The organism is Propioniciclava sp., assembly GCF_036744435.1.
Lineage (GTDB): Bacteria > Actinomycetota > Actinomycetes > Propionibacteriales > Propionibacteriaceae > Propioniciclava.
On record NZ_DAIOIA010000004.1, the window covers coordinates 1 to 55,714 of the forward strand.

The 55,714-nt window shown below is 69.7% G+C and carries 50 protein-coding genes; 14 read left to right on the forward strand and 36 right to left on the reverse strand.

The features are described from left to right. Nucleotides 1–735 (reverse strand): cysteine desulfurase family protein (locus V7E09_RS00990; protein ID WP_324522917.1); only part of this gene is annotated, 735 nt, incomplete at its 3' end. Nucleotides 736–844: 109 nt separating this feature from the next. On the opposite strand from V7E09_RS00990, the gene glgX reads away from it, so the two are divergent. From glgX to V7E09_RS01010, 4 genes are all read left to right on the forward strand, one after another. Then, nucleotides 845–2,974, forward strand: coding sequence for a glycogen debranching protein GlgX (glgX, locus tag V7E09_RS00995; protein WP_324510108.1), 2,130 nt, complete (start codon nucleotides 845–847; stop codon nucleotides 2,972–2,974). Between the two features lie 9 nt (nucleotides 2,975–2,983). After that, nucleotides 2,984–5,116, forward strand: coding sequence for an alpha-1,4-glucan--maltose-1-phosphate maltosyltransferase (locus V7E09_RS01000; RefSeq protein WP_442956813.1), 2,133 nt, complete (start codon nucleotides 2,984–2,986; stop codon nucleotides 5,114–5,116). A gap of 1,279 nt (nucleotides 5,117–6,395) precedes the next feature. Further along, nucleotides 6,396–8,339: a 1,4-alpha-glucan branching protein GlgB gene (gene glgB / locus V7E09_RS01005; RefSeq protein ID WP_324510138.1), complete on the forward strand. Its 1,944-nt coding sequence runs from the start codon at nucleotides 6,396–6,398 to the stop codon at nucleotides 8,337–8,339. A gap of 135 nt (nucleotides 8,340–8,474) precedes the next feature. Beyond that, the gene (locus V7E09_RS01010; protein WP_324510107.1) at nucleotides 8,475–9,002 is read left to right on the forward strand and encodes an NUDIX hydrolase; all 528 of its coding nucleotides are present in this window, start codon (nucleotides 8,475–8,477) and stop codon (nucleotides 9,000–9,002) included. Between the two features lie 102 nt (nucleotides 9,003–9,104). On the opposite strand, the gene V7E09_RS01015 is transcribed toward V7E09_RS01010, so the two are convergent. The 6 genes from V7E09_RS01015 to V7E09_RS01040 all read right to left on the reverse strand — a co-directional run bounded on the left by V7E09_RS01015 (nucleotide 9,105) and on the right by V7E09_RS01040 (nucleotide 16,326). Then, nucleotides 9,105–10,583, reverse strand: coding sequence for an FGGY-family carbohydrate kinase (locus V7E09_RS01015; protein ID WP_324510106.1), 1,479 nt, complete (start codon nucleotides 10,581–10,583; stop codon nucleotides 9,105–9,107). 29 nt (nucleotides 10,584–10,612) lie between these two features. Beyond that, a complete protein-coding gene (locus tag V7E09_RS01020; protein ID WP_324510105.1) occupies nucleotides 10,613–11,770 on the reverse strand; it encodes an ROK family transcriptional regulator in 1,158 nt (385 codons plus the stop codon). A 58-nt stretch (nucleotides 11,771–11,828) separates the two neighbouring features. Beyond that, nucleotides 11,829–12,794 carry an ABC transporter permease gene (locus V7E09_RS01025; RefSeq protein ID WP_324510104.1) on the reverse strand — a complete coding sequence of 322 codons (966 nt, stop codon included), beginning with the start codon at nucleotides 12,792–12,794 and terminating at the stop codon, nucleotides 11,829–11,831. Next, nucleotides 12,791–14,299 carry a sugar ABC transporter ATP-binding protein gene (locus V7E09_RS01030; protein WP_324510103.1) on the reverse strand — a complete coding sequence of 503 codons (1,509 nt, stop codon included), beginning with the start codon at nucleotides 14,297–14,299 and terminating at the stop codon, nucleotides 12,791–12,793. Before V7E09_RS01030 ends, V7E09_RS01025 begins: the two co-directional genes overlap by 4 nt. 66 nt (nucleotides 14,300–14,365) lie before the next feature. Continuing rightward, nucleotides 14,366–15,442 carry a sugar ABC transporter substrate-binding protein gene (locus V7E09_RS01035; protein WP_324510102.1) on the reverse strand — a complete coding sequence of 359 codons (1,077 nt, stop codon included), beginning with the start codon at nucleotides 15,440–15,442 and terminating at the stop codon, nucleotides 14,366–14,368. 119 nt (nucleotides 15,443–15,561) lie between these two features. Continuing rightward, nucleotides 15,562–16,326, reverse strand: a complete 765-nt coding sequence (locus V7E09_RS01040) for an SDR family oxidoreductase (protein WP_324510101.1) — start codon at nucleotides 16,324–16,326, stop codon at nucleotides 15,562–15,564. 245 nt (nucleotides 16,327–16,571) lie between these two features. On the opposite strand from V7E09_RS01040, the gene ppc reads away from it, so the two are divergent. Continuing rightward, nucleotides 16,572–19,346, forward strand: a complete 2,775-nt coding sequence (ppc, locus tag V7E09_RS01045; protein WP_324510100.1) for a phosphoenolpyruvate carboxylase — start codon at nucleotides 16,572–16,574, stop codon at nucleotides 19,344–19,346. A gap of 56 nt (nucleotides 19,347–19,402) precedes the next feature. Here ppc and V7E09_RS01050 read toward each other — a convergent pair whose 3' ends face one another. Next, nucleotides 19,403–20,749 (reverse strand): GntT/GntP/DsdX family permease, encoded by a 1,347-nt coding sequence (locus V7E09_RS01050; RefSeq protein ID WP_324510099.1) that lies wholly within the window; start codon nucleotides 20,747–20,749, stop codon nucleotides 19,403–19,405. A gap of 109 nt (nucleotides 20,750–20,858) precedes the next feature. Between V7E09_RS01050 and V7E09_RS01055 the strand changes: the two genes are divergently transcribed. After that, nucleotides 20,859–21,668: an alpha/beta fold hydrolase gene (locus V7E09_RS01055; RefSeq protein WP_324510098.1), complete on the forward strand. Its 810-nt coding sequence runs from the start codon at nucleotides 20,859–20,861 to the stop codon at nucleotides 21,666–21,668. 46 nt (nucleotides 21,669–21,714) lie between these two features. On the opposite strand, the gene V7E09_RS01060 is transcribed toward V7E09_RS01055, so the two are convergent. Both V7E09_RS01060 and V7E09_RS01065 read right to left on the reverse strand, forming a co-directional pair. Then, nucleotides 21,715–22,467, reverse strand: coding sequence for a FadR/GntR family transcriptional regulator (locus tag V7E09_RS01060; protein ID WP_324510097.1), 753 nt, complete (start codon nucleotides 22,465–22,467; stop codon nucleotides 21,715–21,717). A gap of 7 nt (nucleotides 22,468–22,474) precedes the next feature. Further along, nucleotides 22,475–23,359 (reverse strand): tetratricopeptide repeat protein, encoded by an 885-nt coding sequence (locus V7E09_RS01065; RefSeq protein ID WP_324510096.1) that lies wholly within the window; start codon nucleotides 23,357–23,359, stop codon nucleotides 22,475–22,477. Nucleotides 23,360–23,471: 112 nt separating this feature from the next. Here V7E09_RS01065 and pgm point away from each other — a divergent pair, with 112 nt between their 5' ends. Further along, nucleotides 23,472–25,100: a phosphoglucomutase (alpha-D-glucose-1,6-bisphosphate-dependent) gene (gene pgm, locus V7E09_RS01070; protein WP_324510095.1), complete on the forward strand. Its 1,629-nt coding sequence runs from the start codon at nucleotides 23,472–23,474 to the stop codon at nucleotides 25,098–25,100. Here pgm and V7E09_RS01075 read toward each other — a convergent pair. The 8 genes from V7E09_RS01075 to V7E09_RS01110 form a co-directional block, all read right to left on the reverse strand. After that, nucleotides 25,086–26,783, reverse strand: coding sequence for a potassium channel family protein (locus V7E09_RS01075; protein ID WP_324510094.1), 1,698 nt, complete (start codon nucleotides 26,781–26,783; stop codon nucleotides 25,086–25,088). The two genes, pgm and V7E09_RS01075, sit on opposite strands and share 15 nt — an antisense overlap. A gap of 70 nt (nucleotides 26,784–26,853) precedes the next feature. After that, the gene (locus V7E09_RS01080; RefSeq protein ID WP_324510093.1) at nucleotides 26,854–27,240 is read right to left on the reverse strand and encodes a DUF6394 family protein; all 387 of its coding nucleotides are present in this window, start codon (nucleotides 27,238–27,240) and stop codon (nucleotides 26,854–26,856) included. A gap of 75 nt (nucleotides 27,241–27,315) precedes the next feature. Continuing rightward, nucleotides 27,316–28,323 carry an FKBP-type peptidyl-prolyl cis-trans isomerase gene (locus V7E09_RS01085; RefSeq protein ID WP_324510092.1) on the reverse strand — a complete coding sequence of 336 codons (1,008 nt, stop codon included), beginning with the start codon at nucleotides 28,321–28,323 and terminating at the stop codon, nucleotides 27,316–27,318. Between the two features lie 45 nt (nucleotides 28,324–28,368). Then, nucleotides 28,369–29,106: a pseudouridine synthase gene (locus tag V7E09_RS01090; protein ID WP_324510091.1), complete on the reverse strand. Its 738-nt coding sequence runs from the start codon at nucleotides 29,104–29,106 to the stop codon at nucleotides 28,369–28,371. Further along, the gene (gene scpB, locus V7E09_RS01095; protein ID WP_324510090.1) at nucleotides 29,103–29,747 is read right to left on the reverse strand and encodes an SMC-Scp complex subunit ScpB; all 645 of its coding nucleotides are present in this window, start codon (nucleotides 29,745–29,747) and stop codon (nucleotides 29,103–29,105) included. Before scpB ends, V7E09_RS01090 begins: the two co-directional genes overlap by 4 nt. Beyond that, a complete protein-coding gene (locus V7E09_RS01100) occupies nucleotides 29,740–30,564 on the reverse strand; it encodes a segregation and condensation protein A (RefSeq protein ID WP_324510089.1) in 825 nt (274 codons plus the stop codon). Before V7E09_RS01100 ends, scpB begins: the two co-directional genes overlap by 8 nt. Continuing rightward, complete coding sequence (locus V7E09_RS01105) at nucleotides 30,561–30,995, reverse strand: cobyrinic acid a,c-diamide synthase (RefSeq protein WP_324510088.1); 435 nt, start codon at nucleotides 30,993–30,995, stop codon at nucleotides 30,561–30,563. Before V7E09_RS01105 ends, V7E09_RS01100 begins: the two co-directional genes overlap by 4 nt. Continuing rightward, entirely contained in the window at nucleotides 30,980–31,870 is an 891-nt protein-coding gene (locus V7E09_RS01110) for a ParA family protein (RefSeq protein WP_324510087.1), read from the reverse strand. The genes V7E09_RS01105 and V7E09_RS01110 overlap by 16 nt, the downstream gene beginning before the upstream one ends. 123 nt (nucleotides 31,871–31,993) lie before the next feature. Here V7E09_RS01110 and V7E09_RS01115 point away from each other — a divergent pair, with 123 nt between their 5' ends. Both V7E09_RS01115 and V7E09_RS01120 read left to right on the forward strand, forming a co-directional pair. After that, entirely contained in the window at nucleotides 31,994–32,470 is a 477-nt protein-coding gene (locus V7E09_RS01115) for a MarR family winged helix-turn-helix transcriptional regulator (protein ID WP_324510086.1), read from the forward strand. A 53-nt stretch (nucleotides 32,471–32,523) separates the two neighbouring features. Further along, nucleotides 32,524–32,958, forward strand: a complete 435-nt coding sequence (locus tag V7E09_RS01120) for a VOC family protein (RefSeq protein ID WP_324510085.1) — start codon at nucleotides 32,524–32,526, stop codon at nucleotides 32,956–32,958. A 27-nt stretch (nucleotides 32,959–32,985) separates the two neighbouring features. Here V7E09_RS01120 and V7E09_RS01125 read toward each other — a convergent pair whose 3' ends face one another. From V7E09_RS01125 to V7E09_RS01135, 3 genes are read right to left on the reverse strand one after another with little or no spacing between them, the layout of a single operon-like run. Then, nucleotides 32,986–33,918, reverse strand: a complete 933-nt coding sequence (locus V7E09_RS01125; protein WP_324510084.1) for a site-specific tyrosine recombinase XerD — start codon at nucleotides 33,916–33,918, stop codon at nucleotides 32,986–32,988. Between the two features lie 31 nt (nucleotides 33,919–33,949). Beyond that, on the reverse strand, nucleotides 33,950–34,645 hold the full coding sequence (locus V7E09_RS01130; protein WP_324510083.1) for an NUDIX hydrolase: 696 nt from the start codon (nucleotides 34,643–34,645) through the stop codon (nucleotides 33,950–33,952). Further along, nucleotides 34,638–36,308: a CTP synthase gene (locus V7E09_RS01135; protein ID WP_324510082.1), complete on the reverse strand. Its 1,671-nt coding sequence runs from the start codon at nucleotides 36,306–36,308 to the stop codon at nucleotides 34,638–34,640. The genes V7E09_RS01130 and V7E09_RS01135 overlap by 8 nt, the downstream gene beginning before the upstream one ends. 86 nt (nucleotides 36,309–36,394) lie before the next feature. Here V7E09_RS01135 and V7E09_RS01140 point away from each other — a divergent pair, with 86 nt between their 5' ends. Further along, nucleotides 36,395–38,254 carry a putative nucleotidyltransferase substrate binding domain-containing protein gene (locus V7E09_RS01140; RefSeq protein WP_324510081.1) on the forward strand — a complete coding sequence of 620 codons (1,860 nt, stop codon included), beginning with the start codon at nucleotides 36,395–36,397 and terminating at the stop codon, nucleotides 38,252–38,254. A gap of 2 nt (nucleotides 38,255–38,256) precedes the next feature. Next, entirely contained in the window at nucleotides 38,257–38,940 is a 684-nt protein-coding gene (locus V7E09_RS01145; protein WP_324510080.1) for an exonuclease domain-containing protein, read from the forward strand. Nucleotides 38,941–38,949: 9 nt separating this feature from the next. Here V7E09_RS01145 and V7E09_RS01150 read toward each other — a convergent pair whose 3' ends face one another. The 6 genes from V7E09_RS01150 to V7E09_RS01175 all read right to left on the reverse strand — a co-directional run bounded on the left by V7E09_RS01150 (nucleotide 38,950) and on the right by V7E09_RS01175 (nucleotide 44,638). Continuing rightward, the gene (locus V7E09_RS01150; protein ID WP_324510079.1) at nucleotides 38,950–39,645 is read right to left on the reverse strand and encodes a YggS family pyridoxal phosphate-dependent enzyme; all 696 of its coding nucleotides are present in this window, start codon (nucleotides 39,643–39,645) and stop codon (nucleotides 38,950–38,952) included. A gap of 44 nt (nucleotides 39,646–39,689) precedes the next feature. Further along, complete coding sequence (locus tag V7E09_RS01155) at nucleotides 39,690–40,409, reverse strand: DUF5134 domain-containing protein (protein WP_324522918.1); 720 nt, start codon at nucleotides 40,407–40,409, stop codon at nucleotides 39,690–39,692. 189 nt (nucleotides 40,410–40,598) lie between these two features. Continuing rightward, the gene (locus V7E09_RS01160; RefSeq protein ID WP_324510137.1) at nucleotides 40,599–41,567 is read right to left on the reverse strand and encodes a VWA domain-containing protein; all 969 of its coding nucleotides are present in this window, start codon (nucleotides 41,565–41,567) and stop codon (nucleotides 40,599–40,601) included. Then, nucleotides 41,564–42,523 carry a VWA domain-containing protein gene (locus tag V7E09_RS01165; RefSeq protein ID WP_324510077.1) on the reverse strand — a complete coding sequence of 320 codons (960 nt, stop codon included), beginning with the start codon at nucleotides 42,521–42,523 and terminating at the stop codon, nucleotides 41,564–41,566. Before V7E09_RS01165 ends, V7E09_RS01160 begins: the two co-directional genes overlap by 4 nt. Then, on the reverse strand, nucleotides 42,520–43,521 hold the full coding sequence (locus V7E09_RS01170; RefSeq protein ID WP_324510136.1) for a DUF58 domain-containing protein: 1,002 nt from the start codon (nucleotides 43,519–43,521) through the stop codon (nucleotides 42,520–42,522). Before V7E09_RS01170 ends, V7E09_RS01165 begins: the two co-directional genes overlap by 4 nt. 58 nt (nucleotides 43,522–43,579) lie before the next feature. Beyond that, nucleotides 43,580–44,638 carry an AAA family ATPase gene (locus tag V7E09_RS01175; protein WP_324522919.1) on the reverse strand — a complete coding sequence of 353 codons (1,059 nt, stop codon included), beginning with the start codon at nucleotides 44,636–44,638 and terminating at the stop codon, nucleotides 43,580–43,582. A 143-nt stretch (nucleotides 44,639–44,781) separates the two neighbouring features. Here V7E09_RS01175 and V7E09_RS01180 point away from each other — a divergent pair, with 143 nt between their 5' ends. Together V7E09_RS01180 and V7E09_RS01185 are read left to right on the forward strand one after the other, a co-directional pair. Then, entirely contained in the window at nucleotides 44,782–45,636 is an 855-nt protein-coding gene (locus V7E09_RS01180) for a hypothetical protein (protein WP_324510075.1), read from the forward strand. Continuing rightward, nucleotides 45,633–46,478 carry an HAD family hydrolase gene (locus V7E09_RS01185; RefSeq protein ID WP_324510074.1) on the forward strand — a complete coding sequence of 282 codons (846 nt, stop codon included), beginning with the start codon at nucleotides 45,633–45,635 and terminating at the stop codon, nucleotides 46,476–46,478. The genes V7E09_RS01180 and V7E09_RS01185 overlap by 4 nt, the downstream gene beginning before the upstream one ends. On the opposite strand, the gene V7E09_RS01190 is transcribed toward V7E09_RS01185, so the two are convergent. Beyond that, nucleotides 46,469–46,810 (reverse strand): metallopeptidase family protein, encoded by a 342-nt coding sequence (locus V7E09_RS01190; protein WP_324510135.1) that lies wholly within the window; start codon nucleotides 46,808–46,810, stop codon nucleotides 46,469–46,471. The two genes, V7E09_RS01185 and V7E09_RS01190, sit on opposite strands and share 10 nt — an antisense overlap. Nucleotides 46,811–46,917: 107 nt before the next feature. On the opposite strand from V7E09_RS01190, the gene rpiB reads away from it, so the two are divergent. After that, entirely contained in the window at nucleotides 46,918–47,382 is a 465-nt protein-coding gene (gene rpiB, locus V7E09_RS01195; RefSeq protein WP_324510073.1) for a ribose 5-phosphate isomerase B, read from the forward strand. Here the strand turns inward: rpiB and V7E09_RS01200 are convergent. From V7E09_RS01200 to V7E09_RS01235, 8 genes are read right to left on the reverse strand one after another with little or no spacing between them, the layout of a single operon-like run. Further along, on the reverse strand, nucleotides 47,330–47,977 hold the full coding sequence (locus V7E09_RS01200; RefSeq protein WP_324510072.1) for an NAD(P)H-dependent oxidoreductase: 648 nt from the start codon (nucleotides 47,975–47,977) through the stop codon (nucleotides 47,330–47,332). The two genes, rpiB and V7E09_RS01200, sit on opposite strands and share 53 nt — an antisense overlap. A gap of 3 nt (nucleotides 47,978–47,980) precedes the next feature. Continuing rightward, nucleotides 47,981–48,580 carry an alkylhydroperoxidase domain protein gene (locus V7E09_RS01205; protein WP_324522920.1) on the reverse strand — a complete coding sequence of 200 codons (600 nt, stop codon included), beginning with the start codon at nucleotides 48,578–48,580 and terminating at the stop codon, nucleotides 47,981–47,983. Next, a complete protein-coding gene (locus tag V7E09_RS01210; protein WP_324510070.1) occupies nucleotides 48,577–49,173 on the reverse strand; it encodes a CMD domain protein in 597 nt (198 codons plus the stop codon). The genes V7E09_RS01205 and V7E09_RS01210 overlap by 4 nt, the downstream gene beginning before the upstream one ends. Continuing rightward, nucleotides 49,170–50,186 carry a putative FMN-dependent luciferase-like monooxygenase gene (locus tag V7E09_RS01215; protein WP_324510069.1) on the reverse strand — a complete coding sequence of 339 codons (1,017 nt, stop codon included), beginning with the start codon at nucleotides 50,184–50,186 and terminating at the stop codon, nucleotides 49,170–49,172. The genes V7E09_RS01210 and V7E09_RS01215 overlap by 4 nt, the downstream gene beginning before the upstream one ends. 14 nt (nucleotides 50,187–50,200) lie before the next feature. Next, the gene (locus V7E09_RS01220; protein ID WP_324510068.1) at nucleotides 50,201–51,844 is read right to left on the reverse strand and encodes an ABC transporter ATP-binding protein; all 1,644 of its coding nucleotides are present in this window, start codon (nucleotides 51,842–51,844) and stop codon (nucleotides 50,201–50,203) included. Beyond that, nucleotides 51,841–52,731 (reverse strand): ABC transporter permease, encoded by an 891-nt coding sequence (locus V7E09_RS01225; RefSeq protein WP_324510067.1) that lies wholly within the window; start codon nucleotides 52,729–52,731, stop codon nucleotides 51,841–51,843. Before V7E09_RS01225 ends, V7E09_RS01220 begins: the two co-directional genes overlap by 4 nt. Then, a complete protein-coding gene (locus tag V7E09_RS01230; RefSeq protein ID WP_324510066.1) occupies nucleotides 52,728–53,675 on the reverse strand; it encodes an ABC transporter permease in 948 nt (315 codons plus the stop codon). The genes V7E09_RS01225 and V7E09_RS01230 overlap by 4 nt, the downstream gene beginning before the upstream one ends. Next, nucleotides 53,672–55,327 carry a TIGR04028 family ABC transporter substrate-binding protein gene (locus V7E09_RS01235; protein ID WP_324522921.1) on the reverse strand — a complete coding sequence of 552 codons (1,656 nt, stop codon included), beginning with the start codon at nucleotides 55,325–55,327 and terminating at the stop codon, nucleotides 53,672–53,674. Before V7E09_RS01235 ends, V7E09_RS01230 begins: the two co-directional genes overlap by 4 nt. Between the last annotated feature and the right edge of the window lie 387 nt (nucleotides 55,328–55,714).

Consider the following 55,714-nt stretch of genomic DNA (forward strand, 5'->3'; position numbering starts at 1 on the left):
GGCCGCCGCGAACCCGGCGGCGAGGGCGACGGGGACGGTGCCCGAGCGCAGCCGCCGTTCCTGACCGCCGCCCCGCGTGACGGGTGAGAGCGGGGCCTCCCGCCGGGCCACCAACGCGCCCACTCCGACCGGCCCTCCCAGCTTGTGGGCGCTGACCGTCATGGCGTCCAGCCCCGAGTCGGCGAAGGAGACCGGCAGGTGACCGACCGCCTGAACGGCATCGCTGTGCACCGACGCACCGACCCGCCGGGCCGCCTCGATGACCGCGGGCAGGGGCTGCACTGTTCCGGTCTCGTTGTTGACCCACATCACCGACACCCACGCGACACCAGCGTCCAGGCTCGCGAGCGCCTCGGCCTCGACCCGCCCGTCGGCGTCCACCGCCAGGATCCGGCCGCGTCCGGCGAGCGCGTCCGCCGCGGCCCGCACGGCCGGGTGCTCGACGGCCGAGACGGCCACGTCGGGGCGCCCCGAGGTGGCCGGATCCCCGGCGCCTCCCAGCACGACGAGGTTGTCCGCCTCGGTGCCGCCGCCGGTGAACACCACCTCGCTGGGATCGGCACCCAGGGCGGCAGCCAGCCGCTCTCGGGCATCTTCCAGCGCGGCGTGCGCGGCCCGGCCGCTGGCATGCTGCGAACTGGGGTTCCCGATCTGCCGCCAGGCCTCGGTCATGGCCTCCAGCGCGGCCGGGCGCAACGGGGACGTCGCAGCGTGATCCAGGTAGTGGCGCATCATTCCTCCGGCGGCAGTCTAAGCGGCTCACGGAAACCCGGGTGGACCCCCTCAGACGGCTGAGGCACAATGGGGCGCCGCCTCCCCTGCCGCCGACGAAAGAGCGAACTACGTGACCACGGCCCTGACACCTCCGGTCGACTCCACTCTGCTGGGAGCGCGCGTCCGCGACGGGGGCACCCATTTCGCCCTCTGGGCGCCGCGCGCCACGCGGGTCGAACTGGCGCTCGTGGACGCCGATCGCCGGCAGACCAATCACGACCTCGCCCGCAACCCGGACGGGGTGTGGACCGTCTTCCTGCCCGGGATCGGCGCGGGCCAGCGCTACGGCTACCGGGTGCACGGCCCGTGGAGCCCGGTGACCGGGGAGCGCTTCAACCCGGCCAAGCTGCTGATCGATCCCTACGCGCGAGCGATCACCGGCGGGGTGGACTACTCCGGCCCGATCAGTGACCACACGCCCGAGTCGAACTACCTGCCCGACCCGCGCGACTCGTTCGCGTCGGTGCCCCTCAGCGTCGTGGTGGCCGACAGCGCGCCGCCGCGCCCCCTGGCCGCGCGCCCTGCGCCGGAGGACCTGGTGGTGTACGAGACGCATCTGAAGGGGTTCACCCGGCTGCACCCGGCCGTGCCCGAGCATCTTCGCGGCACCTACGCGGGGATGGCCTACCCGGCCGTCGTGCAGCACCTGACCGAATTGGGCGTCACGGCGGTCGAGTTCCTTCCCGTCCAGCAGTTCGTCTCCGAGCCGTTCGCGGCCAACAAGGGCTTGGTGAACTACTGGGGGTACAACACGCTGGGCTTCTTCGCCCCGCACGCCCCCTATTCGAGTTCGGGCACCGTCGGGGAGCAGGTCGCCGAGTTCAAGGCGATGGTGTCGGCGCTGCACGATGCGGGGATCGCGGTGATCCTGGACGTCGTCTACAACCACACCGCCGAGGGCGGCCACGACGGCCCCACCTTGAGCTTCCGGGGCATCGACCACGCGGGGTACTACCGGCTGACCTCCGACCTGCGCAACGACTACGACGTCACCGGATGCGGGAACGCCGTGGACACGTCGAAGGCCGGCGTACTGGACCTGGTGCTGGACTCGCTGCGTTACTGGGTCACGGAGATGGGGGTCGACGGCTTCCGGTTCGACCTGTGCACCACCCTGATCCGCGACGGCCAGCACCACGTCACCCAGGACCACGCCTTCAAGGCGGCGCTCGCCGACGATCCGACCCTCGCCGACACGATCATGATCACCGAGCCGTGGGATCTGGGCCCGTACGGGTACCAGCTCGGCCGCTGGGGGCGCCCCTGGAGCGAGTGGAACGACCGTTTCCGGGGGTTCACCCGTGACTTCTGGCGCGGGGCCATCCCCGGCGTCGAGGAACTGGCGACCCGACTGGCCGGCTCGTCGGACGTGTTCGACCACGGCGGCCGCCCGGCGACCAGTTCGTTGAACTTCGTCACCGCCCACGACGGTTTCACGCTCCGCGACGTGGTCACCTACGACCTCAAGCACAACGAGGCGAACGGGGAACGGAACCGCGACGGCGCCGACGACAACCGGTCCTGGAATCACGGTTTCGAAGGTGAGACCGACGACGATCAGATCAACGCCGCCCGGCACCGAACGGTCCGCAACATGATGGCGACGATGCTGCTCTCGACCGGGATGCCCATGATCTTGGCCGGGGACGAGATGGGGCGCACCCAGCAGGGCAACAACAACGCGTACTGCCAGGATTCCCCGATCTCCTGGGTGAACTGGGCCCAGGCCGACATGTGGGCCGACCAACACGACCTGACCCGGACGCTGCTGGCGCTGCGGGCCGCCCACCCGGTGCTGCGTCCAGCCCGCTTCCGTTCGCGCAGGGAGGTCGTCGGCGACGACGGGCTCGGCCTCGGACGCACCGAGTCGGCATGGTTCACCGAGTTCGGCGGCGAGATGTCGATCGACGATTGGCACGACGGCGGACGCCGGGCGCTGGGCATGTACCTGTCGGACCCCCACGAGGCCTTCCTCGTGTTCTTCAACGCCGGCGACGCCGTCTCCGTGACGCTGCCGGGGGCCCCCTGGTCGAGCGGGTACACCGTGGCGGCCCACACCGGGGAACCGGACGAGTTCCCCGAGGACTCATTCGCTCCCGGCGACGTTGTGGACGTCCCTGCGCAGACCATCGTGGTCCTCGCGGCGGAGGTGCCCAGCAAACGTCACGCGGCACTGCCGAGCGTCACGGGGGTGCAGTAGCGTGGTCGCGTGACCTCGCGACGCAAGCCCCAGCCCAAGACCGCCGCTTCGGCCCGCGCCACGTCCCCGGCGCCGACGCCGACGCCGCGCACCAGGCCCAGCACGGTGCGGCAGCCCGCAACCGCCGCCGCCCCGGCAGCGGCGCCGGCGCTCCTGCCCGTCGATCTGGGGCCCCTGCCGGCCCCCGCTCGCGGGATCGGGCGCATCCCGGTGACGAAGGTGGAACCGGTCATCGAGGGCGGCGTGTATGCCGCCAAGGCGGTCGTCGGGGAAGCGGTGCCGATCCGGGCCAAGGTGTTCCGCGAGGGCCACGACGCCGTGAACGCCTCCGTCATCCTCACCGATCCGCACGGCCGCGAGACACGTCACGACATGACCCCGCTGGAGCCGCGCGGCCTGGATCCCTGGGAGGCCTGGGTGCGGCCTGACAGCGAGGGCCTGTGGCGGTTCCGCGTGGAGGGCTGGTCGGATCCGTGGGCGACCTGGCTGCACAACGCCCAGGTCAAGCTGCCCGCCGGGGTGGACGTGCCGCTGGTGTGCCTGGAGGGCCGGGACCTGCTGGAACGCACCGCGGCCGTGGCGCAGGCGGCCGGAGACCCGGTCCAGGCGTCCATCCTGAGCGCGACGGCGCTGCTGCTCATCCCGGAGCGTCCCGCCGAAGACCTGGTCGACGTGGCCTCCGCCCACGGGCTGGCCAAGGCAATGCGCAAGTACGGCCCGCGTGAGCTGGTGTCCCCCACGGCCGACTTCCCGCTCTACGTGGACCGCGCGCGGGCCCTGTACGCCGCCTGGTATGAGTTCTTTCCCCGCTCCGAGGGGGCCCAGTACGACGCGGCCACCGACACCTGGACGTCGGGCACGTTCGAGACGGCCTCGCGGCGGCTGGAGGCCATCGCGGCGATGGGCTTCAACGTCGTGTACCTGCCGCCGATCCATCCGGTGGGTCACGCCTTCAAGAAGGGCAAGAACAACACCCTCGATGCCCACCCCGACGACCCGGGCTCGCCGTGGGCCATCGGGAACGCCGACGGGGGCCACGACGCGATCAACCCCGATCTGGGCACCTTCGCCGACTTCGACGCCTTCGTGGCGCGGGCCAAGGAGCTCGGCTTGGAGGTCGCCCTCGACTTCGCCCTGCAGGCCTCCCCCGATCATCCCTGGGTCGCCCAGCACCCGGAGTGGTTCACCACCCGGCTGGACGGCACGATCGCCTACGCCGAGAACCCCCCGAAGAAGTACCAGGACATCTACCCGATCAACTTCGACAACGACCCCGAGGGCCTCTACAACGAGGTGCTGCGGATCCTGAAGGTCTGGATCGGTCACGGCGTCTCGATCTTCCGGATCGACAACCCCCACACGAAACCGGTTCAGTTCTGGGCGTGGATCTTCGCCCAGCTCCGGCAGACCGACCCGGAGGTGCTGTTCTTCGCCGAGGCGTTCACGACGCCGGAGATGATGCACACGCTCGGCAAGGTCGGGTTCCAGTCCAGCTACACGTACTTCACGTGGCGGGTGGACAAGCAGGAGATCGAGGAGTACCTAGGCGAGTTGTCGGGCGAGATGGCCGACTTCTACCGCCCCAACTTCTTCGTCAACACCCCCGACATCAATCCGTTCCACCTGCAGTCGGGCAATCCGGCGATCTTCGCGATCCGGGCGATCCTCGCCGCCACGCTGTCACCGGCCTGGGGGGTGTACTCGGGGTTTGAGTTGTTCGAGCACGAGGCCCTGGCCCCCGGCCGGGAGGAGTACCTCAACTCTGAGAAGTACGAGTACCGCCCCCGCGATTTCACGGCCGAGCCGAACCTGAACGTCCTGCTCGGGACGCTCAACGCGATCCGCGACGCCCACCCGGCCCTGCAGCAGTTGCGTCAGATCCACTTCCACACGGCCCTGGACGATCAGGTCGTTGCCTACTCCAAGCGAGACGGCGACGACTACGTGCTGTGCGTGGTCTCCCTGGATCCCGACAGCGCCGTCGAGACGGAGGTCCATCTCGATCTCGAGGCGTTGGGTCGTGCGGGGGCGACGTCCGTCCCGGTGCGCGACGAGCTGACCGGGGAATCGTTCGTCTGGGGGGCAAGCAATTTCGTCCGGCTGACGCCGACGCGTCCGGCGCACGTGCTCGCGGTCGGTTGATCGGCCGGGGCGGAGGGAGGTTCGCGTGAACTCGCTCGGGCAGGCGTGGATGCGGCACCTCGAGACGGTGCGCTGGTTCGGTGGTAAGGGTGCGGGAGCCCGGATCTCCGCGCTGACCCCCCTGCCCTGGTACACCGGCGAGGAGGCCGTTGTGGCGGTGCGCAGCGAGATCGCGACGCTGGACTTCCCCGACGGGCACGTGGAGTCGTACCACCTGCTGGTGGCTTACTATCCCGACACCGCCGCGCCGGAGGGGGTCGTCGTGGGGCACGTCTCGCCGGGGGTGGTCGCCGTGGACGCCACCACCGATCCGGCCGCGTTGGCGACGTTCGTCGCGGCAACCGCGCCCGCCTTCTCGGATGCACCCGTGGGCGTGTGGCCGGGTGAGCAGTCGAACACCACACTCACGCTGGGGACCACGGCTCTCTACAAGGTCTTTCGCCGCGTCGAACCCGGCCCCAACCTGGACGCCGAGGTGTTGGTGTCGCTCGACGGGTTCCGGACGCCCGCGTTGCTGTCTCGCCTCAGCGGACCCTGGCCCGTCGGGGAGGCCACCGACCTGGGCATGATCATCGAACGTGTCCCCGGCGCGACCGACGGCTGGGAACTGGCCTGCGCGGCCTGCGCCGCCGAGGAGGACTTCACCGCCCCGGCCCGCGCGCTCGGTACGACCCTCGCGCAGGTGCACGCACGCCTGGCCGAGTCCTTCGGCACCCGCACCGCAGACGGCGACGACCTGGCCGACGCGATGCTCGGCCGGCTCCAGGCGTCGATGGCGGCGGCGCCGCAGTTGCGCCCGCATGCGGCGGGTCTGGCCGCGGCGTTCGCCGCGCTGCACGGTCGGCGGGTTCCGGTGCAGCGTGTCCACGGCGACTTCCACCTGGGCCAGACCCTGTCCTCCCCCGCCGGCTGGACCCTCATCGACTTCGAAGGCGAGCCCGCCAAGACGGCCGCAGAACGCCGCGCGTTCGACTCCCCGTGGCGCGACGTCGCCGGGATGCTCCGCTCGTTCGACTACGCCCGCTCGGCCCACGCGAACCCGGCGTCTGCGGCCGCGACGAGCTGGGCTGATGCGGCCCGCGACGCGTTCGTGGAGGGCTACTGTGGTGGCTCCCAGCCCCCTGCGGATCTGCTGGCCGGCTACGTCGTCGACAAGGCCATCTATGAAGTGGTGTACGAAGTGCGCAACCGGCCCGAATGGGTCGACATCCCGCTACGGGCCATTGAGTCCGTCAGCGGGGGCGTCGCCCCCGCACGGCCCCAACTGAATGGAGTGACCATGTCTCACGACCCGCACGGCGGTCTGCACGGCTGGGATCTGGAAGGCTTCCACAACGGTGGCGACACCGAGGTCTGGAAGCGCCTGGGTGCCCACGTCGTCACGGTGCACGACGAGGAGCGCGGCGACCTGACCGGAACGCGGTTCGCCGTGTGGGCGCCGAACGCGACCGACGTGCGGATCAACGCCGACTTCAACTGGTGGACCGGGGACCCCTTGACCCGCATTCCCGGGACGGGCGTGTGGGCGACGTTCGTGGAGGGCATCGGGGACGGGACGCTGTACAAGTTCAACATCCTGGGCGCAGACGGGGTGTGGCACGAGAAGGTCGATCCGATGGCCTTCTTCGCCGAGCAGGCACCGGCCAACTCCTCCATCGTGTACACCAGCCAGTTCGGCTGGGACGACGCGGAGTGGATGGCGGCCCGCGCCAGCAAGAACATGCAGGTCGAGCCGATGAGCATCTATGAGGTGCACCTGGGCGCCTGGCGCAAGGGCAAGACCTACCTGGAGCTCGCCGAGGAGCTGGTCGAGTACGTGACGTGGCAGGGGTTCACCCACGTCGAGTTCCTGCCGGTCTCGGAGCATCCGTACGAGCCGAGCTGGGGCTACCAGGTCACCAACTACTTCGCGCCGCAGAGCCGCTTGGGCAAGCCCGACGAGTTCCGCTACCTGGTGGATCGGCTGCACCAGGCGGGCATCGGCGTCATCCTCGACTGGGTGCCCGGGCACTTCCCCAAGGACGAGTGGGCGCTGGGCCGATTCGACGGCACCGCCCTGTACGAGCACGCCGATCCGCGGCAGGGCGAACACAAGGACTGGGGCACCTACATCTTCAACTACGGCCGCAGCGAGGTGAAGTCGTTCCTGGTCTCCAACGCCCTGTACTGGGCCACCGAGTTCCACATCGACGGCCTGCGGGTCGACGCGGTGGCGTCCATGCTCTACCTGGACTACAGCCGCAATGAGGGCGAGTGGATCCCCAACGAGTTCGGCGGCAACCACAACCTGGAGGCCATCGACTTCCTGCGCTACGTCAACCGGCACCTCTACGAGCGCGTTCCGGGCGTGGCGATGATCGCGGAGGAGTCCACCTCGTTCGGCGGGGTGACCCAGCCCACCAACCTGGGCGGACTGGGCTTCGGCTTCAAGTGGAACATGGGCTGGATGAACGACTCCCTGCGCTACCTGGGGCTGGAGCCGATCTACCGGCAGTGGCATCACCACGAGATCACCTTCGCGATGGTGTACCAGTACTCGGAGAACTTCATCCTCCCCATCAGCCACGACGAGGTCGTTCATGGCAAGGGTTCGATGATCAACAAGATCCCCCAGGACGCGTGGCGCCAGTTCGCAACGCTGCGCGCCTTCTACGCGTTCATGTGGGCGTTCCCGGGCAAGCAGTTGCTGTTCATGGGGCAGGAGTTCGGGCAGCGGTCCGAGTTCAACGAGGCGGTGAGCCTGGAGTGGTGGGTCTCCGACCTGTGGGGGCACCACGGCCTGCAGCGCCTCATCAAGGATCTGAACGCGGTCTACCGGAGCCATCCGGCGCTGTGGCAGCTGGACGCCGACCCGGCGGGCTTCGAGTGGATCAACGCCGACGATGCCGGACACAACACCTACGCCTGGGTGCGCAGCGACGCGGACGGCCAGCAGCTCGCGGTGATCGTGAACTTCAGCTCCGAACCCTGGTATGACTACGAGATCGGTCTGCCTCGGGCGGGTCGCTGGAGCGAGATCATCAACACGGATGCGACCATCTACGACGGGTCGGGGATCGGGAACTTCGGCGAGGTCGAGGCCGTCGAGGGCACGTGGGGTGAGTTCGGGGCCCGCGCCACCGTGCAGGTGCCCCCGCTGGGTGCGGTGATCCTGCGCTACGACGGGGACGCCCCCGCTCCGCGTCGGGCCGTCGACGTCCCCGAGGCCGAGCCGACGGCCTAGGTGGACCAGCACGAGCCGCGGCGTCAGGAGGAACGCGTCGCGGCTGATGACCAGGAGGGCCGCAGGGCCCTCCACCGGCGCGGGTTTCAGTTGGAAGGCCGCCTGCGTCAGGCGCGCCCGACCGATCACGGCTGGGTGGATGAGCTGGTCTATGGTCGGCTCGCCGGGGATCCGGTGGGGCCTGGCGCCTCGACGTATGTGATGAACTCCATCACCCCCCGCAAGCGGCTCATCGCCCACGCCCTGGTGCGCGACGCCGCGGGGCTGATCCTGCTGTGCGAAACCTCGTTCAAGGGCGACTGGGAATTCCCCGGGGGGTTAGTTGAGCCGGGCGAGGCGCCGCGGGACGCGTGCACCCGGGAGATGTGGGAGGAGATGGGGGTCTCCCCCGCCGTCACAGGCGTGCTGGTGGTCGACTGGCTGCGTCCCTACAAGGGGTGGGAGGACGCCGTCGAACTGGTGTTCGCGACGGCCACGATCACCGCCGAGCAGAAGGCCGCGATGGCCCCCGACGGCCAGGAGATCCTGGCCCTGCACTGGCTGGATCTGGCCGAGGCCCGGACCCACATGACCACGTTCGGGGCGGCCCGGCTCGCCTCGGCGATGGCGGCGTCCCAGGAGGGGGTCACGCTCTACACCGAGGCCGGTGAGCGCCAGGACTGACGCGGGTCACGTCAGTCCGGCTGGCATGGCCGGCGCGTCCAGCACTCCGGCGTGGCGCCGACAGCCGGGCGGGATCGCTGGTTCCCGCCCGGCGCCAGGTGATCAGTCCTGCTGGCGGGCCGCCAGGGCGTGGGCGATCGGAGCGGTCGCCGGGTACAGCGAGCGGAACAGCTCGTAGAGCTCCTCGTACGCCTGCGCGTTCTCGGGTCGAGGCTCGATGACCCGCACCGGCGGGTTCCACTCCGCGGCTGGGATCGGCGTGACGAGCTGGGTGGCCAGCCAGGCAATGCCGTAGCTGGCGCCGATGCTCTCCCGCGGGATCACCTGAGGTCGACCGGTGATGTCGGTGACGATCTGCGCCCACACGTCCGACTTGGTGCCACCACCGACCGCCACGATCCGCTCGATGGATCCCCCGGCCTCCTCGATGGTCTCGATGTTGTGACGCACGGCGAAACCAGTCGCTTCCAAGGCGGCCCGGTAGAGGTCACCGCGGGTGTGACGCAACGACAACCCTGCGATGACGCCCCGAGCGTCCGGATCCATCAGCGGCGTCCGCTCTCCGGCGAAGTACGGCAGCATGACGAGGCCGTGCGCGCCGACGCCCGCCGCGTCCGCCTCCTCCACCAGGACGGCGAACTCAGGCGACCCGAACAGCTCGCGGAGCCACCCGGTGATCGCGCCCGAGGTCGCCATCCCGCCCGCCACGTTGCGGGTACCCTCCAGGGCGCCGACGGTGCCCCACAGTGAGACGTCGCGCACCGGCTCGGTGACGGTGTTGATGAAGAACAAGGTGGTGCCGTACATCAGCATGAGATCGCCGGGGTTGTGGGCGTCCACCGACAGCGCCTCCGACCAGGCATCGATCGTGCCGACGGTCACCGGGACGCCGACCGGCAGCCCCGTCGCCGCGGATGCCTCCGCCGTGACCTGGCCCGCGACCTCGCCGGCCCACTTCAGGGTCGGCAATTCGAGGCCCGGGGCGATCTGGTCGGCCCACGGGCGGTACCACTGGCGGGCCTCGATGTCGTACAAAGGCGTCGACTGGGAGGCCGACTGGTGATCGAGGACATACTCCCCGGTCAGGTGGAAGGCCAGCCAACTGGCGGGCATGAAGAAGCGGCGCGCCCGGGCGTAGACGTCCGGCTCGTGCCGGGCCACCCAGGCCACCTTCGGCCCGACGGCCTGCGTCGTCAGGGTCGACCCGCAGCGCTGGAGCAGAGCGTCATCGCCGCCCAGACGTGCCTTCCACTCCTCGATCTCGTCTGTGGCCCGGGTGTCCACGCCGTAGAGGATCGCCGGTCGCACGGGACGGTACTCGCCGTCCACCAGGGCCAGGCAGGGCCCCATGCCGGACACGCCGACGGCCTTCACCTGGGCGGCGGGGTGAGCCTGGGTGAGTTCCCGGCTCAGCGAGGCGAACTCCTCCCACCACACGTCCGGATCCATCTCGACGTGGCCAGTGCGCGGGCGCGCGACCTGGTGCTCCCGCACCCCGGACGCCAGCACCTCCCCCGTCAGTGTCGTCAGCACGCCCTTGGTGCTGGAGGTCCCCACATCGATACCGAGCACGGTCTCCATGGCGGTGCTCTCCTTTCTGTGATGGCGCGTCAGGCGCCGCGAGCGCGCGACCGCGGAAGGGCGAACCGGTCCGGGTCGTTGCGGAACTGGTCGACCACGTACAGGGCCGAGCCCAGCGCGATCGGATATTCGGTGACGGTGCAGGCCCGCAGGAAGCTGCGCGAGTCGCTGGGCAGGAAGCTCAGTTCGTCGACCTTGTCCCACAGCGGGCCGAGATCGGGACCGCACTTGGCCCCCACATCGCCTCCCAGGATGATGCGCGAGCCGAACATGACCCGGACGTTGTGGATCACGACGGCCAGGTCGGTGGTGTAGGAATCCCAGGCGTCGGCGGCGTCGGCGTCCCCCGAGCGGAGCCGGTCGAAGAAGGCCGTGACCGAGCCGTCCCCGGACGCGGCCAGGACGCGCGAGTTGCAGTACGGATCCATGCAACCCCGGCGGCCGCAGTAGCACAGCCGCCCGTTCGGGTGGATCCGCATGTGGCCCACCTCGCTGGTGAGGCCGCGTTCGCCGCGGTGCGAGGCGGCTCGCTGGTGGAACGAGCCGCCCACGCTCTTGCCGAGGCTGATGTAGTAGGCGTTCGTGTCGGTGGGACGCTCCCAGAACTCCGCGAATCCTGCAGCCTCCGAGTCGTGCACCAGACGCGACGGGTAGGGGATGTAGCGGCCGAAGTCGGCCACGCTGAGGCCCAGGTTGTCGATGACGCGTCCGAAATAAAGCACCCCGGACGCCTCGTCGATCAGGCCCGGCACCCCGATGGACACGCCGAGGATGCGTCGCTCGTCGATGCCGGACTCCTCCACCACGGCGGCCACCTCCTCCCCGAGGAACCGGAAGTAGTCGTCGTCGCGGCTGTAGGCCCGCGGCGTCCGCCGGTTGGCCAGCACCTCGCCCCGGACGTTGAGCACCACGCAGCGGGTGCGCTCGGCCGTCACGTCGAGTCCGATCGCGAACCGGCCGTTGTCCCGGCAGACGTAGCCGACGGGGATCCGACCGCCGCGCACACCCGAGGAGAGTTTGCTGCCGACTTCGATCAGCCCTTCCTGGTCGAAGTAGGTCAAATACTTCGACACGGTGGGAAGGCTGATTCCCAGCGCCGCCGCGATTTCGTTCTTGGTCGCGGGTTCATGGCGCCAGATGAAGTCGTAGATGGCGCGCGTCGTGCTGCGCGTGACTCCGCTGCCCATGCATTCCTCCTACTCGACGGGGCTTCCTCGCCCTAGTACGGGGGCGCCTGCATACGCATCATGTCGTGCGGGCTCCGTACAGGTTACGCAGCGCGTCAATCAGCACGGCCGCGAAGATCATCAGGCCACCGGCCAGCGTGATCAGCGTCTGCTGGATGCCGAGGATCGCCAGGCCGACCTGGATGACCGTCAGCAGCAGGGTGCCCGCCAGGACGCCGAGGATGCTGCCTCGGCCGCCGGTGAGGCTGACGCCGCCGATGACCGCCGCCGCGATGACCTGCATCTCGTAGGTGGTGCCGAAGGAGGACGTGACCGCGCCCATGTAGCCGGCCAGCAGCCAGCCGGCCAGTCCGGACAGCAGACCGGAGATGACGTAGGCCCAGATCTTGACGCGATCGACCTTGATCCCGGCGATGTAGGCGGCACGCGGGTTGCCGCCTACCGCGAACAGGTCACGGCCGAACTCGGTCCGGGTCCAGACGATGTGGAACACGAAGAACACCACCAGCAGGACCAGGGGCAGCGCCGGGAAGCCGAGGATCCGGCCTTGGCTGACGAACTTGAACGAGTCCGGCAGGTTGGACAGGCTGGAGCCGCCGGTGATGGCGAGCAGTGCCCCCTGGAGCACCATGTTCATCGCCAGGGTGGTGATCAGCGCATTGGCCCGCAACTTCGTCACGATGAGGCCGTTCACCAGGCCGATGATCGAGCCCATGATGAGGATCACCAGGATCGACAGCGGCACCGGCAGCCCGGACTTCATTGCGATGACGCCGGTGAGCGCCGAGAATCCGGCCGTGCCGACCGTCGAGAGGTTGATGTCGCCCAGCAGGATCACCATGGAGATGGCGATCGCCAACAGGCCCAAGACGGTGGCCTGCACGAGGATGTTGGACAGGATGCCCACCGAGAAGAAGGAGGGCCGAAAGAGCCCCATGATGCCGATGGCGAGGATCAGCAGGATCCACACGGCATTGTTCATGCTGAAGTCGAGGATCTTCCTCCCCGAAGAAACCGCGGTCATGATGATGCCGCCTCCTTGTTGCTGTCCCGGATTCCGGTGAGTTGTTCGATGGTGAGGTTGTCGTTGTCCACGACCGCGGCGACGCGGCCTTCGTCGAAGAAGACCAGCCGGTCGGCCACCCGCAGGAGTTCCTCGTAGTCGTTGGTCAGGTAGACGGCGCCCATTCCCTTGCGGGTGAGTTCCAGCACCTTGGAGATGATCTCCTCGCGGCTGAGGATGTCGATGCCGACGGTGGGTTCGTCCAGGATCAGCAGCGACGGCTCTGTGCTGAGCAGCCGACTCACGAGCACCTTCTGCTGGTTGCCACCGGAGAGGCTGTCCATCGGGTCGAAGATCGTGTTGCTCTTGATCTTGAGTTCGTCGCGGTAGTGCTGGGAGCGCTGCCGTTGCCGCTTCAGGTCAAGGAATCCCCACGCCAGGCGCAGTGCACCCGCGTGGCTGCTGATGCCGATGTTCTCGTTGACATCCATGAGGGGCATGATCCCCTCGCGGTGCCGGTCGAATGAGATGTAGGCGATCCCGTCGCGCAGCGCCTGCCGAGGCGACGTGAGGCGCAGCCTCCGCCCAGACAGGTCGACGGTGCCCTGGGTGGCGCGCGTGACGCCGAACAACGCCCGGCAGAACTCACGCGCCCCCGATCCGGGGAACCCGATGACGCCGAGCACCTCGCCACTGCGGATGTCGAGGTCGACGTCCTCGACGCCTGCGCTGGAGAGCCCGCGCACGGACACCAGGACGTCATCGGGGTCGGGACGCTCGGTGTGCCTGCGGGTCAGCTCCACCTGGCCGCCGGCCACGAGTTCTGCGAGATGCTCCTGGGTAGCCGAGGCGCGGTCCTCCACCGGGTACATCAGGCCGTCGCGCAGGACGGAGATGGAGTCGGAGAGTTCCAGGACCTCGCCGAGGTAGTGGGAGATGAAGATGAAGGCCGTCCCCCTCGCCTTGAGGTCGCGGACGAAGGTGAACAGTTCCTCCCGCTCCCGGGTGGTGAGCGCGGTGGTCGGCTCATCCAAGATGATCAGCTTGGCGCCGCTGTGCATCGAGCGGATGATGTTGAGCTTGCGGGCGTCGATGGAGCTGAGGTGACGCACGAGGCCGCGAGGGTCGGCGTCGACCCCGTAGGCGGCGAGTTCTTGGGCGGCGACCTCGTTGATGGTCGCCCAGTCGACCAGCCCGTTCTTCTTGGGCAGGTCCCCGGCGAAGATGTTCTCGGCGACCGTCAGGTCGGGGAACGAGTTCTCGTGCTGGGGCACGAGCCGGATGCCGAGTTGCTGCCGGGCGAAGATGTCGAGCTTGCGAAGGTCCTGGCCTTCGAACAGCACCTCGCCCTCGGTCTGCGGGTAGACCCCGGCGATGATGTTGACCAGGGTCGACTTGCCCGCGCCGTTGCGGCCGAGCAGCGAATGGATCTCACCGGGTGCGATCTCCAGGTTGGCCCCGGACAGGGCGCGGGTCGCGCCGAAGATCTTGGAAACGTTGGTGACAAGGAGGAGTGGTTGGCTCATGTCGATGGCCCCTGACGGAAGGGCCGGCGCTGACCGCGGGGGCCAGCGCCGGCCGATGGCGTGCGGTTAGGCGTTGCCCCAGATCAGCGGGTTGTCCGCATCGGCCGCGGTGACCAGCACCGGGTCGAGCATGATCGTGGGGCCGGAGTCGCCCTGGGTGAAGGTGACCGAGGTGTTGAGGTACTTGCCCTGCGGGGTGAAGGTGCCGGAGGTGGGGACCGCCTTACCGTCCATCGGGTAGGCCTTGAGCACTTCGGTGGCGATGCCGCCGACACCGAACACGTCGATCACGACCTCGGCGTCGATGTAGCCGTCCTTGACCTGGGTGAGGATGTCACCGAGTCCGTCGTGGGAGATGACGGCGACGTGGTCGGGCTGGCCGACCTTGTGCCACATTCCGTTGGTCTTCAGCGACTCGATGACGCCCAGGGTGGCGGTGTCAGTGGGCGTGTTGACCACATCGACCTTCTTGCCGGAGGACTTCAGGTCGGCGATGACGTTGTTCAGCGCGCTGGTGGCCTTGTCGGCCTGGGGAGCACCCAGCACGGAGACCAGTTCGATGTTCGGGTAGCGCTTGATGACCTCCTCGAAGCCTTGCGAGCGCTCCTTGAAGACCTGGGAGACGACTTCGCCGTAGAGGTTGACGACGACGCCGGTCTCGGAGCCGTTCTTCTCCTTCAGCAGTTCGACGGCCTTCTCTCCGGCGATCTGCCCGGACTTGACGCTGTCGAACAGCACTGAGACGTCGACCTGGGCGTTGTTGGCCTTGTTGTCGATCACGGCGACCGGGATGTTGGCCTGCTTGGCGCGTCCCAGCACGTCGGCGACCGAGTCGCTGTCGTAAGGGTTGACGACCAGCGCGGCCGGCTGGATGTTCTGGACCAGGTTGTTGAGCTGGTCGTTCTGCTTGGCGGCGTCGGCCTCGGCGACGGTGACCTTGCCCTCGTAGCCGAGCAGGGTGGCTGCGTTGACGACACCGTTGGCCATGGCGACGTGGACCGGTTCGGTGGAGTTCTTGGTGGAGTAGTAGATCTCCTTGGAGCCTGATCCGGAGCCGGTGGCGGGGGTGCCTCCGGTCGTGCAGGCGGCGAGGGAGACGGCGATGGCGAGTATGGAGGCAGCGATGCCGAGCCTTTTGCTCATGGTGTGACCTTCCTGACTTTCGTGGGTGACCGTGACGTGCTGGACCGGCGCACCCGCCACGCCTCGTCGCATGGCGGATTCGGGTTCACTCGGTCGGGTGACCGCGCCGGAGATGGGGACTAGACGACCGTGAAGCAGCCGTCGATGATGACGTTCGCGCCGGAGGTGTAGCTGGCGGCGTCGGAGAGCAGGTAGATGACCGCCCCGGCGAGTTCCTCGGGGGTGCCCATGCGGCCGAACGGGATCATGCCGACCCACGCCTGGCGCCAGTCTTCGCGGACGGTGCCGGTCATTTCGGTCGCGATGTAGCCGGGGCTGATGGAGTTCACCCGGATCCCCAGGTCGGCCCATTCGACGGCCAACGACTTGGTGAGGTGCTCCACGCCCGCCTTGGAGGCGTTGTAGGAGGCCTGCTTCTGGGGGATGTTGACGATGGTGCCCGACATGGACGCGGTGTTGACGATGTTCCCGGGGCGTCCCTGGGCGACGAGGTGGCGGGCGAACGCCTGGGCCACGAAGAAGATGCCGTTCAGGTTGACGTTGACGACGTTGGTGAAGTCCTCGGGGGTGCACTCGAGCGCCGCCTTGTGCAGGACGATGCCGGCGTTGTTGAACAGCAGGTCGAGCGGGCCAAGCTCGGCTGCGGCGCCCGCGATGGCGTCGGCCACCTGGGCGGGGTCGGTGACGTTGCAGGTCAGCGCGGTGGCGCGGACCCCGTGGGCGGCGGCGATCTCGGCGGCGAGCGCGCTGGCATCGTTCAGGTCGATGAGCGCGATGTTGGCGCCTTGCTCGGCCAGCGCATGGGCGACGACCTTGCCGATGCCCTGGGCGCCGCCGGTGACGACGGCGTTCTTGCCTGCGAGCGAGAAGCGATCCTGAGCCATGTTCTCTCCTAAGCGACCACATCACTGTGGGTCCGGAACCGGGGGCATCCTCGCCCTCCGAGAAGTTCCAGAAAGTCGGTTCACAAAATAGGTTAAGGAACTGGTTAGAGCCTGTCAAGCCCCCGAGACAAGGCTTCTGTTCACGGCACGATTCACCGGCATCGAGGTTCCCTCCCCTCGACCGACGCTCACCCCAGCAGGCGGACGTCTGGCCGCCCACCCCGAACGCCTGGCAGGCTTGCGCGGTGACCACACCTGAGGGCAGCGCCACCATTGACCCCGAACTCCGCGCCGACGTGCGCCGGGTCTCCACCCTGCTGGGCGAGAGCCTCGTGCGGCAGGGCGGCCCCCGGCTCCTGGAACTGGTCGAGGACGTGCGCGTCCAGATCAAGCAGGCCCGATCGCAGTCCTCACCGGATGCGGCCGCGCTGGCCCGGGAGACGCTGCGCGAGCTCGACCTGGCCGACGCGACCGCCCTGGTGCGAGCGTTCGCCTCCTACTTCCAACTCGCCAACACCGCAGAGCAGGTCCACCGGGTGCGTGCCATCGAGGCGTCCGGCACCCAGGAGGGCTGGTTGGAAAGCGCGGTCGCGGCCATCGTCGCCGAGGGCGGCCCCGAACTCCTGGCCGCAACCATCGCCGCCACCGACCTGCGTCCGGTGTTCACCGCGCATCCCACCGAGGCATCACGACGCTCCGTCCTGCTGAAACTACGCGACATCGCCGACGAACTGGCCGCCACCACCCCGGACGGCAGCGTCGCCCGCCATCGTCAGGACCGCCGGCTTGCCGAGACCATCGACCTGCTGTGGCAGACCGACGAACTCCGGCTGGCCTCCCCTACCCCGGTGGACGAGGCCCGGAACGCCCTGTTCTACCTGGACGCGATCGTCGCCGATGCGCTGCCGGGCGTGCTGGGCGACCTGAACGCGTTGTGCGCCGAGCACGGTGTCCAGCCGGATGCGCTGGCGACCCCGGTGCGCCTGGGCACCTGGATCGGCGGCGACCGGGATGGGAACCCCTTCGTCACCCCCGCCGTGACCCGGGAGGTACTGCAGTTGCAGCACGAGCACGCCGTCACGCACGCCCTCGCCGTGGTCACCCGGCTGATCACCTCGCTGTCCATCTCCGACCGGCTGGCGTCCGTCTCCCCAGAACTGGCAGCGTCCCTGGCCGCGGATCTCGACCGGCTCGACCTCGACGAGCGGCTACTCTCGATCAACGCCGAGGAGCCCTACCGGCTCAAGCTCAGCTGCGTCCGGGTCAAGCTGGTCAACACCCGTCAGCGCAATCGCATGGGCGCCCGGCACGAGCCCGGCCTGGACTACGCCGACACCGCCGACCTGCTGGCCGATCTGGTGCTCGTCGCCGACTCGCTGGCCGCACATCACGGCGCGCTGGCCGCACACGGCCGCGTCCGTGCCGCGATCCAGGAGTTGGCCGCGAGCGGGCTACACCTGGCCACCCTGGACGTCCGCGAGCACTCCGACGCCCATCATGAGGCGGTCGGCGCCCTGCTGGACCGCCTCGGCGTCCTGGATCGCCCCTACGCCGACCTCACCCGCGACGAGCGGCGCGAGACCCTGTCCCGGGAACTGGCCTCACGCCGCCCCCTCGCCGGGCGCCGCTCCCCCCTCGTCGGGGCCGCCCGCAAGACCTTCGAGGTGTTCGCCGCCATCGGCGAGGCCCAGGGGCGCTACGGACGGGAGGTCATCGAGACCTACATCGTGTCCATGACCCGGGGCGTCGATGACATCCTCGCCGCCGCGATCCTCGCCCGCGAAGCCGGGCTGATCGACCTGCACGGCGGGGCCGACGGCTCCGGCGCCCACGCCGACCTCGGGATCGTGGCCCTGCTGGAGACCATCGAGGAACTGCGCCACAGCGCGGAGTTGATCGACGGCCTCCTGAGCGACCCGTCGTTCCGCCGCCTGGTCGCCCTGCGCGGGGACCGGCTCGAGGTCATGCTCGGCTACTCGGACTCCAACAAGCAGGCCGGCGTGCTGACCAGCCAGTGGGAGATACATCAGACCCAACGACGGCTGCGCGATGTGACGCGGCGTCACGGCGTCCGGCTGCGGCTCTTCCACGGCCGCGGCGGTTCGGTCGGCCGTGGCGGCGGCCCCACCTACGACGCCATCTTGGCCCAGCCGGGCGGCGTCCTGGACGGGACGATCAAGTTCACCGAACAGGGCGAGGTCATCTCCGACAAGTACTCGCTGCCCGCCCTGGCGCGCGACAACCTGGCCTTGTCGCTCTCGGCCGTGCTGTCGGCGACGGCGCTCCACCAGGAGCCCCGCCAGCCCGCCGAGGTGCTGAGCCGCTGGGACGGCGTCATGCAGGTCGCCTCGGACGCCGCCTTCGCCGCCTACGACCGGCTCGTCACCAACCCCGACCTGCCGCGCTACTTCGTGGCCTCCACTCCCGTGGAGCAGTTGGGCGCCCTGCACATCGGCTCGCGTCCCAGCAAGCGCCCCGACTCCGGCAACGGCATCGAGGGGCTGCGCGCCATTCCGTGGGTGTTCGGCTGGACGCAGTCGCGTCAGATCATCCCCGGCTGGTTCGGCGTCGGCTCCGGCCTGAAGGCCGCCCGGGAGGCCGGTCACGCCGAGGATCTGGCCCAGATGCTGCAGCAGTGGAACTTCTTCGCGACCGTGGCCTCCAACGTGGCCATGACACTCGCCAAGACCGACCTGGAGATCGCCGCCCACTACGTGGCGTCCCTGGTGCCCCAGGAACTGCAGCACGTCTTCGAGACGATCAAGGCCGAGCACGATCTGACCGTCTCCGAGTTGACCCGGCTCACCGGGGAGGCCCGCCTCTTGGACGCCCAGCCGCGGCTGCAGCGGACGCTTGCGGTACGCGACCAGTACCTGGATCCGATCAGCTACCTGCAGGTGGAGTTGCTGCGCCGCGTCCGGGCACTGGACGCCGCGGGAGAGGCCATCCCCGACGCGCTGCAGCGGGCCTTGCTGGTCACCGTCAACGGCGTCGCCGCCGGGCTGCGAAACACGGGGTAGAGCCCGGGAGTGGTGCGCCGCCTGGGCCGCTGGCCCGGGGCGGCGCACCGGGTCGCCTACGTCGCCACCCAGAGGATGCCGACCAGGCCAAGACCCACGACCGGCAGGATCACCGTCAGCAGGCTCCAGGTCTTGAACGTCTGTCCGACGGTCAAGCCGAAGAACTCCTTCACCATCCAGAAGCCGGCATCGTTGACATGGGACAGGAAGCCCGAGCCGAGCCCGACCGCGAGGACGAGCAGGGCGGCGTGAGGCGTGTCGAGCCCGGCCACGAGCGGGGAGACGAGCCCCGCCGCGGTGAGGGCGGCCACCGTGGCCGAGCCGGTCGCCGCGCGGATGAGGGCGGCGATCACCCAGGCGACCAGCATGGGGCTGAGCGCCAGCGAGGTCGACACGGAGGCCACGACGTTGCCGACGCCGATGTCGACCAGGGTCTGCTTGAAGCCGCCCCCGGCGCCGACGATGAGCAAGACGCCAGCGATGGACCCGAACGACCCGGAGACGATGGTGCCGATGGCGTCCATCGTGAGACCCGCTCCGAAGCCGAGGGTGACGATCGCCAGCAGAACGGTCAAGGTCAGAGCGACGATCGGGGTGCCGAGGAAGATCAGCACTTGGAGCAGGCCGCTGTCCTGAGGGAGGGTGAGTTCACCGACGGTCCGCCCGAGCATCAGCACGACCGGAAGGACGACGGTGGCCACCGTCCAGCCGAAGCGTGGCTGACGGGTGGCTTGCTGAGCGGCGGCGGAGCCCACCTGCGTGGACGAGTCGTCCTCGGGGGCCATGACGGGGACCATGCGCGCGAACAGCGGTGCCACGAGGGCACCGAGCGCGATCATCGGGATCGCGACCACGAAGCCGAAGAACATGGTCGTGCCGAGGTCGGCGCCCAGCGCGTCGATGACCGCGAGCGGGCCCGGGTGCGGGGGGACGAGCGCATGCATCTGCCCCAGGCCGACGAGCATGGGGATACCCACCAGCAGCACGGGAACCTTCGCCCGCCGCGCGATCAGCATGACCAGCGGGATGAGAAGCACGACGCCGGTCTCGAAGAACATCGGGATACCGACGATGGCGGCGACCAGCGCGACCGCCCACGGGAGTAGTCGGACCGAGCTCGTCGCGAGCAGCCGGTCGACCAAAGAGTTGGCGCCTCCGCTTTTGAGCAGGAGTGCCCCGATGATGGCGCCGAGCGCGATGAGGGCCCCGACCCCGCCGAGGGTGCTGCCGAAACCGGCGGTGAAGCTGTTGAGCAGCTTGGATGGGTCGACCCCGGCGACCGCCGCGACGACGCCGGACGAGACAAGCAGCGAGATGAATGGGTTGAGCTTGGCGAAAACGATCAGCGCGACGATCAGCGCGATCCCGATCGCCGCAGCGATGACGATCTGTGTCGTAGCCATGGTTGTGCGGACTCCTTCGGCCTGCGGGGTGGTGCCCCGGTAACACGTACAAAGATTATACGTTATGGTGTATATGGTTATACCATATAGCCCAGAAGGGAGAACCACGATGATGCCTGCTCCCGTTCGACGCCACTTCGGCCCGTTGTCGGGCCTGGACTGGCCGGGGCCCGGCCGCCCCCTCGTTGTGCTGCACGGGGTGTTCGATTCGGCAGAGTGCTGGACGGGGGTGGTTCAGCAGTTGGCCCACCAGGAGCCACGCTGCCGCGTCATCGGGTTCGACCTGGACGCACACGGCCAGACGCCTCTGCCTGAGGGCGACTTCACGGTGCACGCGATGGTCGAGCACGTCATCGGGGCCCTCGAGGCTGCCGGGACCGAGCCGGTGAGCCTCGCTGGACACTCCCTGGGCGGGCTCGTCGCCCACGAGGTAGCACTGACGCGCCCCGATCTGGTCGCCGCCCTCTGGCTCGAAGACCCCGCGTGGGCCGCCGCAATAGAGCCCTCGGGCGCGACTCCCCGCTTCGTCCTCGAACGCGGACGCCAGTTGGCGTCGTGGACTGCGGATCAGATCCTGGCGCGAGGCCGCGCCGATCACCCCCGATGGGCCGACGACGAGTTCGGTCCCTGGCTGCGGGCCAAGCAGGACGTCGACCTCGCGTTCCTGACGCGGCGACAGGACTGGGGGGCCCACGCATCGCCCGCCACCTGCGCAGAGCTGCGCATGGACACCTGGTTGCTGACGGCCGAGCCAAGCCGAGGAGCCGTGGTGGGCGCGGCCGCCGCGCAGGAAGCGCTGAGCCGACTCGGCGCGCGAGGAACCCACCGGCACTTCGCGGATGTCGGGCACGACATCCGCAAAGACGACCGGGGCGGCTATGTGGCCGCGCTGCGTGACTTTCTAGTCGCCACCGCCTGACGAGCGCCGCGCCACCTAGGAGACTCCGCTCCGGCGCCTGCTCGGCTCAACTCACCGAGGAGGGACCGTCCTCCAGCAGCGAGGTCCGCAACTCCACCAGCAGGTCGGACATCGCCGCCTCGGCGCGGGCCGGCTGGTCACGCATGATGGCCTCGGCGAGGGCGACGTGTGTGCTGAGCGCGGCGATCACCGGCTCATCGGGAACCATCCCCAGATCCATCCGGCCCGCGAGGATCGCCGCGACGGCGGTGGTCAGGGCCCCGAACATCTCGTTGCCCGACGACTCGAGCAGAAGGGAATGGAACTCGATGTCGGCCTCGAGGAAGCCCTGGTCGTCACCGGCCAGCAGCAGGGGCTCCAGGCTCTGAGCCAGCGCGACCAACCGAAGCCGCGCCTCCGGTGACGCCCGTCTGGCCGCGCTGGCGGCGGCCATCGGCTCGACGGCCATCCGCAACTCGACGAGCGAACGCACCTGGAGTTCGCGTTGGGGCCCACGCAGCCGCCAGCGGATCACATTGGGGTCGAACAGATTCCAGTGCCGCTGCGGAAGCACCACCATCCCGACCCGCCGCTTGGAGATCACCATGTTCAGCGACTCAAGGCTGTGAACCACTTCGCGGGCGACCGTGCGCGAGACGGCGAACCTCTCCTGGATGGACTCCAGAGTGAGGACGGCCCCAGCCGGCAGCACCCCATCGACGACCTCCTGGCCCAGGGTGTCCGAGTGCGACGCATGCAGCACAGGCGCCGGGGGCGCCGCCTCTTCCTTGGCCTGGATCCGGGTCTCCGGCTTCGTCATCGTCTCCTCAGAACAGCGCGGACGTGAGGTCGCGGCGGGCCTTCAGCACCGTCGGATCGCTTGCACCAACGGTCTCGAACAGCTCCAGCAGGCGCTTGCGGCCCCGCTCTCGGTCGTCGCCGGCCGTCAACCGGATCGCCTCGATGATCCGAGCGAAGGCCGGGGCGACGTTGCCGGAGGCGAGTTCGAGGTCGGCCATCGCGAGTTGGGCGTCCACATCGGCAGGGTCGGCGTCGGCCTTCGCCTGCACTTCGGCCGGGTTCGCCCCGCCCAGCCGCACCATGAGGGCGGCCTGGGCGCGCCCCGCCGCGGCCTCGGTGTCAGCCGGGTTCGCCTCCAGCAGCTTGTCGAACTCGGCCACCGCTGCGGCGAAGTCACCCCGCTCCAACGCGGCGTCGGCCGCATCGAACCGCGGATCCGGTCCGGCGGCCTGAGCGGCGTTCGGGTCGACGACGGGCTGCGCCTTGCCGGTGACCCCGTTCGTGGCCGCGACCTGCAGAAGCTGATCGATCGCCGCCTTCGCGGTCGCGGCGTCCGTGGTGCCCTGGAACAACGGCGCCAGCTGCCCGCCCAGAACGCCCACCACCAGCGGGACGCTCTGGATCTGCAGCGCCTGGGCGATGGTGGGGGCCCGGTCCACGTCGATGCGCACCAGCAGGTAGGAGCCGGCAGCCTGGTTGGCCAGCGCAGTCAACGTCGCGGCGAACTGCGGGTCGGGGGCACGCGAGGACCAGAACTCCAGCACCAGCGGGTGCTGCATCGACAGGCCGAGCACCGATTCGAAGGACTGGTCGTCGGCTTCGACGACCCACGACGCACCGGGAGGAGGGGGCGGGGTGGGCTTGAGTGCGGAGAGATCGATCGCTCCGCCACGCAGCGGCATAGAAGACATGTCCCCCATTGTTCCACCGCCTCGCCGGCACCCGGCCCCGCCGCCGGGCGCACGGACGAGACGATCCGCGCACGGGGCTGCAACCGGGCGATGGGCGCGGCATGATGGGGCCATGGTTCACCCACGCGCCGGACAGCCCGCCACGCCCGAGGACCTGATCGACGTCGATCAGGTCATTGCTGCCTACTACGACCTCATCCCCGACCCTGCCAACCCCGACCAGCAGGTCGTGTTCGGCACGTCCGGGCACCGTGGCGCCAGCCTCAAGACGGCGTTCAACGAAGCCCACATCGTCGCCACGACGCAGGCCATCGTCGAGTACCGGGCGGCCCAGGGAATCACCGGCCCCCTGTTCCTCGGCAAGGACACGCACGCCCTGTCGCTGCCTGCGTGGAAGACGGCCCTGGAGGTGCTCCACGCCAGCGGGGTCGACGTCCGCGCCGAACGCGAGGACGAGTTCACCCCCACCCCGGCGCTCTCCCGCGCGATCATCGTCTACAACCGCGATCACTCCGGCCCGCGGGCCGACGGCATCGTGGTGACGCCGTCACACAATCCGCCCACCGACGGCGGTTTCAAGTACAACCCTCCGCACGGTGGTCCGGCCGACTCCGATGCCACGAAGGTGATCGCCGCCCGGGCCAACGAACTCCTCGGCGCCTGGCGCTCGGTCGCACGCACCCCCTACGAGCGGGCCGCCGCCCAGATCACCCGCCACGACTACCGGACGCCGTACGTGGCGGACCTGTCGTCGGTGATCAACCTGGATGCGATCCGCGATGCCGGGCTGTCGATCGGCGCCGACCCGATGGGTGGCGCCTCGGTGCAGTACTGGGAGTACCTGGCCGACAGCTTCGACCTGGGCATTACGGTGGTGAACCGCACCGTCGACCCTGCCTGGCCCTTCATGACCCTGGACTGGGACGGCAAGATCCGGATGGACTGCTCCTCCCCCTATGCCATGGCCTCCCTGATCGGCAACCGGGACGCCTACGACCTGGCCACCGGGAACGATGCCGACTCGGATCGCCACGGCATCGTCACCCCCGACGCCGGGCTGATGAACCCCAACCACTACCTCGCCGTCGCCATCCAGTACCTCTACGGGCATCGTCCCGGCTGGAATCCGCAGGCGGGCATCGGCAAGACCCTGGTGTCGAGTTCCATGATCGACAAGGTGGCCACCAAGCTGGGCCGCACCCTCGTGGAGGTGCCCGTCGGATTCAAGTGGTTCGTCCCGGGGCTTTCCGACGGATCGATCGGGTTCGGCGGTGAGGAGTCCGCCGGGGCATCCTTCCTGACGTCGGACGGCCGCACCTGGACGACGGACAAGGACGGCATCCTGCTCGACCTGCTCGCCTCGGAGATCCTCGCCGTCACCGGCACGACACCCAGCCAGCACTACGCGGCGCTGGCCGACGAGTTCGGGCAGACCTCGTACGCCCGGGTCGACGCCCCGGCGAACCGGGAGCAGAAGGCGAAGCTCGGTGCGCTCACCCCCGGTGACGTCACCGCCACCGAGCTGGCCGGGGAGCCGATCCTCGCCAAGCTCACCCGTGCCCCGGGCAACGATGCGCCCATCGGCGGGCTGAAGGTCGTCACGAAGAGCGCCTGGTTCGCCGCCCGGCCCTCGGGGACCGAGGACGTCTACAAGATCTACGCCGAGTCGTTCCAAGGCGACGCCCACCTCGCCGAGGTGCAGGCCCAGGCCAAGCAGGTCGTGGATTCAGTCCTGTCCTGACTCCCAGGCCCGCAGCAACTCGGCCCGCCTCCCGCGCGCCAGGAGCCTGCCCACCCAGGTGGCGGGCACCTGGACGCCGGTGGCGAGGTAGGCGACCACATGGTCGTAGATCAGCCCTTGGTTCATCGTGGCGAAGGCCGCCGTCTGACCGATGACCACCACCGTGTCCCCCAGGCGCAGCAGGGTGTCGGAGGGCGGCTCGAACGTCGGCGTGCCGTCCCGCATCAACGTGACGGGCAGGGCGCGGAGTTGCAGGGTGCGGTCGTCGGGGTGGCGGAACAGGTCGCCCAGGTGGACGCGGTGGCCGGCCTTCAGCCAGCGCGCCACCGCCGGCGCCTGGACGGTGTCGATGACGAACCGGTCGCTGTCGGGTGAACCGCGGCCCATGCGCTGCACGATCCTGGAGACCAGGCCGTCGGCAGCCTTGTCGTCGAGGGTCCACAGGTAGGCGACGAACTCCCAGAAGTCGGGGGTGATGACGCGCGACAGCGCCTCCGACACCGACAACTGCGCGGGGATGAACACCGAGTCCGGAGCCAGCGCCTCCAGAAGGGGTTTCGCCCGCGGCGAGCTTTGCCGCACCGCGAGGAAGACGTCGGGGTTCTCCAGGCGGGCGTGGCCGGCCAGTGCCAGGTTGAGCGCGTCCTGGTCGCTTCCGGCCACGAACCCCACCGAACCGCTCACATCGGGTGGACCGTCTTCCGGGCGCACCAGCGACCAGTTGAGACCGGCGTCCTCGAGGTCTTGGGCGAGCTCGCGGCCGAAGCCGTCGTTCGAGGCGATCACCCAGTGGCCGTCCTCGTGTTCTTCGGTGTCGGGCGGCAGCGGCTCCCCGCTCATCGCGGTCAGCCAGGTCACCAGCCGGTAGGTGTCGGGGTGCCGCAGCCGCATGACGAGATAGTTGCCGAAGCGCTCATACGCGTTGACGACGGCCTCTGCGCCGAAGTCCCGCATGGCGCCGACGGTGAGCCGATCGTTCGCGCACGCGATGACCGGAACGTCCTCACGCAGCAGCGAGACGGCCATCACGATGGCGAGGTTGACCTCGTCGTCGTGGGTCAGCGCGAGAACCCCCGTGCAGTACGGGCTGCCGAGCCCGGCCAGGCCGAGGGAGGCGGGGTCGCGCGCGTCAGCGACCAGTGCGGGAATGTCGCTGGAGAGTTGCGCGTCGGCGAGGGCGTCCAGCGATGCCGGGTCGGAGTCCAGGATGACGCAACTGCGCCCGCGGGCGTCCAGCTTCTCGGCGACCATCCGGCCCATCTGGCCGTACCCGGCGACGATGAGGAACGGGCGGCGCAGCGCCTTGACCTTGCGAACGAACGCCTGCCGGGCCACGGCGAGCCGGAAGGCCCGATCCTGGAGCAGGGCCAGCATGATGCCGATGAAGTACGCCCAGCCCATGACCGAGGCGAAGATGCACACGATGACCCAGGCGCGTTGCGGATAGCTCAACGGATAGGGGATCTCGCCGAATCCGATGGTGGTCGCCGTGTAGCTCATCAGGTAGAGCGCATCGAAGACGCTCAGGTGCCAGACGTGGCCCTGTGGGTCCGTTCCCGGGATCAGCGTCAGCCCGGTGACCCCCACGCTGAACACGACCACGACGGTGATCAGGGGTGCGCGGAGCCTGCGCAGCGCCAGGAACAGTGCGTCGGTGGGCTGGACGGGGTCGGGGACGCGCACGGACCGGCGCCGCAGCGGGCTGCCCCGCCACGGTGCCGAGGGTGTGCGTCGAGAGCGCCGCATCCCGGCCTCAGTGGTGACGGAAGTTTGCGGTCTCGATGACCATCAGCACCACCGAGACGATGTTGGCCAGCAGGGCTCCCAGCGCCAACGACACCACGCTGGACATGGCGCCTGCCGTCAGCGGCTGGGGAGCGATCTGGGTGATCCAGATCCACACCACGGCGGCACCGATGAGCTGGATCGTCGCGACCAGACTGGTCGCCAGGTGCATGGCCCCCATCTGCGTCCGGTCGCCGAACTTCAAGATCGTGGCGACGATGTTCACGACCACGGCGGCGTACAACTCGGCCACATTGTGCAGGTCGGGGTTGCCGATGTCACCGGTGACGTAGCCGAAGTTCAGCGTGGCCGCGAGCAGCACGAAGAAGCCGAAAACCACCTTCTCCAGGTTCATGGCGCCACCCTAGCTGCCGGGCGCGTGGCCCTGGGTGCGCGCGCCCCGCGGCTTCCCCCGGGACACGCAGGCCGATCACCCGTTGGCGGTGGCGAACAAGATGTCGACGACGTAGACCAGCGTGTCCCCGGCCTCGACGGTCGGGGAGGTCGCGTTGCCGTCGGGATAGGCCTGGTCCGGCGGAATGATCATGATGACGCGGGAACCGATCGGGCGACCCACGAGCCCGGTCCGCCAGCCGGGGATCATCTCGGACAGCTGGGCCGCGTCGGCGGCGTCGTAGCTGTCCTCGATCATCTGGCCGGTCTTCCACGACCAGCCCCGGAATTTCACCAGCATGACGTCGCCCTCCGCGACGGCCGGCTGCTCACCGGTGATCAGGTTCTCGGCGATCAGGGTGCTGGGCGGAGTGGACCCGCTGGGGATCGACACCGTCGGCTTGCCCCCGTCGTCACCGACCGTCACGGGAAGACTGGGCTGGTTGACGGTGCCGGTCGCCTGTCCGATGGACACGGCGACCACGTCGACGACGAACACAAGCGAGTCGCCCACCTCGATGCCTGCAGCTGAGGACCCCCCGGATGAGTCGTAGCCGTCGCTGCCCGGCATCGCGATCAGGACGCGCTCCCCCGCCTTGGCGCCCGTCAGGCCCTTGGTGAAGCCGGCCACGACCTGCGACAGCGAGAACACGGCCGGGGTGCCCTTGGACCAGGAGGAGTCGAACACCTGGCCGGTGCGCCCATTGACGCCGACGTAGTTCACCTCGACGTAGGAGTCGGCGACCGCCTCCGGGCCCGCTCCGGGCGTGAGCACCTGCCGACGCGTCTCGTCGATGGCCCACGGCGACGGCACCGTCACGGTGGGGGCGCTCCCCAGGTCACCCGTCACCGTGATCCCGTCCAGGCTGGACGAGGGGGTGATCGGGGTGGCACTGGCGGTCTCGGTCGGCGTCGCGGAGGCTGTCGCGGTGTCGCTGGCGGTCGGCGTCGCGCTCGGTTCGGGCGAACCGCCGCAGGCGGCGAGCGTCAGCGCGAGCGCGAAGCCCAGCGCGACCGAGGCGGCTGCTTTGAGGGAATTCTGCACCTCGGCATTCTACCGAGGCTTTCTGTGGGCCGGCGCCCGCGGTCGCTACAACCGGACGGCGTCCAGCAAGGCGCCCAGTTCCGCGGAGGTGACCTCCCGCAGCTCGCCGGGCCGCAGCCGCCCCATGCGGACCGGCCCGATCTGCGTGCGCGACAACGCCGTGACCGGGTGTCCGACGGCGTCGAACATGCGCCGCACGATCCGGTTGCGGCCCTCGTGCAGGACGACGGTCACCATCGTCTTGTGCCGGGCCTTCGCCCCCAGGCGGATACGGTCGGGTTTGACGGGGCCGTCCTCCAGGCGGATGCCCGCGGCGAGCCGCTTGAGGGTGGCCTCGTGGAGATCCCCCTCGACCTCAGCCACATAGGTCTTGGTCAGTTCGAAGCTCGGGTGCATCATCGCCTGGGCGAAGTCGCCGTCGTTGGTGAGCAGGATCATCCCGTCGGTGTCGGTGTCGAGGCGTCCCACATGGAACAGCCCCTGCCGGGAATGCGCCCCCAGGTAGTCGCTGAGCGTGGGCCTGCCCTGCGGGTCGCTCATCGTGGAGACGACGCCCCGGGGCTTGTTGAACACCAGGTATGCGTGCTCCCGCGGCGGTGGGATCCGGGCGCCGTCCACGCGGATGACGTCACGCCGTGGATCGACGCGGCGGCCCTGTTCGAGGACCAGTTCCCCGTTCACCTCGATCCGGCCTTCAGCCACCATCTGCTCGGCGGCTCGCCGGGATGCCACCCCCGCCTGGGCGAGCACCTTCTGGAGCCGGATGCCTTCGTGGTCGCTCATGCGTCCTCCTTGCCCTGCGGCCTCGCCGCGTCGTCGTGAGTCGGTGTCCCCGCCTCGTCGTCCACCTGCAGGATCGCTTCGGCCTGCCCGGCCAGTTCGGCCTCGAGCAGGGAAGCCTCCGGCAGGTAGGGGGCGATCGGGGGGAGTTCGTCGAGGCTGCTGAACCCCATCTTCTCCAGGAACACCGGGCTGGTGCGAAACAGCATCGCGCCGGTCTCCTGGGAGGGTCCCGCTTCTTCGAGGAGCCCGCGGGTGACCAGGGTGCGCATGACGCCGTCCACGTTCACGCCGCGGATGCCCGAGACGCGAGAGCGGGAGATCGGCTGCAGATAGGCGACCACGGCCAGGGTTTCCAGGGCGGCCTGGGACAACTTGGCCTGTTGCCCCTCTGTGACCCAGCGCGCGATCAGGTCCGCGTGCTCGGTCCTGGTGTACAGCCGCCACCCGTGACCCACCTGCCGCAGTTCGAAACCCCGGCCGGTGTCGTCGTAGAACCGCGCGAGCTCCTCCAGCGCCGCCCACACCTCGGGGGCAGGCACGTCGAGTGCCTGCGCGAGTTCGGCAGCACCCAGCGGTTCGGTGGCCATCAGCAACAGCGCCTCCACGGGCGCGGTGATGACGGTGTCGGGACGCTCACTCATGGTGCTCTCCTTGGGGCGGGACGCCGGTGAACTCATCGATGTGGGATGCCTCATACCCTGCGGCGTCCGAAGCCGTCCAGCGGACGGTGAGCTCGCCGAGGGGAGCGAGCTGATCGAAGGCGACGGCGCGCTGCCGGGCAAGTTCCAGCAGGGCGAGGAACCGGGCGACGACCACGAGGCGATCCCCCGCGTCCGCGACGAGCGCCCGGAACGTCACGCTCCCCGCCTCACGCACTCGAGTGACGATGAGGTGGGCCTGCTCGCGGACGCTCACCGCGGGGGCGTGCAGGTGCGCCAACGAGATGGCGTCCTCCGGTTTGGGTTGCAGGGCCCGGGCGGCCAGCCATGCGAGTTGCTCCCCGTCGACGGTGAGCACCACCTCGGGCAGCAAGGTGGCGTAGGCCTCCTCCAACCCGCCCGGCCGGGGGTGGCGGCGTCCTTCCGCCTCCAGGCGTCCGCGAAACAGTGTGGAGACCTGCTTGAAGGCCCGGTACTGCAGCAGCCGCGCGAACAGCAGGTCGCGCGCCTCGAGCATGGCGATGTCCTCGGCGTCCTCGACCTCCCCGGCGGGCAGCAGCCGGGCGGCTTTGAGGTCGAGCAAGGTCGCGGCGACCACGAGGAAGGAGCTGGTCTGATCCAGGTCCCAGTCCGATCCGAGCGCTCGGAGGTGAGCGATGAACTCGTCGGTGACCGCGGAGAGCGCCACTTCGGTGACGTCGAGTTTGTGGCGGGAGATGAGCTGCAGCAGCAGGTCGAACGGCCCCTCGAAGTTGGTCAGTTTGACGGTGAAGCCCGCGGCGGCCTCCGGTGGGGTCACGACTCGGCGGCGAGCCGGCGCACGACGTCGGCGCCCTCCGGGTCGGCCGCGATGCTCGCCAGCGCCGAGGCGATGGCCGCGCGCACGATCCGCCCGCGGTCCACCGCCAGCCCATGCTCGGCCCGGAGGTCGAGCCGGAGCCGTTCCAGGGCGAGGAGTTCCTCGCTGCTCACGTACACGGTGATCTTTTCCTCGTGCCGGACGCGGCCGCTGTGCTCCACGGAGCCGCGGCGCCGACGCGGAGCCGCGCCGGACGTCCCGGCGGGTGCGTCACTGGCCCGGAGCTCCTCGTGGGGGGACGGCTCAGCCTGGGCTGCGGTCCGTCGCCTGCGCACGGGGCGCTCGCCTGCGGCGTCTGCGGGCTGCTCGCTACCCACGTCGGTGGGGCGGAACAGTTCGGAGGCCCCCGGCAGTCCTACACGTCGGGGCATCGCAGGAGCACCTCCTTGGCCAGGTTGCGGTAAGCCTCGGCGCCGGGACTGGAGCTGGCGTAGGTGGTGATGGGTTCGCCGGCCACGGTGGTCTCGGGGAACTTCACCGTGCGCTTGATGACGGTGTGGAACACCGTGTCGCCGAAGGCCTCCACAACGCGTTCGAGGACCTCCCGGCTGTGCAGCGTCCGGCCGTCGTACATGGTGCCGACGATGCCGAGCACCTTGAGGTCGGGGTTCAGGCGTTCGGTCACCTTGGTGATGGTGTCGGTGAGCAGCGCCACGCCGCGCAGCGCGAAGAACTCACACTCCAGGGGGATGAGGGCGTAGTCGGAGGCGGTGAGGGCGTTGACGGTCAGGAGGCCGAGGCTGGGGGCGCAGTCGATGATGATGACGTCGTAGTGGCTCCTCACGGGGGCCAGGACGCGGCGCAGCGTCTGTTCCCGGGCCACCTCGGAGACGAGTTGGACCTCGGCTGCCGAGAGGTCGATGTTGGCGGGCAGCAGGTCCAAACCGTCGACGTTGGTGGGCAGGATCACCTCCTCGATCGCCACGCCGCGGCCGAGCAGCAGGTTGTAGATCGAGGTGTCGAGGTTGTGGGGGTTGACGCCCAGGCCGACGGACGCCGAGCCCTGCGGGTCGAAGTCGACCAGCAGTACCTTGCGGCCGAGTTCGGCCAACGCCGCCCCCAGGTTGATCGTGGTGGTCGTCTTGCCGACGCCGCCCTTCTGGTTGGTCATCGCGATGATCACCGCGTTCCGGGGATCCTCGCGCGGCGGACGCGGCTCCCCCAGGTCCGGCCAGGGACGTCCCGTGGGGCCCAGTTCCCCCGCTGCCGCCGGTTCCTCATCGAACAGGACGGGGTTCTTGCTCACGGGTTCCTCCTCGGGTTGGATATCGGGAGAAGCCTACGCCTCAAATAGAGACAAAATGACATCGTGGAGGCACCCGGCTCGACGAACTACTTGACCTTTCAAGTTTGTTGGTAGGATGGTGCCATGGCTGAGGTGCGGTGGTTGAACGACGGCGAGATTGAGGCGTGGCTGAAGTTCCGCGCCGTCATCGAGGTGTTCCCCGGTGTGCTGGACAGTCAGCTGCGCCGCGACGAGAACCTGACCCACATGGAGTATCAGGTGCTGGCCATGTTGTCCGAGGTGCCCGAGGCGACGCTGCGCATGTCCGCCCTCGCGGCCCGCTCGAACGCCACCCTCACCCGCATGTCGCACGTGGTGACCCGCATGAGCGTGCGCGGGCTCGTGGAGCGGCTGGCCTGCGTGAAGGACGGCCGAGCCACGAACGTCCACCTCACCGCGACCGGGCGCGACGCCCTCGTCGCGGCGGCGCCGGGTCACGTGGCGCAGGTGCGCGCCTCCCTCATCGACGCCGTCACCCCCGAGCAACTGCAGCAACTCGGCGACATCTGCGACGCGATCTTGGACCGCATCGACCCCGACGGCGTCGTCACCTCACGCTGACCCCGCCGGTGGCGGGGGTTGCTCTGTCAGCGTCCACCCCGCACCCTGGACCCATGGCCCTCACCGTGCAGATCACCTTCGATGCCCACGACCCGGCCGCCCTGGCGGAGTTCTGGGCGCTCGCTCTCGGTTACGAGCTGGAGCCTCCCCCCGCGGGTTTCCAGACCTGGGAGGAGGCCCTGGACGCCTGGGGCGTCCCCGCAGGCGACCGCAACCGTGCCTCCGCGCTCCGCGATCCCGCAGGCCACGGGCCCCGGGTGTTCATCCAGCGGGTCCCCGAGGACAAGACGGCCAAGAACCGGCTCCACCTGGATCTACGCGCCGCCGAGGGGATCCCCCGGGAGGAACGGATGGCCGCTTTGGAACAGCGCGCGCAGACGCTGGTGGACGCTGGGGCCACGCGCGTGAGCCGCCACGAACCCGACCGCCTCGGTCAGGGTCACATCGTCATGCAGGACCCCGAGGGCAACGAGTTCTGCCTCGATTGAGTCCTGGCCCGTCCGCGCCCGCGGACGCTATCGCGCCCGGGGATGCGCCGACACGAACACCTCGCGCAGGTGCTCAGCGGTCACCAGCGTGTAGAGCTGCGTGGTCGCCACGGAGGCGTGCCCCAGCAACTCCTGCACGACGCGCACGTCCGCACCCCCATCGAGCAGGTGCGTGGCGAAGGAATGCCGCAGGGTGTGCGGGCTCACCGCGACCCCCAGTCCGGCGCTCTCCCCCGCCGCCGCGAGGATGTTGTAGGCCGACTGCCGGCTCAGCCGGGCTCCGCGCGCGTTGAGCAGCAGCGCCGGACCTGGGCGCCGGGCGGAGGCGATCATCGCCGGGCGGCCGCGCACCAGCCAGGCACCCAGCGCCGCCCGGGCGTAGCTGCCCAGCGGAACGATGCGCTCCTTGCGTCCCTTGCCGAACAGGCGTAGCCCCAGGTCCGGGTCCTCGAGCTGGGCGCTGACGTCGTCGACATCGAGGGCCAGTAACTCCGAGACCCGGGCGCCCGTCCCGTACAGCAGCTCCAGCAGTGCGGCATCGCGCAGCCCCATCGGCGTGTCCAGGTCGGGAACCGCCAGCACCGCCTGCACCTGATCCAGCGACAGGGCCTTCGGCAGCCGCTTGGCTCGCCGGGGCGGGGCGATCTCCGCCGCAGGATCGCCGGAGGCGTCGCCGTCGCGCACCGCAAACCTATGCAGCGAGCGGACGGCTGCGACACCACGCGCCACCGAGGACGCCGCCAGACCGGGACGGGACGCATCCCCGGACCGCAGCCAGGCCGCGAAGGCGGCGACATGCTCCGCCTCCACCTCCGCGATGGACGACACGCCCTGCGCCTCCAGCCAGCCCGCGTACCGGCCCAGATCGCGCCGGTAGGCGGCGACCGTGTGCGCGGAGGCACCGACCTCGGCTTCGAGATGATCCAGGTAGGCCGCGACGACCCCGGCCAGCGAGCTCATGCTCCGCCGCCGCGCCGACGCGCGCCCGGGCTCATGCCGAGGCGTCGAGGGCCGCGAGGTCGGCGGCCCGCTGCGCGGCCGCCTCACGGGCCAACCACGGCGCGTCCGCCGCGCGCAGTTCGTCCACCCGCCCCGACCGCAGCGCGGCATACGCCGCCAGCGATCCCGCGACCAGGGTCGGGTTCTGCACCGTCCCGGCGAGGACGGCCGTCACGAGGTCCTCCAGCGGCACGAGGCACACGTCCATGTCGGCTTCCTCGCCGTGCAGCTCGAACCCGTCGGGACGCGGCGCGTCGCGCAGGTCACGGGCCAGGAAGATCCGCAGCGTCTCGGCCAGGCATCCAGGCGAGGTCAGGTAGTCGGTCAGGACGCGCCAGTCTCCGGCCGCGAGGAGCGCCTCTTCGGCCAGTTCCCGTTCGGCCGCCGCAAGCCAGGTCTCTCCCGCTGCGTCCAGCAGCCCGGCGGGCGGCTCGATCAGCCGGAACCCGACGGGGTGGCGATACTGCCGCACCACGACGACCCGTTCCTGGTCGTCGAGGGCGATGATCCCGACGGCTCCCGGGTGCTGCAGGTAGTCGCGCACCATCGACTCCCCCTGCGGGGTGGCGACGGTGTCGCTGACGAACGTGCTCACCTTGCCCTGGCCCACGACCCGGTGCTCCACGATGGGCCAGCTCAGCGGCACGTCCGCGATGTCACCGGGAGCCAGCACCGGCAGCTCACGCATGCGCGGCCTCTTCGGTGAACAGCCGCTGGCTGCGCCGCCGCTCGACCGCGGCCGCGATCAGCCCGGCGAACAGCGGGTGCGCCTTCGTGGGTCGCGACTTGAACTCGGGATGCGCTTGGGTTGCGACGTAGTAGGGGTGCAGGGCGGAATCCAGCTCCACGAACTCCACCAGCTTTCCGTCGGGGGACGTCCCGGACACCTTCAGACCGGCGGCCTCGATCTGCTCGCGGTAGGCGTTGTTGACCTCGTAGCGGTGCCGGTGACGCTCGGAGACCCGCGTCGTGCCGTACGCGGATGCGACGAGCGAGCCGGGGGTCAACACGGCCGGATAGGCGCCCAGCCGCATGGTGCCGCCCAGGTCGCCTGCGCCTTCGACGAACGCCTGCTGTTCGGCCATCGTGGAGATCACCGGGAACTCGGTGTCAGGATCGAACTCGGTGGAGGCCGCACCCTCCAGGCCGGCCAGGTTGCGGGCCGCCTCCATCACCATGCACTGCAGTCCCAGGCACAGCCCTAGGGTCGGGATCTGGTTCTCGCGGGCGTAGGTGAGGGCACCGAGTTTCCCCTCGACGCCACGGATGCCGAAACCTCCGGGGATCAGCACGCCATCAACCTCGGCCAGATGCCGCGCCGCGCCCTCCGGGGTGGCGCACTCATCGGAGGCGACCCACACGACGTTGACTTTGGCGTAGTTGGCAAACCCGCCCGCCCGGAGCGCCTCCGACACCGACAGATAGGCGTCGGGCAGGTCGATGTACTTGCCGACCAGGGCGACCGTGACCTCCTCCTTGGGGTGATGGACGCGGTCGAGCAGATCGTTCCAGCGTCGCCAGTTCACGTCGCGGAAGCTGACGCCGAGGCGCCGAACGACGTAGGCGTCCAGACCCTCGTTGAACAGCACCCGCGGGATTTCGTAGATCGAGCCGGCGTCGGGGCACGAGATGACGGCTTCCTCGTCGACGTCACACATCAGCGCGATCTTGCGCTTGATGCCCGCTGGCACGTCGCGCACGCAGCGCGCCACGATCGCGTCGGGCGTGATGCCCACCTGGCGCAGCGCGGCGACCGAGTGCTGGGTGGGCTTGGTCTTGAGCTCCCCCGAAGGGCCGATGTAAGGCACCAGCGAAACGTGCAGGAAGAACACGTTGTCACGGCCGACTTCCCGGCGGACCTGGCGGGCGGCCTCCAGGAACGGCAGCGACTCGATGTCGCCGACGGTGCCGCCGATCTCATGGATGATGACGTCGGTGCGGCCGTCGTTCATGGCCAGCATGTCGTCGCGGATCTGGTTGGTGATGTGCGGGATCACCTGGACGGTATCCCCGAGGAAGTCACCACGGCGTTCCTTGGCGATGACCGTCGAGTACACCTTGCCGGTGGTCACGTTGGCCTCGCCGGTCAGGCTGACGTCCAGGAAGCGCTCGTAGTGGCCGATGTCCAGATCGGTCTCGGCGCCGTCCTCGGTCACGAACACCTCGCCGTGCTGGAACGGGTTCATGGTTCCCGGATCGACGTTGAGGTAAGGATCCAACTTCTGCATGGTCACGCGCATACCGCGCGCCACCAGAAGCGATCCGAGGCTTGAGGCCGTGAGGCCCTTCCCCAACGAGGAGGCAACGCCCCCGGTCACGAAAATGTGCTTGGTCTCTTGCGCGTCTCCCACGGACCTCCAGCATAGGCGCTCCGCCCGCACATCGGTGCCACCACGTCGGATGCCGGATGCACCCCGAACGTGATTGGGTGGCAGGCATGGACGTTGAACTCGCAATGGTGCGGGACTTCCTCGCAGAGCACGAACCCTTCAGCATGCTGCCCGCCGACACCCTCGACGGGCTGCCCTCCCGGCTGCTCACCCGGTATTACCGTCGAGGAAGCGTCTTGGTGGAACACGGTGCTGCGAACGCCTACCTGTTCATCCTCCGCTCCGGAGCGGTCGACATCCTGGACGCGCAGGGCGCCCTGGTGGAGCGCACCGAGGTCGGCGAATCGTTCGGTATCTCCTCGGTGATGACCGGCGGCCCCAGCAACTACCGGCTCGTCGCCCACGCGGATTCGCTGTGCCTCCTGCTGCCCGCCGACGAGTTCTCCCCGCTCATGGCGTCCTCGCCCGACCTGAGCCGGCACTACCTGGACCAGCAGGCGGGGAGGATCAAGACGGCCATCGCGTCGGTGCGGGCCCAGGACGCCGGCTCGGCGATCCTGCGCACCCGGGTGCGCGACATCGTGCGCACCGCCCCGATCACCATCACCGGCCGAGACAGCGTCCGCGACGCGGCGACGTTGATGACCCAGCGACGGGTGTCCGCGCTTCTGGTCACCGAGGGTGACCTGCTGGTCGGGATCCTCACCGACCGCGACCTGCGCGCCAAAGTGGTCGCCCAGGGGCGCCCCGCCACGGAACCGGTGTCGGCGATCATGTCGCCGGATCCCCTCTCGGTCTCCCCCGACACGCTCGCCTTCGAGGTGCTCGTGCTGATGAGTCAGCGCGGCTTCCACCACCTGCCGGTCCTGGAGGGCACCCGGCTGCTGGGCATGATCACCGCAGGGGACCTGATGCGTCTGGAGCAGGCCAACCCGAGCTACCTGGTGGGGCAGATCGAACGCCAGGCCAGCGTCGAGGACCTGGCCGCGACAGCAAGCCGGCTCCCCGAGGTGGTGTCCGCGGCCGCCGGCCAGGACGCCACCGCCGCGGACGTCTCCCGCGTCGTCACCGCCATCGTCGACGCCCTCACCCGCAAGCTGATCGGGCTGGCCGAGGACGCGCTGGGTCCCGCCCCCGCGGAGTACTGCTGGGTCGCCCTGGGGTCGCAGGGCCGCCTGGAAGCGGGACTGGGCTCCGACCAGGACAATGCCCTGATCCTGGGTCGCGACCCGGCCCCTGCGGAGGCCGACTGGTTCGCCGCCCTGGCGGCATTCGTCGTCGACGGACTGGAGCGCTGCGGGTTCCCGCGCTGCCCCGGCGACATGATGGCGTCCAACCCCGCGTGGCGGCAGTCGGTCGCGGGCTGGGAACACAGCTTTGGGCGATGGATCGGCACACCCGATCCGGACGCCATGCTGCACGCTCAGACATTCCTCGACATGCGGGCGGTCCACGGCGACCGCAGCCTCGCGGAGCGGGTGCACGCGCACGCCGTCGCCCTGGTCCCGGGTTCCCCCCGCTTCCAGGCCCACCTGGCCAAGGAGGCGCAACGGTTCGAGCCCCCCTTGGGGTTCTTCCGCGACTTCGTCGTGGAGAGCGCCGGGGAACACCGCCATGCGCTGGACCTGAAGGTCGGCGGCATCACCCCGGTGGTGCAGTTGGCGCGCCTGGTCTCACTGGCCGCCGGGTCGGCCGCACTGAGCACCGGGGAGCGGCTGCGGGCGGCGGCCGGGACGGGCGCGCTCTCGCAGGAGAGCGCCGCGAGCCTGGGCGACGCGTTCGAGTTCATCGGCTATGTGCGCCTGCAGCATCAGGTTCGGCAGTTCGCCACCGGAGCCTCGGTCGACAACTACATCGACCCGACCTCGCTGAGCTCCTTCGAGCGGCGGCACCTCAAGGAGGCGTTCGGCATCATCCGCGGGCTGCAGAAAGCAGTCGCCTACCGGTACCGGACGGATGTGACCTAGACATGACCTGGTCACCGTTCTTCGGGCTGCGCCGGGCGCGCGCCGCCCGGCGCGCCACCGGCGCGCTCGGCGACTTCTACGCCGTCCCGGCCCCCGCTGCCGACACCCCTCTCGACGACCTAGGACTCCTGGCCGTCGACGTCGAGACCACCGGCCTGAATCCCCAGGTCGACACGGTGGTGAGCATGGGCCACGTCCCCGTCGACGGCCGGAGCATCCTCCTCGGATCCGCCGCCCAGCATGTTCTCGACGCCGGGGTCGCGGTCGGCCAGTCCGCCGTCTTCCACGGGATCACCGACGACGCCCTCGCCGAGGGCGCAGACCTCGACGATGCGATGTCCGCCGTGCTGGCGGCGTTACGTGGCCGGGCCATGCTGGCTCACTTCGCCTACATCGAGCGCCATTTCCTGTCCCGGCTGTGCGAGCGCCTCTACGGCGCTCCGCTGGTCGTCCCCGTGGTGTGCACGCTGGTGCTGCACGACTCCCTGGTCAACCGGGGGTTCGACGACGAGGCCCGAGCGGGCCAACTGCGGCTGTGGACCGCGCGGGCGCGCTACGGGCTGCCCAGCTACCCAGCGCACGACGCACTCGTCGACGCGCTGGCCTGCGCGGAGCTCTATCTCGCTCAGACGGCCGAACTGGGGCAGCTGGGAACACTGTCGCTGGGGGCTGTGGCGACGCGATGAGTCGCCGGGTCAAGCCTGAGCCGGCCGCGTCCCGAAGATGACGCTGCCCAGACGGACGCAGGTTGCACCCTCCTCCACGGCCAGCTCGAAGTCGCCGGACATGCCCATGGACAGTGCGCCGAACTCGGGCCCGTAGACGTCGCGAAGCCGGTCACGCAGGTCGCGCAGGCAGGCGAAACTGCTGCGGATCGCGTCCCGGTCGGTGGTGTGGGCGGCCATGGTCATGAGGCCGCGAACCTCCAGATGCGGACACGCGCGCAGCGTGGCGACCGCCGCAGGGGTGTCCTCCGGGCGGAATCCCGCCTTGGCGGCCTCACCTGAGGTGTTGACCTGAACCAGCACCGGCAGCGTGCGGCCCAGTGCATCCAGCCGCCGCTCCAGCGCCTCACCCAGGGCGACGGAGTCGAGGGACTGGAGTTCCGCTGCATGTTCGGCGATCAGCTTGGCCTTGTTGGTCTGGACGCGTCCGATCGCCACCCAGGAGAGGTCGAGATCGGCCAGTTCGGCGGCGCGGCGGGCGACTTCCTGCGGACGGTTCTCGCCGAACCGGCGGTAGCCCGCCCCGGCGGCGCGCCGCACGGCTGCGTCCGGATGCGTCTTGCTGACGGGGAGCAACTCGACCTCGGTGGTGTCCCGTCCGGCACGGCTGCACGCCGCGTCGATCCGGGCTCGCGCCTGCCGCAGGTTCTCCAGCACGTCAGCCATAGCGTCAGGACTACCACACCCGCACCGGTCGCGGGCCGCCGACGTCAGGCCTGAAGCACTGCCAGGAAGGGCAGCAACCCCGCGACCAGACCGACGCTCATCCAGAACATCCCGAGGTTCATCGCCGCCCCCATGGCGGCGTGCGCCCGCTCAGAGACCGAACCGACCGGGCGCGGATCGTGGCATCCCGCAGCGGCGGGGACGTGCGCCGCGTGCTCGCCAGACGACCGGCTCGTCACGTGCCCGGATGCATGGCCCGCCTGGGGACGGACGAGGTCGACGAGCGCGGAGAGCCCCATCCACAGCAGTGCGGCCATGAAAGGCAGCCCGACCCAGGCGACCACGTCGCCGGATCCGGCCATCGTGTGACCAGCGTGCTCGCCCATGCCGTGCTCGGACATCTGGGCCATCTTGACCATCATCCCGATCAGGTGCCAGGCCATGGCGGCGAACATCACCGCATGCCCCACGAAGTGCGGCCGGACGGAGCCGGGGCCACGGACCGCCAGGGCGACGAACCACCCGGCGGCCACGACGAAGAACCCTGCCTGGACGCTGAGGGGGACCACCGCGCTCAGCGCGGCGTACGTGCTGCGTGGGACCATCGCCAGCATCACCAGCGACATGATCAGATGCAGGCCGTTGGAGATGCGGTGCTCGGTCGTGGTGGAGCGGACGAGTTCGACGGCGCTCCACACAGTGCACCAGGCGAACAGGATCAGCAGGCCGACGTACATGACCGGCGTGGTGGCGAATGAGAACATGGACGGTTTCCTCCCTCGGTGACATGACCGAGGAGCATGAGCTCCTCATCATCGGGTCACCGAGGCGTGAAACGGACGCCGGGCGCTGGGATGAGTTGCACGGACCGGCGCGGACGCCGGTGGCGCAACAGTAGAACAATCAACCTCCGGACGCCAGCCACCCCACACCGCGCCGCCCGGGACGCCCGATCAGGGCCAGCGCGCCGCCAGGGAACCGACCGCAAGGCTGGCCAGGACGGCGAACGCCAAGGCGATGCCCGCATACAGTTCGGTCACCTCTTGGTCGACCTGCTCGTAGCCGACGGAGCTGGCGATGCTGGAGTAGACGCGTTCGAGCTCGTTCGCCGACCCGGCCCGGAACGCCTCGCCACCCGATTCGCGGGAGACGGTGGCCAGTTCGGCCGGGTTCACCGGGACGGGTTCGCGGCGGCCGTTGCTGATCACATAGCCGTTCGCCGTGCCGTAGGCGATCGTGTAGATCGGGTAGCCGGCCTCCTTGGAGTCACGGGCCGCCTGCTGGCTGGAACGTCCGATGTTGGTGTATCCGTCAGACAGCAGCACGATCGCCCCGGGCGTCGGATCGTCAGGATGATCGGGATCGGGGGGTACCAGCGCCATGGCGTCCAGCGAGCTGTAGATCCCTTCGCCGATCGCCGTGGACGGCGCCAGCTGAAGGTTCTCGATGGCGCGATTCACCAGGCCGCGGTCCAAGGTGGGCGGGACGATGATCGACGAGGACCCGGCGAACGCCACCAGCGAGACGTTGAAGCCGGTGGGCAGCATGCCGACGAAGTCCTGGGCCGCCGCTTTGGCCGCCACCAGCCGGGTGGGGTCGATGTCGGTGGCCTCCATGGAACGGGAGACGTCGATGGCCACGACGATCGTCGCCCGCTCCCGGGGGACCATCACCGTGTCCTTGGGCTGCGCGAACGCCACCGTGAGTGACGCCAGGCTCAGCACGGCCGCCACCACCGCGACGTGCCGCTTCCACGCGGCTTGCTTGGGCAGCACCTTGCTGAGGTTGTCGATTCCGAAGCGCTTGTTACGCGTCGCGCTTCGCCGGACGAGGGCGGCATAGACCAGCAGCAGCAACGGGACCAGCACCAGCAGCCACAGCCGGTCGGGGTGGAAGAACGAGATCAGCGGAGTAACGATCATGGCCATCGAGCTCCCAACGACACGGCCGCCAGGGCAGCCACGACCGCGAACGCGAGACCGTACCCGGCCCAGGTTGCGGTGGTTTCCTTCTTGACCTCGTCGTAGCCGATCTCGGAACGGATCGACTGGTAGACGCGGCTCAGGTCGCCGGCGGACTCAGCGGCCGCGAAGGAGCCTCCGGTCTCGCTGGCGATGGTGCGCATCAGGTCGGCATCGGGTGGGACGCGCTCACGCACGCCGTCGAGATCGACCGAGCCGTTCTCGGTGCCGTAGGCGATGGTGTGGATGGGAACCGAGTCGGTCTTCGCCTGCAGGGCGGCTTGGAGCGGCGCGCGTCCGGCGGTGTTTTGGCCATCGGACAGCATCACGATCGTCCCGGGCGCCGCCGATCCGTCGTCGCCCTTGGGCGCCATCTCGATGGCGCTGAGCGCGACGTAGATCGCGTCGCCGACAGCGGTGGAGTCCTGCAGGGTCAGACCGTTGATGGCGCGCACCGCCATCGTCCGATCCGTCGTCGGACCCAGGCGTGTGGCGGGGTTGCCGGACATCGACACCACGGCCACGTTGTACTGCTCGGGCAGCGAGTTCACGAAGTCGATCGAGGTCGCCTTGGCGGCCTCGAGCCGGCTGGGCGCCACGTCGGTGGCGGCCATCGATTGCGAGACGTCGATGACCAGCACGATGGTCGCGCGCTCGCGGGGAACCCGGTCGATGCCGTTGGGGCGGGCCCAGGCGAGCACGAGCGTGACGAGGCTGAGCAGCGACAAGGCGACCGCGAGGTGGCGGCGCCACTGGGACTGTTTGCGCACCACCCTGCCGAGCACGGCGGTGTTGGTGAACCGCATCCCGGTGCGCTTGCGGCGCCGCGTGGCGAGGATATACACGAGGATGAGCACGGGCACCACGGCCAGCATCCACAGCCGTTCGGGCTGCAGGAAGGCTTCGCTCAGGTTCATCGGCTCACCCCCTGGGGCGGCTGATGAAGCTGGCTGGCGACGCGCCGGTAGGACAGCACGAACCGAGCGATGTCCTCCACCCAGTCGCGGTCGGTGCGCAACTGGATGTGGGCCACCCCTGCCCGCCGGAACGCGATGCGAATGCGCTCGCGCTGGGCTGAGGAGGCAGCGTTGAAGCGCTCACGGGCGGCCGCGTCGGAGGTGTTGATGTACCGGGCGAAGTCGCTCTCGGGATCGCGGATCAAGATGTCGCCCACGTCGGGGAACTCCACTTCGCGCCGGTCCACGACCTCGACGCAGATCACCTGGTTCTTCACGGCGAGCCGCCGCAACGGACGCTCCCATTCGGGAGGCACGCTCGGGTCGAGTTCGGTGTCGTCGGGACTGAGGAAGTCCGAGACCACGACGCGCAGGCCCCGCCTGCGCTGGGTGCGGGCCAACTGGTCGATCCCGCGGGTCAGGGAGTAGGGGCCGCTGGCGTGGTCGGGGACCACGGGCTCGGTGAGCATCTTGCGCAGCAGGGAGTACAACGCCATCCGGCCCGACCGCGCGGGGATCCGCACCAGCGCCTCGGGGCGCATGATGAACGCTCCGAACCGGTCGCCCATCTTCTGGCTGAGGAACCCGATGGTCGCGATCGCGGCGATGCCCAGATCGCGTTTGGTGACGCCTTCCGTCCCCCAGTTCATGGACGGGGTGGCGTCCAGCAGCGCCCACACCTCCAGCTCACGGTCGGCGACCGTGTCCCGGACGTGCGGGGTCTGGGTGCGGGCGGTGACCGCCCAGTCCATCTTGCGTACGTCGTCTTGGCCGGGCACGTACAACCGGGCGTCGTTCGTCTCGGAACCGGAGCCGGGCAGGAGCCCGCGATGGTCGCCGTGCAGGTATCCCTCCATGCGGCGCACCACCGCCAGTTCGAGACGCTTGAGCGCCTGCTCGGGGGCGAGCTTGCTCAGCGGGATGGTGGCACCGGTGGGTTCGCGCAGCACGGAGGCCACCGCGCCGAGGTCGTCGGCGGTGGCGAAATCTGGGCGGTCCTGAGTGGTCACGGGTTCCTTACGGGTGGACGCGACCAGGCTCGTAATGGTGCTCGGTGCGTGCCTGCTGCCGTTGCTGGTCGTTCCAGACGGGCGTCGGGGCAGGAACCATCGCGATCAGTCGCTCGACGACCTGGACAGGCGAGATGTTGTCGGCGATGGCGTCGAAGCCCAGGACGAGGCGGTGGGCCATCACGTCCTGGGCGACCGCCTGGACGTCGGTGGGCAGGACGTAGTCGCGCCCGTGGATCAGGGCGAGCGCCCGCGCTGCGGCGACGAGGCCCAACGTGGCGCGCGAGGAGGCACCCACGGAGATGACCGGATCCAGGTCCGGCATGCCGAACTCGACGGGGTTCCGGGTGGCCATGACCAGCCGGACGATGTACTCGGCGACGAGGTTGTGCACGAAGACGTTGCTGGCCATGTTCTGCAGCGCCAGCACGCGCTCGGTGTCGAGGAGGTTGCGCGCCTCCGGCGGCTGAACGCTCATCCGCCGCAGGATCTCGAACTCCTCGTTGCCCCGCGGATAGGGGACGTCGATCTTCAGCAGGAAGCGGTCGCGCTGCGCTTCCGGCAGCGGGTACACGCCCTCGGACTCGATGGGGTTCTGGGTGGCGATGACGCTGAACGGCTTGGGCAGCGGATAGGTCTTGCCGCCGAGGGAGACCTGACGCTCGGCCATGAGCTCCAGCATCGCCGACTGCACCTTGGCAGGGGCCCGGTTGATCTCGTCGGCGAGGACGAAGTTGACGAAGACGGGCCCCAGGACCGTGTCGAACTTCTCCTGGCTGGCCGAGTAGATACGGGTGCCGACGATGTCGGAGGGCACCAGGTCGGGAGTGAACTGGATCCGGGCGAAGTCGCCGCCCACGACGGTTGCGAACGTCCGGACCGCCAGCGTCTTCGCGGTGCCGGGGACGCCTTCGAGCAGGATGTGGCCCTTGGCGAGCAGACCGACCATCAACTGCTCGACCATGTGCTCCTGGCCGACGATGACCCGCTGCACCTCGGCGATCGCCTCGCCCAGGAGTGTGGCCGCCTGTGCCGTGGTGTAGGCGGGCTGGCTGGATGCTGTCACGCGCGTGTTCTCCTTGGTACGGGGCGGACGCTGAACGAACGCGACCGACCTTACCCGGTGACGCTGTGACCTCCTCGAGCGGCGGCCCGCCACGGAATCGGCTGGCCGAAGCCCTGGGTGAACGATGCGGCACAATGGCAGTGATGACCGACCACGAATTCCCGCAGCCCCCCGAGCCCGACGACGGCGACGGCGCCCTGCTGCATCCCCTTCTCCCGGTCGATCCGCCCCGCGTGGGCGGGTACTGGCTTGAGGCGCGCGTCGCCGCCTCCCCGTCCGGCGTCGCGTACACCGCGCACGCCGCCGGGGGCGCGGGCGCGTTGGTGCTGATGCTCAGCGAAGGGGCCGCCGACGATGCCGCCGCGGTCGACCGGTTCGCCGGCACCGTCGAGAAGATGCACATCGACACGGTGCTGGGGCGCGGCGGGCGCGGCCAGGAGACGGGCAGGCTGGCTGGCAAGTACGTGGCCCCCGCCGACAGCCCGACTCCCCCGGATGCGACGCCGGACGCCCCGTGGGCCGCGCTGGCCTACGACGGTTCCCGCACCGCCGTGGCGGAGGCGGAGCGCGTCCTGGCGGAGGTGGACCTGTCGTGGCTGCCCAACCTGGGCGAGCAGCACGGGCCCGGCTATGCCTTGCACTGGATCGACAAGGTCGCCCCCGGCGTGGCCCGGCAGTGGCCGCTGCCCTGGCCGGGCAAACCGGAGCGCGCCGGGTGGGCGACCGTCTTCATCTCCTGGCTGATCATGATGATGATGATGGCCCTGGCCGTGCTCATCGCGATCTTGCTGTTCCAGACCACGCCCCCGCAGAACGCGCCCGATCCCGTCCCGAACACGGCCTCGGCCAGCGGTGGGTCGGGGTCGCCCTCGCCGCAGTCCGGGTCGCCGTCCCCGCAGACGGGATCGGCCAGCCCCGAGCAGAGTTCCGGCTCCCCCGAACCGTCGGGTTCCGCCTCGGAGAGTGCGAGTTCCCCGACGCCCAACAGCCGCCTATGACGACGGTCCGGCTGATCGCGACCGACCTCGACGGCACATTGTTGGGCCCGGATGGACGGATCGCGGCGCCGGACGCCCACGCGCTCCTGCAGGCAAGCCAGCGCGGCATCCACTTGGTCGTCGCGACGGGGCGGCCCGCACGCTGGCTGGGCTGCCTGGAACCCATCCTGGCGGCGAAACCGCTTGTCATCGTCAGCAACGGGGCCGCTGTCGTGGACCTGGCCTCCGGCCGCATGACCCGCGTCCAGGCGATCCCGGGGGACGCTGTCGCCGCGGTGGCGGGACGCCTGCGGGCCGCTCGCCCGGAGGTGCTGTTCGGCATCGAACACGGCTTTGAGTTCCACTGCGAGCCGGCCTGGCCCCTGCGGGAGTTCGATCCGTCCGGGACGCTGGTGGAGGATCCGCGCGCCGTGAGGCGCGCCCACTGGGAAGAGTTGGCTGCGGGGACGTCACCGGTGGTGAAGCTCCTCGCCATGGCCGAGGGGGTGACGATCGACGCGTTCGCCACGCAGGCGACCTCGCTCGTCGGCGACCTCGTCACCGTCACGCATTCATCGCCCCCGGGGAGCCGCGGCATGGTCGAGATGAGCGCCTCGGGGGTCACCAAGGCGACCACGCTGGCCCGGCTGGCCGCAGAACTCGGTGTCGCGCCGGGAGCGGTGGCGGCCTTCGGGGACATGCCCAACGATCAGGCGATGCTGGAGTTCGCCGGACGGGGTTTCGCGATGGGTAACGCCCATCCCGCGCTGCGGTCGCGGTTCGAGGCGGCACCCGGCAACCACGAGGGGGGCGTCGGACACACGGTGCGCGCCCTGCTGGGGCAGCCTTCCGATCAGGCGTAACCGAGGTCGTGGAGTCGCGCGTCGTCGATGCCGAAGTAGTGGGCAATCTCGTGGACGACGGTGATGCCAACCTCCTCCACGACCTCCTCGCGGGTCTGGCACATCCTCAGCGTGGGGTTCTTGAAGATCACGATCCGATCCGGCAGCACCGCGCCGTACTCGTGGTCACGCTCGGTGAGCGGCACCCCGTCGTAGACGCCCAGAAGGTCGGGTTCGTCGGCGGGAGGCTCGTCCTCGACGACGATCACGCAGTTCTCCAGGAGATCCAGCAGGCTCGCGGGGATCGAGTCCAGCGCGTCAGTGACGTGCCCCTCGAACTCGTCGTCCGTCATCGCGATCACGGGCCCACCATATCCGGGACCGTGCACGGCAACGCTGTCACTCGAGCACGCCACCCCTTTAGACTTGGGGAAAGATCACACCTATCTGGGGGAACCACATGAAGATCGCCATCGGCTCCGACAGTTCCGGCGCTGAACTCAAGGACATCGTCGTCGCACACCTGGTCGAGGCTGGTCACGAGGTGACCGACGTCGGCTGGGACGGCACCGGCGAGGCCGAGTACTCCGCCCACTATGCCCGCCAGGTAGCTCACCTGATCCGCGACGAGGAGGCCGAGCGAGGCGTCCTCATCTGCGGCACAGGCATCGGTATCTCCATCTCGGCGAACAAAGTTCGGGGTATCCGCGCCGCCGTCTGTTCGGAGCCGTTCACGGCCCGGCACACCCGTGAGCACAACGGCAGCCAGATCATCGCGTTCGGCGCCTTCGTCGTCGGCCCGCAGATGGCCTGCGCCATCACCGACGCCTTCCTGGGGGCGGAGTTCAAGGGCGGCATCTTCACCGAGCGGTTCAACCTGATCGCCGCACTGGAGGATGAGGAACTGGCCGCCGCACGCGACTAAACGATGCGCGGCCGATCCCCGCAGACACCTCCTCGTCCGCGGGGCTCGGCCTCAGCAGGCCTGCGAACTCGTCGGTGGCCCGGTCGATTTGAGCCGCCACCGACGCCTCGATGGTGGCCTCTCGCCGGAAGGCTTCCTGCGGCCAGTCCGGCGTCAGCGTGATCGCTGACGCCACGACGTAGCGGCCCGCCGCCAGGTGCGCGGGTGCCAGTCCCTGCAACACCGGACGCAGCCCGTAGTCGAGGGCCAACACGTGCCCGGCCGACCCGCCCACCATGAATGGCAGCACGGTCGTGCCACGCAGCCCACTCATGGGGAACAGGTCCAGGAACGCCTTGACCGGGGCAGCGATGGAGGCCTGGTGGACGGGCGAGGTGACGATCAGCCCGTCCGCCCGGGTCACCGCCTCCACGACGGCGACCAGAGAGGGATGATCGACGTCGCGCCACAGCAGCGACTCGGCGGGCAGTTCCCGCAGATGAACCTCGACGACGTTGTGACCCGCCGCGACGAGCCTGTGGCCCGCACGGCGGCCGACGGCGTCCGCACGGGATCCCGGAGGCCGGGCGCTGAGCACCGAGACGATTCTCGCCACGACTCAGCCCTGCGGAACTTCGGGTTCGCCCAGCGACAGCATGAGCCGGTTGGCCCAGCTGAAGAAGGCTGCCGCGTGCAGCAGATCGCTGATCTCGAGCGCCCCCAGTCCGGCAGCCCGCAGCCGGGCCACATGCGTGGGACCGAACGCCACCGGCGTCGCCGTGAGGGCCGCCGAGGCCTCCACCACGGCGTTCCAGCGCTCCCCCAGATCGGCGCCGACCCCCTCCTCCAACAGTGTCGCCACCGCGTCGGGACGATGAGAGATCTGTCCGGCGAACCGGGCATGAACCGAGGCGCAGAACACGCACCCGTTGACGCGGGACACCGCCGCCGCGGCGAGTTCCCGCTCGGCACGGGGCAAGCCTCCGGCAGCGTGGAAGATGTCCAGGTCGGCGCGGGTGCGCGCCTCGAGCGCCGCGGGATCTTCTGACAGCAGCCGGAAGTACGGGCTGGCGGCCCGCTGCCGTTGCACCAGCGAGGCGACCTGCTCCGGCGAGAGCTCGTCCGCAGCGGGCGGCTCCAGCCACGGGACCCATCCCAGTTCCTTCGCGGTGAACGCCCACGGGCGGACGATCTGCGGTTCTTCGTCGATGACGGTCATGTCAGCGCCTCCTGGGTGACGGCGAGGCCGGCGGCGAGCCGGGCCTGGAACGCGGCGAAGGAGATGAGCTGGGACCAGGTGACGATGTCGGAGCGCCCCCACCCGACGTCGACCAACGTCTGCAGCGAGCCCGGGCGCGCATCGCGCGGATGCAGCAACAGCAGATGCGCGTGCTCCAGCACCGCCGACAGCGCCGCCCCCAGTTCCGCTCGCTCACGCTCAGGAACAGTCCAGGCCTGCCCGGGGATGCTCTCGTGGATCAGCCCAGGCTCCCGATAAGAACCCCACGGCCCCTGCTGGGCGCCAGAGTCGACCAGCCGGTCGACCAGGGCGGCATCCGCATCGGCCAACTGCCCCACCCGGTGCACGGCCAACGCGCCATCGGGGTCGGTCAGGGCCGCCGCGAACGCCCCAACGATGAGTCGATCCCGGCGCGGGATCGTCGCGGTGCCCCGGGTGAACAGCGCGCTTTCGGCGGCCTGGATCTGGTCGCGGGCCACCGCGCGGGAGCCCCGTGCCTCCGCCAGCGGGGAGCCGGGGACCAGCCCCGCAACCGCGCCGACCAGGTCGCTTGCTTCGATCTGCGTGGTCATGCCGCCGTCCTTCCTTGTTCGCCCCATCCGAGCGCCGGGGCCACCTCGGTGGCCAGGAGTTCCAGGGAGCGCAGCACCTGCGCGTGCGGGGCGTCCACCGAGTGCACCTGCGCGGAGACCTCGGTCGCCAGGGCCAGCGTCGCGTCGGCCGCCAGCGCCTCGGCGACCTGCTGCGGGCTGCCCACGAAGGAGTCGGTGACCGCCAGCAGGTCGGCCAGCGGGGCATCCGCTGCGACGCGGGACCCGAACGTGCGCGGCGACGCGGCGACCGCAGCCCGCAGCCCGGACTCGGCCCACCGGTAGGCCTCCGCGGTCGTGTCGGCCACGAAGATCGTCCGGGAGGCCAGCACCCGCGGTGCCCGCCCCACGGGAAGGGCGGCCCGGTAGGCGTCCACGATCGGCACCTGCACGTCCGCCAGGCTCGCCCGCGGGGCGTCCTCGGGGCGCGGCTGGGTACGCGAGAGCATCAGACCATCACCGTCGCGTCCGGCGCGGTCCCCGCCGAACGCGGAGAGCGTCGCCTGCCACAGCCGCCGGTCCAGGCCGAACGCGGCCGGGTAGAGGACGTTGTCGGTGGCGTTGATCGGTTCGCCACGCCAGGCCGAACGCAGCACGGCGAGCTTGTCGTTCGCGAGCTGGTGCCGGTCTGCGAAGTCCAGCCCCCAGGCCCCGAACGACGCCGGGGTGCCGCCGGTCGCGATCCCCACCTCCAGGCGGCCTCCGGTGAGGGCGTCCAGGACGGAGGCGTCCTCGGCGGTACGCACGGCGTCCTCCATGGGCAGGCAGATGACCCCGGTCCCGAGCCGGATGGTGGAGGTGAGTGCGCCGACGTGGGCGAGCAGCAGCAGCGGCGAGGGCAGCCCTCCCTCGGCGCCGTGGAAGTGGTGCTGGGCCACCCAGGCCGTGGCGTAGCCCAGTTGCTCGGCGTGCCGGATCTGCTCGGTGGCGTGGCGGTAGCGCTGCGGGGCTGCGGCGTCGTCCAGCAGGCGGGTGAAGAATCCGAGATCGGTCATGGGAGGTCCTTTCGTCAGCGGCCGGGGATGGCGGCCAGGAGTTCTGCTGTGTAGTCGGATCGGGGGGTGGTGAAGACCTCCGCGGTCGTGCCGGATTCGACGACGCGGCCGTGCCGCATCACCGACACGGTGTCGCTGAGGTGGGCGACCACACCGAGGTCGTGGGAGATGAACAGGTAGGTCAAGCGGAGATGCTCCTGCAGGTCGGCCAGCAAGCGCAGGATCTGGGCCTGCACGGTCACATCGAGGGCGGAGACCGGCTCGTCGAGCACCACCACCTCCGGTTGGAGGATCAGCGCCCGCGCGATCGCGACCCGTTGGCGCTGCCCGCCACTGAGTTCGCGGGGCAACCGGTCACCCACGGACGCCGACAGCGCCACCTTGTCCAGGTACTCGCCCACCAGGGCGGTCCGGTGCGCCCGATCCCCGATCCCCTGGTTCAGCAGCGGCTCGGCGATGATGTCGGCGACCCGCTGTCGGGGATCCAGCGACGAGTAGGGGTTCTGCAACACCAGTTGGGCCCTGCTGCGGAACGCCCGCAGTTGCGCTCCGCGCTGCAGGGATGTGACGTCGACACCAGCCACCTCGATGCTGCCCGCACTCGCCCGGTGAAAGCCAAGGATCGCGCGCGCCGTCGTGGTCTTGCCCGACCCGGATTCCCCCACGAGGGCGTGCGTCGTTCCCGCCGCCACCCGCAACGACACGTCGTCGACGGCTCGGAACGCGGGGGTGCGGCGCCCTCCGCCGAACTCCTGGACGAGCCCTGACACCGTGATCGCCGCCGGTCCGGCGATCCGGTCTGACGGGGTCTGGCGGGGGTTGGTTCCGGCGAACACGGCCGCCTCCGCCAGCAGCGTGCGGGTGTAGGCGTCGCGCGGGCGCGAGGTGAGACCGTCGGTGCGGCCCTGTTCTACCAGGCGTCCCTCGCGCATGACGACGATCCGGTCGGCACGCTCGGATGCCACCCCGAGGTCGTGGGTCACCAGGACGACGGCGGCCCCCGTCTCTGCCCGCAGGTCGTCGATCAGATCCAGCACCCGGCGCTGGACGGTGACGTCGAGGGCGGAGGTGGGTTCGTCGGCGATGATGAGTTCCGGCTCCAAGGCGATGGCAGCGGCGATCAGGACGCGCTGCTTCATCCCGCCCGACAGCTCGTGGGGATACTGCCGGGCCCGGCGTGGCGAATCGTCGATCCCCACCCGTTCGAGAAGCTCCAGCACGCGAGCGGCAATGGCCACCTTCGAGCCCCAGGCGTGAATCCGCAGTGCCTCCCCCAGGCTGTCCCCGATCCGTTTGACCGGGTTGAGGGAGTTGTTGGGGTCTTGGGGGATGAGCCCGATGCGGCGCCCCCGGATCCCGCGCAGTGCCTTGTCGTTCAGCCCGGTCAGGTCGAGGCCGTTCAGCAGCACGCGTCCGCCCTCGATGCGCCCGTTCTCGGCGAGCAACCCGATGACTGCCTGGGCCGTCGTCGTCTTACCGGAGCCGGACTCCCCCACCAGCGCCACCACCTCGCCCGCGCCGACGTGGAAGCTGACGCCGTGGACGACGGGCGTGCGGCGTCGGCGCGACTCGTAGGAGACCACGAGGTCTTCCACGGCGAGCACCGGGCCTACCGCCACGGGCGTCCGCGCCTGAGTGGCCAGGCTCACGGCGCTCATCGGGCACCCGCCTGAGCCAGGGCGTGGCTGAGCCGGTTGGCCGGCAGCACCACCAGCAGCACGACGACCCCCGGCAGCGTGGTGAGCCACCAGGCGGTGCCCACATAGGTGCGGCCCTCGGCGATCAGCAGCCCCCACTCGGGAGTGGGCGGGGGCGCCCCGTAGCCGAGGAACCCGAGCGTGGAGATGGCGATGATCGCGGTCCCGAACTGCAACGCCGCCAAGGCGATGACGGGGGTGAGGGAGTTGGGCAGGATGTGGCGTCGCAGGACGGCTGCGAACGTCCCTCCGGAGCCGAACGCCGCCTCCACGTAGTCGGTGCGGCGCACCGAGATCACCTCGGAGCGTGACAGGCGAGCGAAGGTGGCCACCGACGTGATGCCGACCGCGATGGCCGCGTTGGTGGTTCCGAACCCCAACAAGATGATGATGCTCAGCGCCAACAGGAGCCCGGGAATGGCCAACAAGACCTCGACGATCCTCATCACGACCGCGTCCAGCCAGCCGCCGATCGACCCGGCCAGCAGTCCGAGCGACGTGCCCGCCACGAGGCCCACCAGCACGGCGACCAGCGCGCCACCCAGCGAGTGCACGGCCCCGTAGACGGCGCGGGAGAACAGGTCGCGTCCCGTGGCGTCGGTGCCGAACCAGTGGGCCGCGCTCGGCGGCCGCAGCGCCTCCCGCGCGGTGCCGGCGAGCGGATCCAGCGGGGTGAACAGTCCGGGCAGCAGGGCAAACCCGATCGCGACGGCCACGACGAGCACCGACGCGACCACCGAGGGACGCCAACGCACCCCCTCCCGGCGGAGGCGGCGCCTGCGGGGGATGCCTCGGGCGCGGGCCGAGGTCGTCAGGCGGTGCGTTCGTGTCACGGTGTCGGCGCTCATGCGGCCAACCTCACTTCCGTGGTGAGGCGAGGATCGATCAGGGGGCTGACCAGGTCGATCAGCAGGTTGACGGCCACGAAGGCGGCCGCGCTCAGCACGACGATCGCCTGCAGCACGGCCACGTCATGGTTGGCGACGGCTTGTTCGGTGAGGCGTCCGATCCCGGCCCGCCCGAAGACGGTCTCGGTGACCACGGCACCCGCCACGAGCTCACCGAACAGCACCCCGGCGATGGTGAGGGTGGGCAGGAGCGCGTTGCGGGCCACGTTGTGGGTCAGCACCCAGGCCCGGGAGGCGCCGCGCGCCCGCACCACCGCGACGAAGGGGCGGCGCTGCACATCCTCCAGCGACCGCACCAGGATCTGGGCCAGCGGCGCACTGATCGGGACGGCGATGGTGAGCACCGGCAGGATCAGCTGCTCGAGTGGTCCGGCCCCCACCACCTTGATCCAGCCGAGCCGGAACGAGAACACCTGGATGAGCACCATCGCGAGCCAGAACGCCGGCACGGAGACGAACACCGACGGCAGGCTCGCCAGGGCGTTGCGCAGCCAGGGCAGGGGCGTCCAGGTGGCCGCGAAGGCGATCGCCAGCGCCAGCACGACGGCTGCCGCGAAGGCGAGACCAGCCAGCACGACGGTTTGCGGCACCACCTCGGCCAGCAGCGCCCCCACGGCGGTCCCGCTCTGGATGGAGTATCCGAAGTCGCCGACGACGAACCCGGCCAGGGTGTGCAGGTAGGCCTGCCACCAGGGCGTGTCGGCGCCGTAGGCGGCGCGGATGGCCGCGATCTGGTCTGGGGAGAGCCCCAGCTCAGGGTTCTCGAACTTGATCAGCACCGCGTCCCCCGGGAGCGCTTGCAGCAGCACGAAGGCGAGCGTGAAGGCCAGCACCACGACGATGAGCGCCTGCCCGAACCGGCCCAGGAGCGCTTTCCCGCTCACCGCTGCACCCAGGTGTTGTAGAACGAGGGACGCGCGATCGGCTCGGTCGCGAAGCCGTGGACGACACCGGTGTAGGCGAACACCTGCGGCTCCTCGAACAGCGGGATGACGTAGGTTTGGTCGAGCAGGTACTCCTGCACGGCGTGGTCGGCCTGGATGCGTCCCTGCTCGTCGGGGGTGCTCGCCACCGCACCCAGCAGGGATTCGAGGTGCTCATCCCCCAGGGAGTTGTCGGCAGGGTTGCGGTTCAGCAGCGTGTTGCGGTTCTTGGCGGCGTACTGGCTCTTGATCACGTCGAAGTCGGCGCGGCCCACCATCGAGTGGTACACCTGGATCTGGTCCGCATCCTGGATCGCCTTGGCGTACGTCCCGGCATCCGCCCGGAGGATTTGCAGGTCGACGCCGAGGTCGCGCTTCCATTGCTGGGCGACGAGGGTGACCACGTCGAACGAGCGTGGCTGGGGTGCGGCCTCGTTGACGACCAGGCTCAGCCGCTGCCCGTCCTTGACCCGGATGCCGTCGGCACCGGGCACCCAGCCGGCCTCATCGAGGAGGTCCCGGGCCCGCGCCGGATCGTGGCTCAGCCGTGCCGACAGGTCCTGGTAGCCAAGCGCCGTCTTGCCGATCACCGAGGTGGCCAGAGGGTAGTTGTCGGTGAACAAGGTGTCGACGATTTCTTGGCGGTCGGTTCCGAGCGCCAGCGCCTGCCGAACGCGGAGGTCGGACAGCGTCGCATTGCGGAAGCGCAGCGAGAAGCTGTTGTTGACGCCGCGGGTCTGGGCCGCCAGCAGGTGCGCCCCGGACGCCTGCACGACCGCCTCGTCGGGGGCGGCGATCTGCCGGGCGATGTCGGCTTGACCGCTGGTCAGGGCCCCGACGCGGACGCCGGACTCGGGGGTGACCACGTAGCGGATCTCGTCGAGGTAGGCGCGCCCCTGGTTGACCGACGGCTGAGGTGCCCAGTGGTAGCCCTCCCGTGCGGTGAGGACCACTTCGGCGCCGACCTTCTCCGAGCCCACGACGAAGGGCCCGCTGCCGATGACGTGGGTGCCGTTGCCGGCGCCGTAGGAGGTGAAGTCGCCGTCCAGAGTGGCCGAGGAGAGCAGGCCGGAGTTGATCGTGGAGGTGGCCTGCAGGAAGCCCGGTGAGGGGGCGCTGAAGTGGAACACCACCGTGGTGGGGTTCACCACCTCAGAGCTCGCGTAGTTGTTGACGGCCTCGGAGACGGGCAGCGCCCGCGCGGCGTCGCCCAGCCCGAACAGGTCGAAGTTCTTGGCCACCACGGCCGCGTCCAGGGGGGTCCCGTCGGAGAAGGTGACGTCGTCGCGCAGCGTGAACTCGTAGCGGGTGGCGTTGGCGTTCACCGTCCACGCCGTCGCGATCCACGGGTGGAAACCCAGCGTCTCGGGGTCCTGATAGACGAGCCGGTCGGTGATCTGGTTGACGAGGCCGCCGTTGGGGTAGAACCCGGCCGAGGGCGGGTACAGGCTGGTGTGCGGTTGTGCGTCCAGGTAGGTGAGAACGCCGCCGCTGACCGGGTTCGTCGCCTCGGCGGAGGCCGGGGAAGCCGCCGGGGTGCCGCACGCGGACAAGGTGAGGGCGCCGAGGGTGGTGAGGGCGATCAGGGCGTGCTTCCACGAATGACGGGACATGGTGGTGGGAGACCTTTCGGGCAGCCGAAATACGGCAATGGGGGCGCACGGGAATGTCCGGGAATGTCGACGAGAATGAGAATCGACGTCCGCCGTGGTCCTGCGAGATGCCTCCACCCAGGCGTCAAGGACACCGGTTCAGTGAGGATCCGCAGGAGAATGTGGGGGTGATGCCAGGAGGCGTGACTGCGGTCGAGCCGCGATCACCAGGGGCGTTGGCTCAGTGCCGCACGACCGCGAGCGAACAGCGACAGCGCATGGACGCCATGGGACCGGAGTCCACATGAGTGCGGCGCGTCGTGGGGTAGCTCATATCTCCATCATGCAGGAATGTTGACGCATCCACAAAATCGGGTCCGGAATGTGGACGCCCGCTCACGACAAACC

Coding starts and splice junctions, on each gene's coding strand:
- V7E09_RS01020 (WP_324510105.1), bottom strand. CDS start 11,770: ATGGGCAGCGGAGTCACGCGCAGCACGACGCGCGCCATCTACGACTTC.
- V7E09_RS01140 (WP_324510081.1), top strand. CDS start 36,395: ATGGACGTTGAACTCGCAATGGTGCGGGACTTCCTCGCAGAGCACGAA.
- V7E09_RS01205 (WP_324522920.1), bottom strand. CDS start 48,580: ATGACCGTCATCGACGAAGAACCGCAGATCGTCCGCCCGTGGGCGTTC.
- V7E09_RS01190 (WP_324510135.1), bottom strand. CDS start 46,810: ATGACGGACGACGAGTTCGAGGGGCACGTCACTGACGCGCTGGACTCG.
- V7E09_RS01220 (WP_324510068.1), bottom strand. CDS start 51,844: ATGAGCGCCGTGAGCCTGGCCACTCAGGCGCGGACGCCCGTGGCGGTA.
- V7E09_RS01160 (WP_324510137.1), bottom strand. CDS start 41,567: ATGATCGTTACTCCGCTGATCTCGTTCTTCCACCCCGACCGGCTGTGG.
- V7E09_RS01050 (WP_324510099.1), bottom strand. CDS start 20,749: ATGGCTACGACACAGATCGTCATCGCTGCGGCGATCGGGATCGCGCTG.
- V7E09_RS01030 (WP_324510103.1), bottom strand. CDS start 14,299: ATGAGCCAACCACTCCTCCTTGTCACCAACGTTTCCAAGATCTTCGGC.
- V7E09_RS01235 (WP_324522921.1), bottom strand. CDS start 55,327: ATGTCCCGTCATTCGTGGAAGCACGCCCTGATCGCCCTCACCACCCTC.
- V7E09_RS01125 (WP_324510084.1), bottom strand. CDS start 33,918: ATGAGCTCGCTGGCCGGGGTCGTCGCGGCCTACCTGGATCATCTCGAA.
- V7E09_RS01155 (WP_324522918.1), bottom strand. CDS start 40,409: ATGTTCTCATTCGCCACCACGCCGGTCATGTACGTCGGCCTGCTGATC.
- V7E09_RS01120 (WP_324510085.1), top strand. CDS start 32,524: ATGGCCCTCACCGTGCAGATCACCTTCGATGCCCACGACCCGGCCGCC.
- V7E09_RS01225 (WP_324510067.1), bottom strand. CDS start 52,731: ATGAGCGCCGACACCGTGACACGAACGCACCGCCTGACGACCTCGGCC.
- V7E09_RS01150 (WP_324510079.1), bottom strand. CDS start 39,645: ATGGCTGACGTGCTGGAGAACCTGCGGCAGGCGCGAGCCCGGATCGAC.
- V7E09_RS01015 (WP_324510106.1), bottom strand. CDS start 10,583: ATGGAGACCGTGCTCGGTATCGATGTGGGGACCTCCAGCACCAAGGGC.
- V7E09_RS01035 (WP_324510102.1), bottom strand. CDS start 15,442: ATGAGCAAAAGGCTCGGCATCGCTGCCTCCATACTCGCCATCGCCGTC.
- V7E09_RS01025 (WP_324510104.1), bottom strand. CDS start 12,794: ATGACCGCGGTTTCTTCGGGGAGGAAGATCCTCGACTTCAGCATGAAC.
- V7E09_RS01215 (WP_324510069.1), bottom strand. CDS start 50,186: ATGACCGATCTCGGATTCTTCACCCGCCTGCTGGACGACGCCGCAGCC.
- V7E09_RS01080 (WP_324510093.1), bottom strand. CDS start 27,240: ATGAACCTGGAGAAGGTGGTTTTCGGCTTCTTCGTGCTGCTCGCGGCC.
- V7E09_RS01060 (WP_324510097.1), bottom strand. CDS start 22,467: ATGACGAAGCCGGAGACCCGGATCCAGGCCAAGGAAGAGGCGGCGCCC.
- V7E09_RS01115 (WP_324510086.1), top strand. CDS start 31,994: ATGGCTGAGGTGCGGTGGTTGAACGACGGCGAGATTGAGGCGTGGCTG.
- V7E09_RS01090 (WP_324510091.1), bottom strand. CDS start 29,106: ATGAGCGACCACGAAGGCATCCGGCTCCAGAAGGTGCTCGCCCAGGCG.
- V7E09_RS01055 (WP_324510098.1), top strand. CDS start 20,859: ATGATGCCTGCTCCCGTTCGACGCCACTTCGGCCCGTTGTCGGGCCTG.
- glgB (WP_324510138.1), top strand. CDS start 6,396: ATGTCTCACGACCCGCACGGCGGTCTGCACGGCTGGGATCTGGAAGGC.
- V7E09_RS01145 (WP_324510080.1), top strand. CDS start 38,257: ATGACCTGGTCACCGTTCTTCGGGCTGCGCCGGGCGCGCGCCGCCCGG.
- V7E09_RS01040 (WP_324510101.1), bottom strand. CDS start 16,326: ATGGCTCAGGATCGCTTCTCGCTCGCAGGCAAGAACGCCGTCGTCACC.
- V7E09_RS01130 (WP_324510083.1), bottom strand. CDS start 34,645: ATGCGTGAGCTGCCGGTGCTGGCTCCCGGTGACATCGCGGACGTGCCG.
- V7E09_RS01105 (WP_324510088.1), bottom strand. CDS start 30,995: ATGCCCCGACGTGTAGGACTGCCGGGGGCCTCCGAACTGTTCCGCCCC.
- pgm (WP_324510095.1), top strand. CDS start 23,472: ATGGTTCACCCACGCGCCGGACAGCCCGCCACGCCCGAGGACCTGATC.
- scpB (WP_324510090.1), bottom strand. CDS start 29,747: ATGAGTGAGCGTCCCGACACCGTCATCACCGCGCCCGTGGAGGCGCTG.
- V7E09_RS01165 (WP_324510077.1), bottom strand. CDS start 42,523: ATGAACCTGAGCGAAGCCTTCCTGCAGCCCGAACGGCTGTGGATGCTG.
- V7E09_RS01185 (WP_324510074.1), top strand. CDS start 45,633: ATGACGACGGTCCGGCTGATCGCGACCGACCTCGACGGCACATTGTTG.
- V7E09_RS01210 (WP_324510070.1), bottom strand. CDS start 49,173: ATGACCACGCAGATCGAAGCAAGCGACCTGGTCGGCGCGGTTGCGGGG.
- V7E09_RS01065 (WP_324510096.1), bottom strand. CDS start 23,359: ATGTCTTCTATGCCGCTGCGTGGCGGAGCGATCGATCTCTCCGCACTC.
- V7E09_RS01180 (WP_324510075.1), top strand. CDS start 44,782: ATGACCGACCACGAATTCCCGCAGCCCCCCGAGCCCGACGACGGCGAC.
- rpiB (WP_324510073.1), top strand. CDS start 46,918: ATGAAGATCGCCATCGGCTCCGACAGTTCCGGCGCTGAACTCAAGGAC.